Below are 56,272 nucleotides of genomic sequence, written 5' to 3'. Positions count from 1 at the left end.
GTATGATGTGCAGTGCAGGTGGCAGTCATACCGTCGATTTCTGTAATGGGGTTTTGTTGGTGCGGGCAGGTCTGGGAGTAGGCCTTAAACTCTCCCTCTTGCGGCTGTGTGAAGATAACCCCATCGACGATGATCCCGGAGCCTACGGGAATGTCCGTAGCCGCGATCTCCGCGGATGGTTCTGAGCCGCAGGCCGCGAGGTACGCACCTGCGAAAGTCGTAGCGGATCCGAGCAAAAACATGCGACGCGAACAAATAGCCATAGCCCCTACTCTATCCTGAATGGTTTAAGGTCGGAATATGATTTCGTCGGCGGGTAGTAATAATCGTGCGGAAATCATAACGTGGAAGTATCAGGTGCAGGTTTCACGTGAAACATACAATTAGGAAAAGTTACCGTTCCAGGTGGCGACGGAACCAGACTCGGTGGGTGTGAGTTCATAGGTGCCGGAATCGAGGCCTAAGTCATTAACGATGGGATGCGGACCTTCCCCTCCTGCGACTTGTGATTCCGGATTGACGCGTTGGGAGTCGGCGACATAAGAACCGATGCTAAAAGTGGAGACGGCGATTGCGGCGAGAGCTGTGGTTTTCTTCATGCCTCCCATTGTCTACCCTTGCCTGCATTAGGTGTAGCGGCTGAGTGGCACTGTGCGGAACCTTTATGCGAGTTCTATGAATTTCCACAGGAATTGCATTTAGTGGAGTGAGTCCACTATAGCTAAAGACCAATATGGATGTTATAACCGAATTGCCTTTCTAATTTAGTTGTGACGAAACGAGCATGACTGCTTGTTTAGAGCAATAAAGTCACTGTGTTATAAAAAATCTCCCTCCCTTGTCTCTGTATATGGCGATTGCCGGACAGGAAAGGGAGGGAGAAAAGGAACGCGAAAGCTTATTATTTAATTATCAGAGTGTCGGGCGGCCTGGCGGAGTGCGCCCAGATCAACCTCGGGTTGGGTGGCGGAGTCAGTGGCGGCCTCTTCCCCACCGCAGCCGCCGGAGCCACAGTTGCAGCTATCGCCACAACCATCTTCGCCGGCATGTGCTTGCTCGTAAAGAAATGCTGCGCGCGATCCAAGGTTCGAACCGACGGAAAGCGCGAGGATCGCGATGACGAAAGTGGTCACCGGAATGAGCCACATCCAACCCTCCGCGCGGAAAGCTACGACGCCACCGAAAAGCAGCGATACTCCGCCTAGGGCCCAGAAGGGACCGGCGACCGCGTGGGCATTATCCCATGCTTCTCGCGACTTTCGGATTTCTTGTAAACGCAAGCCGATGTATTTATTGCCTGGCAACCGCTTGGTGGCGGCGAGTGCGCCCACCGCGATAAGGAAAACGGCAAGGACTAAAAATATGATTCCCACTGCGACCATATCCTTAGTTTAATCCTGCAACACCATATTGGAAATTAAGCTACGGGGCTTGTGTCTTAAATATAAGGCGGCTCGGGTAATATTCAATTTGGATCGATCGATAGATATTCGCTCGGTTTTGCACCTGCACCACGTTGTTTCTCCTTCCGCTGGACCGCACCCACGTGCGTTCTCGGACTGGGAACACCTAACCTGATTGTGATTGCATGAATCTCAAGAAAATAGCGGACTCTCTCCTTTTCCGCATCGTTCTCGCCATTGTGCTTGGCATCGTCGTTAGCCTTTTTGCGCCCGAATGGTTCGGTCGAGCCTTTGCCACGTTTAACGGGCTATTTGGTAACTTCCTCAATTTCTTCATTCCTGTCTTGATTTTTGCCCTTGTCGCCCCGGCGATCGCCGGTCTAGGCAAGGGCGCTGGAAAATGGTTGGGGGTTACGGCGGGCATCGCCTATGGCTCCACCATTCTTGCGGGGTTGATTGCCTATGGCTTGGCACAGTGGCTCTATCCCTCGATGTTGGCGGGCCAAACCCTAGTAACCAACGTGTCGGACGTGGACGAAGGCTCCCTCTCCCCTTATTTCGAGGTGGAGATGGCACCACCGTTTGAGGTGATGACGGCGCTATTGCTCTCCTTCTGCATTGGTGTCGCTATGACGACGGTGAAGTCCGATACGCTCTATACCGTCACTAAGGAACTGGAAAATGTGGTGGTTAAGGTCATTTGGGGATTCGTCATTCCCATTTTGCCGTTCTACATTTTCGGCATGTTCCTTGGCCTGGGTATGAATGGCAATATTGGCGATGTCCTCTCTGCCTTTGCGAAGGTACTGATCCTGGCAGTGGTTATGACGCTGGTGTACCTCGTGCTCCAGTACGTGGTTGCCGGTGCAATCGCAGGGAAGAATCCTTTTAAGGCGCTGCGGAATATGCTTCCGGCTTACTTTACGGCATTGGGCACGTCTTCTTCTGCGGCAACCATTCCGGTGTCCCTGGAGTCGAGCTTGCGCAACGGCATTTCGAAGCCGGTCGCGAGCTTCGTGATCCCGCTGTGCGCGACGATCCACCTGTCCGGCTCTATGATGAAGCTGACGCTTTACGCATTCGCCATCGTCTTTATGGCCAATATGGATATCAGCACTGGTACCGGCCTAGGCTTTATCTTCCTGTTGGGAATCATGATGATCGCCGCACCAGGTGTGCCGGGTGGTGCCGTTATGGTGGCCGTTGGTCTATTGGCGGACATGATGGGCTTTGATGACGGAATGGTGGCGTTGATGATCGCCGCTTATATCGCGATCGATTCCGTTGGTACCGCGGCAAACGTTACTGGCGATGGTGCCATCGCGATGGTCGTTGATAAGTTTGCCCGCGATAAGGTCGATACTCTCAATGAAGAAGAGGCAGAGACTGCGGCCTAGTTTCACGTGAAACAATTGAGCCCCCTGGCTTCCCCACCCAACAGGTCTGGGAGGAAGCCAGGGGGCTTTTTGTGGCGCCACCGTTCGGAGCGCGCCCTATTTCTTGGTCGCTTCCTTCATCCCGGCGATGAAGTCGGTCAGCTCCGCATGCAAGGCATCCGCATCATTGATCGTCCCGGCGGCACCGGTTTCACGTGAAACATGGCGGTCGATAATCTTGGTAATGGCGGAGCCGGTAATGGCGCCTGCAGCGTTTGCAGCGATGGCATCGGCGACGTGCTGTGGCGAAGAAATACCGAAACCGAGCAGTACCGGTGGACCATCGAAGCGCTGAATGCTGGCAACCACCTCATCGAGGCCAGTGGTCTCGGATTCTTTCTCGGTTCCCGTCACGCCATCGCGGGAGACCGCGTAAATATATCCCTGTGAATGCTCAGCGACGCCGGCAAGGGTGCGTTCTGCGGCGCGCGCAGGGGCGATGAAGATGGGGTCGATCCCGGCTTCCTTTGCCGCGGCGATGAAAGGGGCGCCTTCGCGTACGGGGACATCGGGAAGCAAAATGCTATCGGCGCCAGCTTCCGCGAACTCCGCATAGAATTGCTCCACCCCGCGGGCGAAGGCAACGTTGCCATAGATCAACATGCCGATGGGCAGATCAGGGAACTCGGTGCGAATCGTCCGCACCTGCTCCAAAGCACTATCAAGGGTTGCTCCCCCATCGAGGGCGCGGATATGGGAGGCCTGGATGGTTGGGCCATCCGCCACTGGATCGGAGAAGGGGACGCCGAGCTCCAGGGCGTCCGCCCCGGCGGCGACTGCGGTGCGGATGATATCCAGGCTAGCCTCAGGAGTTGGATCGCCCAGCATGATAAAAGGTACAAACGCGCCTTCCTTCTTCTCACTCAACGCGGCAAAAAGTTTATCGTAACGGCTGCCCATGATTAGTTCTCCTTGAGTTGCAGTTCGGGCTGGGAATCCAGGGTGTGGCGGACATGGTCGATGTCCTTATCGCCCCGGCCGGAAAGTGATACGAGGATGGTGATGTCCTCGTCCTTGCGCTTCAGTGCATAGGCCAGGGCGTGGGAGGATTCGAGCGCGGGAATGATGCCCCCCTTTTTGGACAACAATTGGAAGGCCTGTAGAGCCTCTGCATCTGTGATCCCCACATATTTAGCGCGACCGGTGGCGTGCAGGTGCGCGTGCTGTGGGCCCACGCCGGGGTAATCCAAGCCGGCGGAAATGGAATAGGATTCTTCCACCTGGCCGTCAGAATTGCGCATGAGGTAACTGCGCGCGCCGTGGAGGATGCCCACGGTGCCGTTGTTAATGGTGGCACCGTGTTCCCCGGAATCGAGGCCCGCGCCGCCTGGCTCAGCACCTACCAATTCCACTTCTTCTTCGTCGATGAAATCTGCGAACATGCCGATTGCGTTGGAACCGCCGCCCACACAGGCGACGACGAGATCGGGCAGGCCGCCCGTCTTCTCGAGGAGCTGCGCCTTGGCCTCGGTGGAGATGACGCGGTGGAATTCACGCACAATCGTGGGAAATGGGTGTGGGCCGGCGGCGGTGCCGAGTAGGTAGTGCGATTCATGGAAAGTAGCGGTCCAATCGCGCAGCGCCTCGTTGACGGCATCCTTCAACGTCCCGGAGCCGGTATCGACGGGGATGACCTTTGCGCCCATGAGTTCCATGCGGAAGACGTTGGGTTGCTGGCGCTGGACATCCTTGGCGCCCATGTAGACCACACACTCGAGATCGAGCAGCGCACAGGCCAAGGCCGTTGCCGTGCCGTGCTGGCCCGCGCCGGTCTCGGCGATGATTCGCTTCTTGCCCATGCGCTTAGCCAAAAGGGCTTGGCCAAGCACCTGGTTCGTCTTATGGGCTCCGCCGTGGACGAGGTCCTCGCGCTTCAAGAAGATCCGCGCATTGCCGCCGAGCTTCTTAACCTCGGTGACGGGGGTCGGACGGCCTAGGTAATCGCGCAGCAATCCGGCGAGTTCTTCGCGGAAGCTGGGATCATTCTGGGCATCGACAAAAGCCTGCTCCAATTGATCCAATGCGGGGATGAGGGATTCCGGCACGTATTGTCCGCCGAATTCCCCGAAGTATGCGGGAAGGAGTGTTTCACGTGAATCGGGCATGGTTAATCTTTCTTGTCAGGGTGGTTGAATAATCGGATGGTGCGGAAGGCTTGAGAAATCAGGGCGGAGTCTTTGTCCCCGGGGTGCGTTTCTAATCCCGAGTTCAGGTCGAGCCCCGCTGTTCCCATTTGGAGCGCGCCATCCAGGTTGTCGAGGTTGAGGCCACCGGCCAACAAGCTGTGGGCTTTGATGTCGTCCGGGATTTCCGACCAATCAAAGCTGCGTCCGGTCCCTCCCCTACCCGAGTCGAGCACGAGGCGGTCAACCCGTCCGGCAAGCTGAGGCGCTATCTCTACCCACTGGGGGTTGGTCATGTCGATGGCCCGCCAGACTAACTCTGCGTCGGTGTCCGCGAGGGCCGCGCGGGTACGGTCGATCAAAGCTAGCTCTCCATCCACGCTGCCTTGGAATGAGGCGTGCAACTGAATTCCGGACAGCCCACGGGTTGCCGCTATCTCTCGCAATTCGGCGGTTTCGTCGCTGCGGCTCACGGCTACGAAATCCAAGCCGGGTTCGGCGGCGATGATTTTCTCGGCGGTTTCACGTGAAACATGGCGCGGGGAATCTGGGGCGAAGATGAGCCCTCCGTAGCGGGCACCGGCGGCGCGGGCGGTTTGGGCGGTGGAGGCGGCGGTGATCCCGCAGACCTTATTCGCGCCGAAGAGCAGATCCCGGGCGGCGCGGTCGATGTCCTCGTGGGAGGTCAGTTGGGAGCCGACGAGGAAGGCGTTGGCGTGGGCGCCTAAACGTCGGACGGTGTGGTTATCGCGAATGCCGGATTCGGAAACGACGACTTTATCGTCAGGCACGTACCCGGCGAGCTGCTCGGTGCGGGAGAGATCGATGCTCAAGTCATGGAGGTTGCGGTTATTAATACCGATGATCTCCACCCCGAAGGACAGGGCGCGGTCCACCTCTTCCTTGGTGATGGCTTCAGTGAGAACGTCGAGACCTAACTTATCCGCCAAAGCCTTCAGCTGCGCAAAGGTCTCATCATCCACGATGGACATCATGAGCAAAATTGCATCCGCGCCGTAGTAGCGCGCGGCATAAACCTGAATCGGATCGACGATGAAATCCTTGCACAATACCGGCAGGTGCGTGGACTGGGCCACGGTCTGGAGGTGATCGTAATCCCCGCCGAACCGCTCGGGCTCGCACAGTACGGAAATTGCATCCGCATAGCGGGAATAGATGCGCGCGATATCGCCGGGGCGGTAATCCTCGCGAATCATTCCGAGGGATGGCGACGCAGACTTGCACTCCATGATGAAGCGGTTAGTGCCATTGAGCGCGGCAAAAAGCGAACGGCGGGACGGCTCAAGCCTGTCTACGTCTACGTGCGCGATGCGTTCGCGAATGCCGGCAAGGTGTGTGCGGCGCTGAGCCACAATCCCCTCGAGCACCGTCGGCAGTTTCTCTTCTGTCATTTCTTATCCCTAGTGTGGTTTCTTTAGTATTCGGCTTCCTCGTGGGTGCGCAGCCAGCGGTCCACGTCACCGCCATCGATGAGCCCCTTGGCGTGCGTGACGCCCTCCGCAATCGTTGCCGCGGTGCCACCCAGATAAAACATCGCTCCAGCCGATGCCGCGACCGCATCATAGTGCGCCGGCTTACCCGAGCCATTAAAGATAGCGCGCACGTGTGCGGCGTTATCTTGGCCGTCGCCGCCGGCGAGCTCACTGAGCTCATGCTTGGCGATGCCCAGTTCCTCCGGCGTTAGCTCATAGTGCGAAATTTCGCCGTCCTTTAGTTCCCAGACCTGTGTGGTGCCGTGGGTAGCGATTTCATCGGTACCCGCACCGTGGACGACGAGCGCCCGCGTGCGCCCCAGCTCTCGGAAAACTTCCGCGATCATGGGGCCTTGTGATGGGTTGGCGATGCCCATGATCTGAAGCTCGGGGCGGCCCGGGGAGAGCAAGGGCCCCAAGGTATTGAAAATGGTGGAGACCCCGAGAGCCTTTCGCACCGGTTGCACGTGGGCCACGGCTGGGTTGTAGGCCGGAGCAAAGAGAAAGGTGAAGTTGGAGGCTTCGAACTGCCGGACGGCGCGGTCCACGTCGAGGTCCAGCGGAATATTCAGTGCCTCAAGCACATCGGCAGAACCGGACTTGGAGGAGACGGATCGATTGCCGTGCTTGACCATCCTCACTCCCCCAGCGGCGGCGACTAAGGAGGCGGCCGTCGTGATATTGATGGTATTCGCGCCATCGCCGCCCGTTCCCGCGGAGTCCATGAGGCCTTCACCAGTAATGGGAAATGGGTGGCCAACTTTCAAGAACGCCTTGGCGGCGCCCGTAATATCCGCGAGGGTCTCGCCGCGGGTGCGGATATGTGTAAGCAGCGCGGAGATTTGAATATCGTCGTAATCGCCCACGGCAACTGGGGTGAAGACCTCAGTGGCCTCCTCCACGGTGGGCGCGGGATTATCCAAGAAGACTTGCAGTGTTTTCAGCGGGCTCTGGTTCGTCATTAGTCTTTTAGCTCCATAGTGGGGTGAGTGGATAGTCGGTGAATGCAACGGTTCAGCATGTCTGGGCCACGAGGAGAAAGAATCGACTCTGGGTGAAATTGCATCCCCAGCGCCATGCCATCGTCCGTTTCGGCCGCCATCGCGATAGTGCCAATATCCGCCTCCGTCTCCGCGAGCACCCGCATGCCGGCCGGCACCTGCGTGCACCCCAAGGAGTGATACCGCGCCACCGGGACCTGGGTACCGGGGACGCCGGGCTGGGCGGGATCGGCATCGGTGGCTAGGCCGGCGAAGACTGGGTGGGCCGTGCCGGCATCGGTAAGCGTCATAGGCATGGACTTACCGTGCACTGGCCCGCAGGGCCCTACCCCGCCACCGTGGTATTCCAGTAGCGCCTGGAAACCTAGGCAGACGCCGAGGATGGGGATGGTGCCCAAGGTGGCATCGATAAGCTCCATCATGCAGCCAGCATCGCGCGGATGCCCAGGGCCCGGGGAAAGCACAATAATATCGGGCTCGGCTGCGAGCACCTCCGCGACGGAGACGCTGTTGCGGTAGACGGTGGTGCGGTAGCCGGCGAGGGCGTCGACGAGGTTATAGACAAAGGAATCGTGGTTATCGAGCAGAACCACATGCGGCGAATTCATCGCTGTACCTCCAGGGTGGCGTTGTGCGCGAGGGCAATGGCGTGGAGAACGGCATAGGCCTTGTGCAGGGTTTCATCGGCTTCGGATTGCGGGACGGAATCGTGCACCACCCCGGCACCGGCTTGAACAGCAGCCGTACCGCGGTGCACGAAGGCGGAGCGAATGACAATGCAGGTATCCATGGCGCCGTCGCCGCGCAGATACCCCACTGCGCCGCCGTAGGAGCCACGGCGTTTGTGTTCGGCTTGTCGGATGAGCTCGCTGGCGCGTAGCTTGGGCGCGCCGGTCAACGTTCCCATGTTCATGCAGGCGCGGTAGGCATCGAGGGCATCGAAGTCTTTGTGCAAGGTGGCGGTCACGCGGGAGACCAAGTGCATGACCCGCGAGTAGCGGTCTACTTGGAGCAAGTCTGCTACCCGCCGCGTGCCGGATTCTGCTACGCGGGCGAGATCATTGCGCGCGAGATCTACCAGCATGGTGTGCTCAGCTAGCTCCTTGGTATCCGTGCGCATCTCGAGTTCGTTGCGAATATCTAATTCATCGTTGATGGTGCCGTCCGGGTTGAGCCCGCGGGGCCTGGTTCCGGCAATGGGATAGAGCTCAACCTGCCGCGCCTCTGGGTCAAACTTCAAATTGGATTCCGGTGATGCGCCGAAAAGCTCGTAATCTTCTCCCCGGAGATAGAACATATACGGCGAGGGATTGGTCTCACGGAGCTGGCGGTAGGCCGCGAAGGCATCGGGGCAGTCCACGGTGAATGTGCGGGCGGGGACAACTTGGTAAATATCGCCGGAATCAATATTGCCCTTGAGCCGCGTTACCTGATCGCAAAACGCGGCATCGTCAATGTCCGCGGTCGCCGTCAAGGTACCCGCGGGCTGGCTGGGCTCTAGATCCTCTATCTCGGCTACGGGTGTACCGGCGAGCGCATCGAGCGTGTCCTTCAAGCGGGCTCGGTCGATATCCCAGCCCTCTACGTGCGCCGTCTGCGTTAGGTGGTCCACCGCGAGGACGGTTTGGGCGACGAGGAATTCATAATCGGGAAACTTATTGGGCCCCTCGCCTACCTCAGGTAAGTTTTCAAAAGTGGCCAAATAGTCATAGGCAAACCCGCCGGCGACGAAGGGCAATAGGGGCGAGGAATAGGAATCATCGCGCTGCAGCGCGCGGAGGATATCCGCCGTCGATTCATCTAGGAGCCGTTGCCGTTCATCGGACTCGTTGGAGGGCGAGAACTTAAAAACAATTTCCGTGGTTTCACGTGAAACAATCCGGTCTGTAAAGCGCGATTGCAGCATGGTGATGAGCTGCTCCCCCGCTGGGCTGAGCGCGAGGACGCGAACCCGCTGGCCGGTGCAGGTGACTTTTGCCGCGGCATCAAGCACGGCCAGGCACGTGAGGTTCTTCTTGGTTTCAATATCAGCGCTTTCCAATAATAAGGAATCGCTCGATCGCGCCAAGCTATGAAATAGCGCTGAGGCATCCCGGCAATAGGCAATATCGCGGGTGGCGGTGTATGTCATTGCAGTGCCCTTTCAGGAGTAACTGAGGAACAGAGTGCGAGGGACCCGAGGTATCCGCGAGCAAAGGCACTGAAAACGCCGAAAGGCCCGCAGAATGCGAGCCTAAAAATGGGTTGCGAAGAAAGGCCCGCGAGTTACGCGCGCCACCACCAACGAGTAGTCATTTTCTTCATGGGCACTAGCCTAGCCTAAATTTCTATAGCGCGGAAGAAACAAGTGAAAAATATTCAATCGGTATCTAATAAGTGGTCTTCGCGTCCGTTAAGGGTAATGTGGTGCAGGTCTATATCTTCAAGAAAGGTGACGATAAGTGAGTATTAATATCGAAGAGGTAATTGCAAAGGTTCCCACCCAATTGCTTATCGGTGGTGAGTGGCGCGATTCCACCTCCGGTGAGACTTTTGACGTAGAAAACCCAGCGACGGGCGAGAAGCTGGCGACGCTCTCTTCCGCAAACTCGGATGATGCGATTGCTGCCCTCGACGCAGCTTGTGCCGTGCAGGATGAATGGGCGCGCACCACGCCGCGCGAGCGCGCGGAGATTCTGCGCCGAGCATTCGATCTAGTACAGGAGCGGGCGGATGAATTCGCGGCCCTGATGACGCTAGAGATGGGTAAGCCCTTCGCGGAAGCTAAGGGTGAGGTCACTTATGGCGGCGAGTTCCTGCGTTGGTTCAGTGAGGAAACGGTGCGCGATTACGGTCGCGCCGCAACCGTTCCCGAAGGCACGCTGCGAATGATCACTCGCCGCAAGCCGGTGGGTCCCTGCCTTTTGATTACCCCGTGGAACTTCCCGTTGGCCATGGCTACCCGCAAGGTGGCTCCCGCGGTGGCAGCGGGTTGCACGATGGTGCTCAAGCCGGCCAAGCTGACTCCTCTGACTGCGCAGTACTTTGCGCAGACCATGATCGATGCTGGGCTTCCAAAGGGCGTGCTCAATGTCGTTGCCGGTAAGTCTGCATCTGCAATTTCGGAGCCATTGCTTGCCGATGACCGCTTGCGCAAGCTTTCCTTCACTGGTTCTACCCCAGTGGGCCGGACTCTTTTGAAGGGCGCGGCCGATAATGTGCTGCGTACTTCCATGGAACTGGGCGGCAATGCTCCATTCATTGTCTTTGAGGACGCAGATATTGACCAAGCAGTCCAGGGTGCGATGGGCGCCAAGATGCGCAATATTGGCGAAGCCTGCACCGCAGCGAACCGCTTCTTGGTCCACGAGTCTGTTGCCGAGGAGTTCTCCGAGAAGCTCGTTGCGGAATTCGAGAAGCTGAATTTGGGCAATGGCATGGACGAAGGTGTTACTTGCGGTCCGCTCGTCGAGTCCAAGGCTTTGGAGAGCATTGCGGCACTGGTGGACGATGCTGCAGAAAAGGGCGCTACCATCGCCACCGGCGGTAAGCGCGGGGATGGCGCCGGCTACTTCTACGAGCCTACGGTGATTACCAATGTTTCACGTGAAACACGCGTCGCCCAGGAAGAGATCTTCGGCCCAGTCGCCCCGATTATCACCTTCAGCACCGAGGAAGAAGCGCTCGAGATCGCCAACGATACCGAGTACGGTTTGGCATCTTACGTCTTTACCGAGAATTCCGACCGCCTGTGGCGCATCGCCGATGGCCTAGAGTTCGGCCTGATGGGCTTCAACGCCGGCGTTATCTCTAACGCCGCTGCCCCATTCGGTGGCGTCAAGCAATCCGGAATGGGCCGCGAGGGTGGCGCGGAAGGTATCGAGGAATACACCTCCGTGCAGTACCTGGGCATCCGCGACCCTTATGCCAACGCTTAGGCCTTCAATCGGCAACGCAATCACTGTTTAGAGCGCGCTTATAACCGTGTTTGATTAAACATTTAAGTGCCAGCGGCGTATACTCACTCCCCGCATAATTGTGATTGCTTTCCTTCTCCCCGCACGCGGCCCTTTTGGGGCCGTGCGCGGTTGGGAGGATTTTTTATTTTTAATTGGAGTGAGTCTTGTCAACGACGAATTCAGCGGCTCAGCCGCCATTGGTTACACCCACGTTCCTGTTGGCGTGGGTGGCTAATTTTGGCCAGTTTCTTGTCTTCTACTTAACGGTAACGACCATGGCCCTGTATGCCGTCGAAAGCTTCGGGGTCTCCGATACCGTCAGCGGCTTTTCCTCTAGCGCCTTTGTTTTGGGTGCGACGTTCATGCGCATCTTCTCTGGCTGGTTGGTGGACCGCGTGGGGCAAAAGCGCGCCGCCCTGACCTCGCTGGCTTTTGTCAGCATCGTGACGGTGGGCTATTTCGTGGTCCATAACGTGGCCGTCCTCATCCTCGTGCGGCTGCTTCACGGCGCAGGCTATGCGTTGACCTCTACGGCGCTCATGGCCGTTGCGCAGTCCGTCATCCCCCAACAGCGCCGCGCGGAGGGCACCGGCTACTTCGCCCTCGGCACTACACTTGCCACCGCCTTTGGCCCGGCAGTGGGCTTGTTCTTGGCCAATAATATTGGCTACAACACCCTCTTTGGGGTCGCCCTGGGATCCAATATCGTCTCCCTCGTGCTGGCGCTCGTATTGCGCTACCCGGCGGAGCTCGATGAAGAAAAGCCCGCTTTCAAGCTGCGCAATGCCGTGCACCCCAACGTGGTGCCCATTGGTATTTTCATGCTCCTGGTGGGCATCGCCTACTCCGGCGTGGTCACCTATCTCAACGCCTATGCGCGCGAAGAGGACCTGGCCACCGGCGCCGGCCTCTTTTTCATCGGCTACGCCGTAGTCATGCTCATCATGCGCTTCTTCTTGGGCCGCATCCAGGACCACAAAGGCGATAATTCGGTCATGTACCTGGGCCTGGTGTCCTTCGCCATCGCCCTTATCATCATGGGCTTTCCCAGCAATGACGTCATGCTCGTGGTCGCGGGTGCATTTACGGGCATGGGATACGGCACGCTAAGCCCCGCCTGCCAGGCCATCTCGGTGCGCTCTGTATCGGCCGCACAGATAGGCGCGGGCATCTCCACGATGTTCCTCTTGATGGACTTCGGCATCGGCCTCGCCCCCTTCGGGCTTGGCCCCATCGTGAGTGCCACTGGCTTCAATACGATGTACCTCACCCTCGCCGGCCTCATCGTCGTCGCGGCGGTGTACTACTACATGGTGCACGGCCGTTACCCCAAGGCGAAGGCGCCCGTCGTCAGCGCCGCAGAGGGCGCGCAGGCGGCCTAAAGCGGCACAGGTATTTGGCTCCGGGTTTATACCCGGAGCTTTTTTGCGTGCTGGGGCGGCAAGCACTCGGCATCGACCACGCGCCGCGCCATCGCCCGGTCCCCCATCTTGGCCGCAAACGCCATGCGCATGGTGATATCGTGCGCGGGAGCGGGGCCGCAGGTGATGGCATCCCCAGCAGAAATGCGCCCGGGCGAAATGACGCGAAAGTACACGCCGCAATCGCCGCGCGCGGTCCACCGCTTGAGCCAGCCCTTTTCCTGGACCCAGCCGGAAAAGGTTGCGCATGGCTGGCGGGGTACGGAGACCTCGAGCGTAGTCGTGCCGATGTGGAGGCGTTGATTGATAAGCAGCGCGGAGAGATCAATGCCGCGCGTAGTGAGGTTTTCCCCAAAGGCCCCTGAATCCAGCGTGCGGCCCAGCGAATCCTCCCAATAATCTAGCTCCTCGCGGGCATAGGCATAGACCGCCTTGTCACTTCCACCGTGGTGCTCGCTATCGCCGATAGAATCGCCGCGCACGCCAGAGCCATCGCCGTAATTGGGGCCAGGTGCGGAAATATCGATAAAGTCTTGCGGGCGCTTGTCGATGCCCGAAAACTCATGCCTCCCGCTCGGATCCGGCCTGCGTACGGCGACGTTGGTGGAAATAACCTGCATATCAGTCACTGTAGTCGCGGGTAAGGGCCTCCGCAGTGAGAATATCCCGGTAAAACAGCTCCGGAGCCAGCGAGACCGCCTCCGCGAGCTGCGGGAGGGCATTATCTAGCGCGGAGGCCACGGCCGCATCCGTCAGCTTCCCATTGGCCACCCCACGTGCGGCAATGGCAAAGACATAGGAAATAAACGGCATCCAGGCAGAGCCGCCTAGATCAGTGTTTCCATCCCCGAAGGCGTCCAGGGCGAGCAGCGTGTGCAATACCGACTTATCTACGCCCAATTGCTGCAGCGTCACCCGCAATTGCAGCGCGGTAGTGCGCAGGTTGGACATGGTCCCCAGGCGGGTCAGCGCCAAGTCGTTGTCGAAGCACTCGCGTAGCGCGGCGATGCGGTGGGCGTCATCGCACAGCTGCGCGCTGTCAGTAGCGGGCGTTGGGGCCTCGCCGGTAGCGCTCATGAGCAGCATGGGGCGGGTGACATCGTCTACTCCCGTGGTGGCCGTGCGCCACAGCGAGGGGGAGCCGGAATGTTCCACGTGGGCCTGGTTGGCATCGGCAAGCGCGGCGAGCACGGAAGAAGGTTCCGCGGCCTCTTCCCCATCGCTGCTAAAGGAACGGGTAATCAGGCCCGTGCGCACCAACGCGCGCATGCGCTGGCCGCGCTCGAAGTCCACCTGCATGAGCGCATCAAGGCTGGCGCGCGGATCAGCTTCGATGTTCTTGATAACGCCCTCGAAGGTCTCCTTGGCCTTGGGAGCGAGGCGGCGCAGGGCGGCATAGTTCTCCCACGTGCCGGCGGTATTCTCGCTCTCGCCGTCGTGGAAGATGATAAGCGAGCTTGCCGGTGGGTACTGCGGGGCGGCGAGATCGCTGGCCGGTTCATCCTCGCGGAAGTCCACGATGAGATCGCCAGCCTCGTGTAATTCCTCCGGTAACTCGAAGCCCTCCTCCACCGGCTCCAAGGGCAGCGGCTCGCTGGCGGGGTTGCCGAGCGGCCACGCCCAGGCCAAAAGCTCCACCTCCTCTTCGTGGGTTTGCTCGGGCATCAAGATGCCATCTTCGATGGTGCCGCGGGCCACCAGTGGCGCCTTGCGCACCGTGGCGATGGCGGCATAGATCAGATCGCTTGCCGCGGTTGCCTCGTATTCCATTACGCGGCGGTCCATGCTGCGCTTGAGGTGCGCCGCGCGCTCCTTATCCGGCAGGCCTTCCAGGTACTCCTCATAAGACAGCGTGGACCACAGGAGGTAGAGCTCCAGCGAGGACTTCTTGGTCAGCGCGGCCTTGAGGGCGCGATTCGGGACGGAGAGCGTGGTCGTCGCCTCCGTCGAACCATTGGCGGTAACGAGATCCCGGATCTTCTGGTTCTTATCAATGACCACGAATTTCGCCAGCGGCAGCGGCTCCGGCGAGTGCACCGTAAAGAGTGCATCCGCATCCAGCTGATCCGCCAGGATGACCTGCTTATCCATATAATCCACGGGCTCGGCCGCGGTGCGCTTCACGCGCGTGCGGATGGTCGCCGGGATGACCTCAAAGGTTAGCTCGTAGCCGGCCTCACTGCTGATGGTCTCCTCGCGCACCGATTCGTCTTCGCCAAATACGCGCTGGCCCTTTTCCATCTGAATGGGCTTATCGGGAGACGAGGCAAGCGCATAGCTAAACGGTGAGAGGTTCCCCAGCGCATCAATGAAGCGGAAGTTGGTGCCGCGGGGTCCCTCATTCTTGGAGCGCATGTGGAGGGTTTCGGCAAAGTTGAGATAGTGGACATCAACAAGCTCTTCGCCCTTGTACAGGCTAAAGCGGTACCGGCCCACCCAGGGGTCTTCGAAGACGTCGCCGGGTAGAACCTCATGGATTCCCTCCGGCAGCTCATCTTCTAAGATTTCTTCCTCTTCCCCACCGATGGGGACATAGGTCAGCTGCAGGTGCAGTGGGGTATTGACCAGGAGGCGCGGGGATTTCGTGTACACCAGCTCGCCGTCCAGCCCGCGTGCGTTGGGTAGGGACTTGACCGCCATATCCCAGGAAAAATCCGCGTCCTCAGCAACGGTGATGGTGGTCTTGTCCTGGCGCGGCACAGCAATGGAGAAGGAATCTTGTGCTGCTACCTCAAAGATGGACCAGCCTTCCCACGCGCCATGCGGGCGCGGCTGGCTATCCGGGGCAGGAGTTAGCTGCGTGCCGGTCGGCGCAATGAAGGTGTACGCGCCCTGCGGGATGGGCTGCGTGCTATCGACAGGCCGGTGCGCGGAATCGAGCAGCAGGCCACCATTGGCAATACCCGCAAACTCCAGCGTCTGCTCCGCAAACGTTACGGCAAGGTGGGTAAAGGGCTGCGGCATGGAAACCCACAAGCCAGGTTCCTCACCGGCGACGTAATAAAACTTGCGGGTGACCTCCGTGCCATCCAGCAACTGCGTGGTCACGGTCCATTGGGGGTCTTCCGGTTCATAGGCCGCGCTCACGGCTGGCAGGTAAAGCTCTAAAGTATCGGTATCCGGCGAGAGGCGAAGATGCGGGACCCCTTGAAAAACCGCCGCGTCTAGAAAAGATGATAGCTGGCTACGAAACTTCTCCTGGCTCATCTACACCAGCCTAGATCATTTTTGAAAAGATGTGGATTCTGCAGGCAGAGGGCAAAAAGAAGGCTTTCACCACTGAGAGTGATGAAAGCCTTTGCGCGCGACTAATAGCGCGGGTTAGTGGAAGAAGTTCCGCCACGCATTCGGGTTGATGGTGATGATGCCCAGCTGCTGCGCCAAGAAGGCAATGGCCCCGATGGCTAGAGAGGCGATACCGGCACCCGCGATGCCAGCGAGCAGCCCGCTCTTGGAAGAGCCGTCATCGGTACCGGCGTTATTACCGGGCTGATCGGATGCAGAATCGTCTGCTTGGTCGTTGCCGCCCTGGTCATCGTGCTTGATCCACCATTCATTCAGGGTGAGCTTGGCCAAGGTGGTGTTATCGATGTAGTCACCGCGCACGGGGTCGGTGTGGGTGGCCTTCGCGCGAAGGGCCTCAGAGCCAGCACCCTTGAAGAAGAAGGGGACGACCTGGTTGGTGTGCTGCGTGGAGTACCACTGGTGGCCAGAGGGCAGGGTGTTGCCACCGCCACCATTCATGGAGTTGAACTTACCCTCAGAGCGCTCGTTGGCACCGGAGAGGTATCCAGTTTCGTGGTCAGCGGTAACGACCAACAGGGTCTCGTCCCAGGAGGAGTTTTCTTCTACCCAGTCGATGGCGGCATCGACGGACTTATTGAAGTCCTGTACCTCTTCGATATCGCGGGCGGATTCGTTGCCGTGGCCGCTCCAGTCAATGGCACCTCCTTCAATCATGACGTGGAAGCCCTCGTCATTTTGGCCCAGCGCGTTGAGGGCGCCGGTGGTCATGGTGGGAAGATCCACGACATCGTTGAACGGAGTGTCATAAGGCACTGTGGACTCGCCGGTACGCCCCTGCTGCAAGGTAGAGGCCACAGGGGCCAGGCCGAAGTACTTCTCCCCCGCCGCGACATCGCCTTGGGCCAAAGCCTCAAATTGCTCCTTGGTTTCGGCGTAGTTCCAGTTGGACTCGCCGGACGATAGCTTGTTGAAGACCTCTTCAGACAGGTACTTGTACTTGGCCTCATCCTTCTTCTTATTGTCATCGTCGTAGAACGGGTGCCCGGCACCCATGATGACATCGAGATCAGAGTTGAACATCTCATCCGCAATCTCCAGGTAGTTATTGCGGGAGATATTGTGCGCGGCCCAGGCAGCTGGAGTGGCGTGGCTAAACGGCACGGAGGAGACCACGCCGGCGGACTTTCCGGCCTTCTTGGCGCGCTCGGAGGTGTTTTCCTGCTCGTGGCCGTAATCATTAACGCCCAGCTTGCCGTTATCGGTCTTCACACCGGTGGACATGGCGGTACCGGCAGCAGAGGAATCGGTGTACCCCTTATCCACGTACTCATGGGTTGCCCATGCCTTTTGTGGGTCGTAGGAAGAGTTATTGGGGTAGGTGGTCATGGACAGGCGGTTGAAGTCTTCGAAGTGCTGCACGGATTCGCCATCGAGTTCTTCTGGTCCTTCGGCGCTAAATGCGCCATCGACCAGGTACTTGGACTGGCCGGTTTCGTAGAGGTTGTTGAAGGCCACGTGGCCGTAGCCCATGCCATCACCAATCATGTAGATGATGTTCTTTGGGCCCTGGGATTCGGCTGCGGTGGCTGGAGCAATTGCGCCAGCGGTAGCTACGGTCGCGGCTACGGCAGCGGCGCCAATGCGGAGAGAAGTGCGCATGAATTGTCCTTTGTGGAGGTGAGAGACGAAGAGATGGTGGCCCTGCAAACAAGAGAGAAATCACCCAGACATGGCTGGGTGCAAAGCCTTGAGTTGAAGATAAAGGCGCGATTCAACCACGAAAGGAACTGCGCGTTAATAGTTCCTAAACACTGCTGGAACATCCCGTAGCGCGCCTTCTTCTTTGCCCCACTCCCCGCACTCACCGCAGGAGTCGTGCCAAGGAATTTCGCCCGGCTGCCGGTACGGCGCCGAATTAGTGAAGCAAAACCCACCTCTGCCTACCCCGCGCCGGGTTGGGGCTATTACACTGTGTGTTTATGACTAAACCGAGCGATTCCACGTCGTACCGCTACACCCCTGAGCTGGCGAACCAGATCGAAAAGACTTGGCAGCAGTATTGGAAGGACCACGAGACCTTTAACGCGCCGAACCCAGTCGGTTCGCTAGCCACGGGTGCGGGCGAGCTGCCCAAGGAAAAGCTCAACGTGCAGGACATGTTCCCCTACCCTTCCGGTGCGGGCCTGCACGTGGGGCACCCGTTTGGTTATATCGCCACCGATACCTATGCCCGCTATAACCGCATGCTGGGCAAGAATGTGCTGCACACCATGGGTTACGATGCCTTCGGCTTGCCGGCCGAGCAGTACGCCATCCAGACCGGTACGCACCCGCGGACCACCACGATGGCCAATATCGACAACATGCGCCGCCAGCTGGGAATGCTGGGCTTGGGCCACGATCCGCGCCGCTCGGTGGAATCCACGGATCCTGAGTTCTTTAAGTGGACTCAGTGGATCTTCCTGCAGATTTATAACTCCTGGTTCGATGAAGAGCAGCAAAAGGCTCGCCCCATTGCTGAGCTCATCAAGGAATTGGAGGCCAATAAGCGCACCACCAAGGACGGGCGCTACTACGAGGACTTGTCCCCGCAGGAAAAGGCCGAGGCCGTCGATGAGTTCCGCTTGGTGTACCTCTCCAACTCCACGGTGAATTGGTGCCCGGGCTTGGGTACCGTCTTGGCCAACGAGGAGGTCACCGCGGAGGGCAAGTCTGAGCGCGGCAATTTCCCGGTCTTCCGCAAGAACCTGTCCCAGTGGATGATGCGCATTACCGCGTATTCGGATCGTTTGCTCGATGATCTGGAGCTGCTGGATTGGCCGGAGAAGGTCAAGTCCATGCAGCGCAACTGGATCGGTCGCTCCCGCGGTGCGGAGGTAACCTTCCCTGCGGAAGGCTACGGCATCGACGTGTTTACCACGCGCCCAGATACGCTCTTTGGCGCGGAATACGTGGTCTTGGCACCGGAGCATGAGCTTGTCGATGCCCTCTTGTCCCCCATTCCTTACGACGATGACGTGGATGAGCGCTGGACCTACGGCAACGATGACCCGAAGGAAGCCGTCGAGTCCTACCGCGCGGATATTGCTGCGAAGTCGGATCTGGAGCGCCAGGAGAATAAGGAAAAGACCGGTGTATTCCTGGGCACCTATGCCACCAATCCGGTCAATGGCAAGCAGATCCCGATTTTCATCGCGGACTACGTGTTGACCGGCTACGGTACCGGCGCCATTATGGCGGTGCCCGCGCACGATACGCGTGACTATGAGTTTGCCCAGGCCTTTGGGCTGCCGATTACGGAGGTTGTCTCCGGCGGCAATATCGAAGAAGAAGCCTGGACCGAGGACGGCGCATTGGTAAACTCCGCCAACGATAGGGGCCTGGATCTTAATGGCCTGAATAAGGCGGAGGCCATCGCCCAGTCCATCGAATGGCTGGAAAAGGACGGCTCCGGTCGCGGCAAGATTCAGTACAAGCTGCGCGACTGGCTCTTCGCTCGCCAGCGCTACTGGGGCGAGCCCTTCCCCATCGTCTATGACAAGGACGGCATGGCCCACCCGCTGCCAGAGTCGATGCTGCCGGTTGAGCTGCCCGAGGTGGAAGACTATAAGCCGGCCTCCTTCGATCCAGAAGATAAGGACTCGGAGCCACAGCCGCCGTTGGCCAAGGTCCGCGACTGGGTAGAGGTAGAGCTGGACTTGGGCGATGGCCCGCAGACCTACTACCGCGATACCAACGTTATGCCCCAGTGGGCGGGTTCTTCCTGGTACCAGCTGCGCTATATCGATCCCCGCAATAGCGAGGCCTTCTGCGATATTGAAAACGAGCGCTACTGGACCGGCCCGCGCCCAGATGAGCACGGTGCGAACGATCCGGGCGGTGTAGATCTGTACGTCGGCGGCGTCGAGCACGCCGTGTTGCACCTGCTCTACGCCCGCTTCTGGCACAAGGTGCTTTTTGACCTGGGCTTTGTCAGCTCGCAGGAGCCGTATCGCCGCCTGTACAACCAGGGCTATATTCAGGCCTACGCCTATACCGATTCCCGCGGCGTATATGTCCCTGCCGCAGAGGTAGAGGAAAAGGACGGCAAGTTCTACTACAACGGCGAAGAAGTTAACCAGGAGTACGGCAAGATGGGCAAGTCCCTGAAAAACGCCGTAGCCCCGGATGATATCTGCCGCGACTTCGGCGCCGATACCCTGCGCGTGTACGAGATGTCCATGGGTCCGTTGGATACCTCCCGCCCGTGGGCGACCAAGGATGTTGTCGGTTCGCAGCGCTTCCTGCAGCGCCTGTGGCGCCTGGCCATTAATGAGGACACCGGTGAAGTGGCTACTACCGATGCCGAGCTCACCCAGGATGACCTGAAGCAGTTGCACCGTACCATCGCGGGCGTGCGCGATGATTATGAGAACCTGCGCCTGAACACGGTCGTGGCCAAGCTCATCGAGTACGTCAACTATCTGACCAAGACCTACCGCACCGAGGCTCCGCGCGCGGCGGTGGAGCCCATCGCGCAGCTGGTCTCCCCCATCGCCCCGCACATTGCGGAGGAACTGTGGCAGCGCTTTGGCCACGATGAGACCATCACCTACGAGCCACTCCCCTCTTTTGAGGAGAAATACCTGGTAGATGATGAGATTCAGGTGCCAGTCCAGATCAACGGCAAGGTTAAGTCCCGCATCAACGTCGCGGCCGATGCTGACCAAGACGCCGTATTCGAGGCTGCTTTTGCCGATGCCAAGGTGGCTGACCTTACCTCCGGCAAGAACGTGGTGAAGAAGATCTACGTTCCCGGCCGGATGGTGAACCTGGTGGTTAAGTAACCAATGAGCGTGGACGTCTCGGGCCTTTCGCCATCCAATCAGGACTACCTCAAGGCCCTGTTTAAGCTGGGCGAATGGCACGACGACCCCGTGACGGTAAAGATGCTCGCCCAGCACATAGGCGTACGGCTCTCCAGCGCGTCTGATGCGGTGCGGAGGCTCGAGAAAAAGGGCCTCGTTACCCATATGCCGTATGGCGCCATCGGGCTGAGTACCGAGGGGCGTGCCTTTGCCCTCGCCATGGTGCGGCGGCACCGCCTCATCGAAACCTTCCTGGTGGAATCCCTGCGCTACCGCTGGGACCAGGTCCACGCGGAAGCCGAGCAATTGGAGCACTGCGTCTCCGATTTCTTCCTAGAGCGCATAGACGCTGAGCTGGGATTTCCGCGCCGCGATCCGCATGGAGACCCCATCCCCAGCGCCGCGGGCGACTACCCCGCGGACTATGCCGCGACCCCGGCATCCGAGCCAGGGGATCTGCGCAAACTCAGCGATCTGGAGCCCGGTGAGGCGGGCATAGTCGATCGCATTAGTGATGTGGACGCCGATCTGCTGCGCTTTTTTAGCGAGAATAACCTGACCATCGGCGCTGCCGTGAGCGTGCAAGACAGCCAGCCGTATTCCGGCGGAATGGCCGTGCGCGTAGAGGGCAACCAGAACGAGCATGCCCAGAATGAAGATGCCGCGGCTTTCTCCCTGAGCTCCCACGCAGCCCGCGCCGTGTGGGTGCGCATATAACTTTCCTGCCCCTTCCCTTCTGAACAGAGGGGTATTTGCGCATGTCAATAGTGGTTAGTTGCGACGTAGTTAAAAGTACGTTAGATCTGTAGTTGAAGCAGAAAGTGCGCTTCGGCGCAGCCACTAAGGAGCGAGATGACTACAGCCTCGACGCCACCCTGCGGCATTAATACCGCCGCTAATCTTGTGTATTTTTCTTCGGTCAGTGAAAATACCCACCGTTTCGTCCACAAGCTGGGGTTTCCAGCGGCACGCATCCCTCTGCGTCCGAAGCGTGAAGGAATGCTCTATGTCACCGAGCCTTTTGTGCTCATCGTCCCCACCTACGGCGGCGGCAATATCAAGGCGGCAATTCCGGTGCAGGTGCGCCAATTCCTCAACGTTCCGGAAAACCGTGCACTCTTGCGCGGCGTCATTACCTCAGGAAATACCAATTTTGGCGAGGCCTTTTGCTGCGCTGGGCCACAAATCGCCCGAAAGTGCGGGGTGCCAGAGCTCTACCGCTTTGAGCTGCTCGGTACTGACCGCGATGTTGCCCGCGTACGCGAGGGTTTGCAGGACTTCTTTGCACACCACCTCTACCCCACCGCACACGAGTCCACCGCACACGCGTCCATTCCCTGATGTCTAGGGACGCCTAAGAAAAAGAAACGAGAAAACATCGATGAAATATCAAGAGCTCATTGAGCGATCCCAAACCCCGCCGCATTTTCGCCACGATGCTTCCACCCCGTTGCGCCCGGTGAATTGGAATCGCATCTGGGATGACAAGGACCTGGAGGTGTGGAACCGCCTGACCTCGAATTTCTGGTTGCCGGAAAAGGTCCCGCTCTCCAATGACCGCAATGACTGGTCGCGCATGGATCCAGCCGAACGCGATCTCACCATTCGCGTTTTTACCGGCCTGACGCTACTGGATACCGTGCAGGCCACCGTGGGGGAAATCAGCCAGATTCAAGATGCCCGGACTGAGCATGAGGAGGCCGTTTATACCAATATCGCCTTCATGCAGGCGGTACACGCGCGGAGCTATTCCTCAATCTTTTCTACCCTGGCCAGCACCGAAGAGATTGAGAAATCCTATGCGTGGGCCGTGGATAACCCAGTGCTGCAACAGCGCGCGACCAGTGTCATGGTGCATTACTATGGCGATGACCCACTAAAGCGCAAGGTTGCCTCGACCCTCTTGTCCTCCTTGCTGCTGTACGCCGGCTTCTATCTTCCGCTGCACTTTAGCGTGCACGGAAAGCTGACCAATACGGCAGACATGATCAGGCTCATCCTGCGGGATAAGGCGGTCCACGGCTACTACTCCGGATACAAGTTCCAGCGGGGATTGGATCACGCCACGGAAGCTCGCCGCGAGGACATGCGGGAATTTACCTTTGACTTGGTGCGCGAGCTCTATGACCTGGAGATGCGCTATTCCGGCGAGCTCTATGAACCGTACGGGCTTATGGATGATGTCGCGACGTTCGTGCGCTACAACGCCAATAAAGCCTTGATGAATCTGGGCTATCCCAACCTCTTCCCGTACGAGGAATGTCAGGTCAACCCAAAAATCCTCGCGGCACTCACGCCGGGTTCGGATGAAAACCACGATTTCTTTTCGGGTTCGGGGTCCTCTTATATCATCGGCAAAGCTGTAGAGACCTCCGATGCCGACTGGGATTTCTAAAACCACTAAGTCTCCACACGAAAGGACACATATCATGAAACTTCTTGTACTCGTCGGCAGCCTGCGGCGGGAAAGCATTGCGAAAAAGATCGCCAACCATGCCATGGAACTGGTCCCCGAGCACGTTGAGTGCCAGCGCTACGACCTGCGTGACCTCCCGCTCTATGATTTCGACTACGACGATCCTGGCGTGGCGGATAAACCCACGCCGGAAGCGTACACCGATTTCCGCAATGCAATTAAGGATGCGGACGCGATTTTGTTCGTCACCAGCGAAAACAACCGGACCATCCCGGCGTGCTTAAAAAATGCCATCGATATCGGATCCAAACCCAATTCCGATGTGGCCTGGAAGAATAAGCCAGCTGGCATCATTAGCCACTCCGTGGGCCGCATGGGTGGGTATTCCTCCCACAAGAACGTGCGCCTAGCACTGTCCTACTTCGACATGCCGATGCCCGGTCAGCCCGAGGTATTCTTGGGCAATTCACCCCAGCTCATTGGTGAAGACGGAAAGATCGAGCCGTCCAGCACCATCGAGTTTGTAAAGGACTACCTCGAGCGCCTTGTAGCCTTGGTACCTGCGGCTCCGCAACAGTAGGAGCTACCTTCTCCAATCAGCGAGGCGGTTAATCCCAGTACTCCGTGGCGCATAGCGCGATGCCGTGCGCCCGGATTCCCTGTCCCGCTTCAACTGGGGCATCAACAATGAGCGGGAGTCCGTCGATTTCGCATACCCAGAACTCCCCTCCTCCAAATTCATTGGTCTTTTTCTCGACGTTATTTACGGTGCCAGCTAGCTCGACCTGCGGATTGAGCAGGCTGGGCTTGTAGTTTTGATAGAACCGTTCCGTCGCTGGGGATCGCAGCGAGAACTCCGCCGGTTCCGTTAATTCATAGTCCAACGCAACGACTGCGGGTCGCGCGCGGCCGCGCAGTTTTTCACCGCCCACGGGGTTGCCGGTGGGAAGCGTGAAGGGGGCATCGCTAAGCACCGCCCACCGGAGGTCTTCCATTTCAAGGATGCCAATAAATGGCATGGCGCGATATAGCGTTGCCTCCACGTCTTCCCCACCCCGGAACGACGGTAAGACGGTCCACTCCCCCTCGTACTCCATCGCCGTGACGGCGATCCCGGAGGGGTCCGCATAGTAGAGCACTTGATCAAAAGCCGGTGCGTCCCACAGGGTCCGCTCCGTGGGAAGCTCCGCGATGAGTTCCTCCGTGTCCAGGAAGTCGAATCCGCAGGCGCTAAAAAGTTTATCCATGTCCGCCATCATAGACAGCCGCTTACCCGACGGGGGTCGCAGCCGGCTCGAAATCCGGCCGCTAGATACTTATTAAGTCCTAATGATAGATAGTATCCAGCAAACGTCAGGACCAATAAATAGATTATGAAAAGCAAAGTTTATGCGTTTAAATTGGCAAAAATATGGCCATTATGAATGATTGGAAGTCCAAATCCCACGACTTAATAAATGGTGGGGGTTGATGGATCAACCGCTCTACTCAATTCTCGGTTGAGTAATCAACTGTGCAGTATATAATGCTATTTAAGACAAAGCCAAAGGGGGAAACTGTGCGCCCAGAAGAAAGTGCGGCGTGGGCGGACTTTGTAGCGATGCAGCGCGAGCTGCATAGGGAGTTGGCCAACGCACTGCACGCAGCCGCGAATGTGAGTGAGGCTGACTATGCGGTGCTGGCCGTTCTGCAGCGCCGCCGTGGGCAGAGCACCCGCCCGCATGAGCTGGCTGCGGAACTTGGGTGGGAGAAATCGCGGCTGCACCGACAGCTTGTCCGGATGGAGCGGCGCGATTTGGTTTCAAGGCGGCACGCGGAGGAGCTAGGACCCCGGGCTATTGAAGTCACAGTGACGAAAAACGGCGAGGAGGCATTCGCCACGGCCTTGGGGAGCCATACCGCTAAAGTAGATGAAAAGGTGGTTTCTGTCTTGACGGAAGAGGAGTTGCGGCTGCTGGGAGCCATCTCGAGGAAGATTACGCGGCACTTGGCGGGCGATGCCTAGGATCCAAGAGCCCAGGCGCGCAGAAAAGGCACCCCGCCAGGAGTGACGGGGTGCCTTTCTAGCTGTAGGCCCTAAAGGGCTTAGGCCTTAGGAAATCTTCAGCACCGTGCGGCCGTGGTGGCTGCCGTTGATGAGCGATTGTGCTTCCTCCACCGCATCTTCCAGTGGAAGAGTATTGGTCAAGGACTCCAGGATGGACAAGTCCAAGGTGCGGGCGAGGAGCTGCCAAGCATTCTGGCGATAGTGCAGTGGGGCATCGACGGAGTTCACTCCGGCTAGGTGTACGTTGCGCAGGATGAAGGGCATGACGGTGGCGGGCAGGTCAGGCCCGCTTGCCATACCGGTCGCGGCAACGGTGCCGCCCCACTTGGTACGGGCCAAGACGTTTGCCAGCTCCTGGGAGCCGGAGGTATCCACGGCGCCGGCGTAGATGGCCTTCTGCAGGGGCTTGCCCGGTTCGGTGAATTCGGCGCGATCGATGATCTCGTGCGCGCCGAGCTCATGGAGGTAGTTGGCGTAATCGTCGGGGCGGCCGGTCATGGCGTGGACCTCGTAGCCGGCATTGCGTAGAAGGTTGACGGCAATGGAGCCGACGCCGCCGGTGGCACCGGTGACGAGGACGGGGCCCTCGGGAAGCCCACGCAGCGAGTTAACGCACAGCGCCGCGGTGTAGCCGGCAGTACCGACGGCAGCGGCCTGCTCCGCGGTGAAATCTGCAGGCAGGGCAACGGTGGCGCGAGAATTGACGCGCTGCTTTGGGGTGTAGCCGCCGTGGCGGAATTCGCCAAGGCCATCGCCGAAGGAGGCAACGAGGGTGCCCACCGGCAGGCGCTGCACGTTGGACTCGGATACAGTGCCGACCACGTCGATACCGGGCACCAGCGGGTTGGTGCGGACGACGCCGGGATCGCCGGTAATCGCCATCGCGTCCTTGTAGTTCAGCGAGGAATAAGAGACGTCAACGGTCAGGTCACCCTCGCCGAGGAATTCCCCTTCCTCAAAGGAGGTGGTGACGGATTTGTCTTCGTTACGGGTAACAAGTAGCGTGCTCATGCTCACCATGATACGTGAATTGTGATGCAACCATTTTTGGGCGGCTAAAGGTCGGGGGAGCAGAGCTTGGCGATGTCCCCCGCGGTCTGCTTGGCAAAGGGGCTCACCCCGGTAATGGTTGCGGAACCGGGGCCCGTCCAGGTTCCGTAGCCGACGAGGAAGAGGCCCTCGACGGTGGGGGTGCGGCCATCGAGAAGCGCGCGGAAAGGACCCAGCGCTGGGCGGAACCCGGTGCACCAGATGAGGTGATCTGCCTTCACCTCATCGAGGTTAGAGAACATGGGGGAGGCCTCGAGCAAGCCCTCATCGCGGGCGCGTTTGACGGGAGGAACGACGACAATATCGCCCAAGTTGGTATCCGCGCCGGGATCGGGCTCGCCCCGCATCATGGCGTTGAGGCGGGCGCGGTTGCGCTGGAAAAGCACGCGGCCGTCGACGTCATCGGGCATCCACCGCGGCGGCTTTGCCGTAAACCACGTGGTCTCTACGCCGGAGAGCACGAGCTCTGCGGCAATCTGGGCCCCGGAATTGCCTGCCCCAACAACGGCGACGGACTCACCGCGAAAGGGATCGGGCCCGGGGTAGACCGCCGAGTGCCACTGCCGCCCGGCAAAGGAACCGGGGTAGTAGGGGATGAACGGCGAGGACCACGTGCCCGTGGCTGCCACCACCGTGCGCGCGGTGAGGTGTTCGTCATCGGTGGTGGCATGAAAGTTCTCGCCATCGTGGGTGACTTCCTGGACCCACACCGGCCGGCGTACGGGCAGGTCATAGCGCTGCTCGTAGCGGGCGAAGTAATCGATGACGTGGCTGGCGGGCGGGAAACCCTCGTGGTGGGGCATCGGCCAGCCGGGCAGGTTGGAGGAGGCGCTATTGCTAAATAGCGTGAGCGACGGCCACGCGTGGCGCCAGGCCGCGCCGGGGGAGGGCTCGGCATCGAGGATCTGGAAGTCGAGTCCCTTTTTGCGCAGGTAATAGCTGGTGGCCAGGCCTGCTTGCCCGGCACCGATGACGATGCAGTCCAGCATTAAATGAGCTTTCGTTCTCGGGCCACGGTTACCGCGGCAGTGCGGGTATCTACGCCCAGCTTCTGATAAATGTGAATGAGGTGCGTCTTCACGGTGGCCTCAGAAATGAAGAGCTGGTTGGCCAACTCCTTATTGGAAGAGCCGGTCGCGAGGGCGCGGAGGATCTCCAGCTCGCGCGTGGACAGGGACTGCTCGGGCTGGCCCACGCGCTGCGCCAGGAGGTTGACCACCTCTGGGGCGAGGGTGCGCCGGCGTGCGGCGGTATTGAGCACCGCTTCGTGTAGCTCTTCCTCGGGCGAATCCTTGAGCAGGTAGCCCATCGCACCGGCCTCGACCGCGGCCAGGATATCGGCTTGGGTGTCGTAGGTGGTGAGGATGAGCACGGGCGGGCCACCGGCCTCGGTCAGCTTCTTGGTGGCGGTGATGCCATCGACGCCCGGCATCTGGATATCGCAGACCACGACGTCGACCTCGGGGGCGTCATCGGTAAAGAGCTTGTCCACGTCCGCGCCGTTATCGCCTTCCATGACCACGCGGACATCGGCAAAGGTATTCAGTATCGCGCGCAGCCCGGCGCGGACGACGGGGTGGTCATCGATAAGCATGACATTAACCATGGGGCTGCTCCTTGAGGGGGATTCTGATGGCAAGGGCGGTGCCGTCGCCGGATTCGAGGCTCAGGGAGCCACCGACGCTCTCCACGCGCTGGGACAATCCTTGCAGGCCAAAGCCGCTATCGCCGCCGTGGCGCGGGGGCTCAACTACACCGTGTCCATTATCCACGACGTCCAGGGTGACTGCATCCTCAAAAAGGCCCAGGGTGACCACCGCGCGGGAGGCGTGCGCGTGCTTGATCACGTTATTAAGGCCCTCTTGCGCGGCGCGCACGACCACTTGCTTGATATCGCTGGGCACGCTTCCGCTGCCGGAAACTACAAGGTCAAAGGTGATGTCCTCGCCTAAAGCCTCCGTGCGTCGGCGCATCTGGGACAGGATAGAGTCGAGCTGGGTTTCTAGGCGCTCATCGGGCCCGGCGAGCTCGCGCACGAAACGGCGGGCCTCGGCCAGGTTCTCGCCCGCGGTGTCCTCGATGACGGCCAGCTGTTCGTTCTTGGTCGCTAGGTCATCGGTATTCCGGGCGGCGCGCGAGAGCAGCAGGATGGAGCTTAACCCTTGGGCCACGGTGTCATGGATATCCCGGGACAGGCGCTCGCGCTCTTCCAAGCGCCCGGCTTGGTGCTCGCTGGCGGCCAGCTCGGCTTGGGTTTCTTGCAGCTGCTTGGCGATGTCCCTGTGGTGCGCCGCCTCCGCCTGCAACCGGCGCTGGATATAAAACACGCCCGCGGCAAAGGTCGTGCCGATAAGCGGGCCGATGGCCGCGGCGATGGACCAGCCATCCGGATGCAGCCACGCCGGAATGAAGGCGGCCGCCGCCCATAGCGCCGTGATGGAGATAAGCCCTGGCCACTTGGGCAAGGCACGCAGGAAAACGAAGATAAGCGGGAACTCGAGCCACATGAAATCCTGCGCGTGGACCATGAGCCCCAACCAGAGCAGGCACAGCCCGGTGAGCCAGAGCCAGGTGGGAATCCAGCGCGCGGCCGCGTACACCGCGGCTAGGCCGATGGTCAAAAGGATGGCGCGGGCGTCCAAGCGGTCATCGATATAGGCGCGGGCCACGCCGAAAAGCAGCAGGAACGCGAACATGGCATGTAAGCCCCAGAGCCATAATTTCTGTCCAGAAAACACAATTTCCTACAGTATCTGCCGGAGGGTGGATGAGGGATCAACCAGTTGGTTGACTGGAGGTTCAACTAGGCCGCCGATTACTTCTGACCTGCACAAAGGGACTATAGAAGTATGTTCTTAGCTATTCGTGAAATCACCGCAGCGCGCGGCCGCTTCGGGCTCATCGGCGGCACCGTAGCGCTTATTACCCTACTTTTGGTTATGCTCTCCGGCCTGACGGAGGGCCTGTCCAAGCAAAATACCTCGGCGCTTGAGGCCGTTGCGCAAGATCACCCCTACGTCAGCTTTTCTACCGAAGAGCCCGCCTATAACGAGTCCGAGATTCACGAGAAGGACCTTTCCGGCGATGCGATTGCCTTGGGCACCGCGCAAACCAAGCTGGAGGGCGAGGGCGCGGTAGGCGTGATGGGCCTGCCGGCCGGTACGACCATCTCCAATACCAACGCCACCATCCCGGAAGATGGCGCCGTCCTCTCTGACACGATTGAGGTCTCCGGCACCGTGAATATCGGTGGGGTAGACCTTCCCGTAGAGGGCACCGTTGCCGAAACGCAGTTCTCCCACTCGCCGGTGGTATGGGTATCTACCCAGACCTGGCAAAAGGTAAGCCACGCCCCAGAGGGGGTAGTCGGCACGGTTGCCCTGCACTCCGAAGAGGTGCCCGGTTCGGTCGAGATGTCTGATTCCTTCTCCGGCCTGCCCGCTTACCAGTCCGAGCGCGGTTCGCTGCTGACCATGCAAGGCTTCCTCTACGGCATCTCCGCCCTGGTCACCGTCGCCTTCCTGACGGTGTGGACCCTGCAGCGCACCCGCGATCTCTCCATCCTGCGCGCCCTGGGCGCCTCGGTGCGCTACCTGCTGCGCGATGCCCTGGCCCAAGCCGCACTGATTTTGGCCGCTGGCACCATCCTCGGCGCGTTCGTCGGCTGGCTACTGGGCCTGTTGGCCTCCGGCACCGTCCCCTTCGACGTATCTGTGCGCACCATCATCGTTCCCGCGGTCGGCATCTGGATCCTGGGCATGGCCGGTGCCTTGGTCTCCACCCGCCGCGTAGCCAAAGCCAACCCCCTCGATGCATTGGGAGGAAATGCCTAAAATGTCCACCATTCTTGATATTCGCAACGCCACCGTCACCTTCCAGGACGGCACGACGACTACTACGGCGCTTGATGATGCCACCTTTAGCGCCGACTCCGATACCCTCACCGCAATCGTGGGCGAGTCCGGTTCCGGTAAGTCCACGCTGCTCTCCGTGGGGGCCGGACTCATCACGCCGTACTCCGGCACCGTCGAGGTCAATGGCACGAATTCCATCATCTTCCAGCAGTCCAACCTGCTGTCCTCGCTCAAGGTGCGCGATCAGCTGCTCATCATGGACCACATGGCCGGGCGCAAGCTGCGCAAAGATCGCGTCGATGAGCTGCTAGAATTCGTCGGCCTTAAGGGGATGGGCAATCGCCGCATCGGCCAGCTTTCCGGCGGCCAGGCCCAGCGCGTCAATATCGCCCGCGCCTTGATGGATGAGCCAAACCTGCTGCTTGCCGATGAACCCACCTCCGCCCTCGACTCCCACCTTTCGCAGGAAATCATCCGCCTGCTGCGCGATATTACCCAGGAGATGCACACCGCTACCGTGCTGGTCACCCACGATCGTTCCTTGCTCACCTTCGCCGACCACGTGGTCGAGGTCAAAGACGGCCGCGTGAGCAAGCAGGACGTTAACGGTGCATAACTAGCAGGCGGGCGATGGACTGGGGCATCGCCGCGGCAATCTGGGAAGCGGAACAAATGCCAAAACCATCGGGGGTATGTGCCGCAATGGCTGCGGCGTGCTGGTGTAGGGCGGCGGCGTGGAGGATCTCCATGATGATGTACTCGGCATCGGCCTTCGCGTGGTCGACCTGCGCAATGGTGGCGCCGAGGATGCCCGATAATACGTCGCCGGAGCCTGCGGTGGCCGCATAAGAGTGGCCGGCATTCATCCCGTAGATGGCCTGGCCGGGCGCGGTCACCGTGGTGATCCGGCCCTTGTGCAGGATAAAACAGTCCAAGTCCTCGGCCAGCTCGCGCTGGCGCGGGCCCACGCCCTCGCTGAGATCGAGCTCGCGGCCGAGGGCGGCCTCGTACAGGCGGCGGAACTCGCCGGCGTGCGGGGTAAGGATGACCCGCGGGTGGGTGCGGACACGATCGCGCAGCTCAGCGCTCTGGGCGAGCACCGTCAGGGCATCGGCATCCAGGATGGTGGGCAGCTCGCGATCTAAGACGGCGCGGAGCTCGCGGGCCGCCGCCTCATCGGTGCCACGGCCGGGACCAACCACCCACGCCTGGGCATGCACCTTATCCTCGGCGCTCGGGTGAGGAACCACCTCGGGCAAGTGGGGGACCACAGCATCGTTATCTATCACCCGCACCATGGACGGCGTGGCGCGCACCGCGCCGGTAGCCGCCAGGATGCCCGCGCCGGGATACGCGCTGCTGCCAGCACAGATAGCGGTGACCCCGCCGGTGTATTTCGTGCTTGAAGCGTGGGGAGTGGGGTCCACGATGGGGCCTGTGCAGCCCACGGGCTTGGGGGCGGTGACGTGGCCCAAGTGGACATCGGCAAGCACGGGCTCCGCGGGCCACTGGTAGGGGAGATCGATGGTGGGCTCGTTGGCGATATAGCCCGCCGGCTCTGCGGTAGCCGTTAGTTCCTCCGCAAAGGACCGCGGCGCGTTGGGCAGCTGCAGATCGCACAGGACCACCGTGCCGCATTCCGGGGCGAAGATGTGGCCGGCGCGCGCCCAACCGAAGCTCACGGTAATCGTTGCCTCGACCGCGTTCTCCGCGGCCACGCCCGTATCGGCGTTGATGCCAGAGGGGGTATCCACCGAAAGCACCGGGATATCGTGCTGCTTGGCCGCGCGGTACGCGGCAAGACCCGCTCCGCTGAGGCCGCGGGTGGAGTTAAGGCCAGCGACGGCATCAATAAGCAGGCCTGTGGCCTCCGCGCGCGGTTGCTCAGTAATGGTTCCTCCGGCGGCCTTAAAGGCCTGCAACGCTGGGTCGTGCGCGGAACCGGCGACGAGGATTGCTTCGACGCCATAGCCCTCCTCGGCGAGGAAAGCGCCTGCATAAAGGCCATCGCCGCCATTGCCGCCAGGCCCGGCCAGGATGGTGATGCGGCGAGGCGCAGGGCCCGTCAGCATGGATTTCGCCGTGGCGGCAACGCCTCGGGCGGCCAGGCGCATGAGCTCATCATCGTGGCTCTGCTGCGCGAGGAGCGCGGATTCGGCGGAACGAACGGTGGATACACTATAGGCAGGTCGCATGCCCGCCACTATAGGCCTTAAGCAGCGGATTGGCAGGTGGGGCACCAGAAGAGGTTTCGGCCCTCCATTACTTGTTCCGCAATCGGCGTGCCGCAGACATAGCAGGGCAGGCCGGCGCGCCGGTAGACGTAGACTTCGCCGCCGTGATCATCCTTGCGCGGCTCACGCCCCATGGCCTCGGGGGAGTGCTCGGCGCGCACGGTATCGATGCGGCCGTGCTCTACGCCGTAGTTCATGAGCTCTACCAGGTCTTTCCAGATGGCGAAGAATGTTTCACGGGAAACATCCTTGCCAGGGGTGAAGGGGGAGAGGTCGGCGCGAAAGAGGGCCTCCGCGCGGTAGATATTGCCCACCCCGGCATACAGGTGCTGGTCCATCATGAGGGAACCGATGCTGCGGCGGGATTTGCTCACCTTGGCCCACAGGGCTTCAGGATCGGCATCGGCGCGGAGCGGATCTTGGCCCACCTTGGTCAGCCGCGCCTGGTAATCCTCCTCCGTGAGCAGCAGGCAAAATTGGGGCCCGCGCAGCTGCGCGGCCTGCGCCCCATTGTCTATGCGTATGCGGATCTGCCCGCGGGTGTCCTCGCGGGGTTCGAAGCTGAGCTTGCCGATGAGCCCTAGGTGAATATAGAGGATATGTGCCGGGTTGGCGGCGGTGAAGTGCACGAAGAGGTGCTTGCCAAAGGCCTCTGCGTGGTCGATTTCTGTACCGTCCAGAATGGCCGCCTCGGTGGCAAACCGGCCTTGCGGGCTGGTCACGCTGAGTGGCAGCCCGCGATAGTCAGCGTTGAGTGTGAGGGCTAGGCGGTGGATCACGTGACCTTCAGGCATAACTTCAGTGTAGTGAAATCGTTGGTCGCCCCCAACTAGGGCGCGTGGCGCTGGGGGATGAAAAAGAGTAAACTCGAAGCGCGGATTGATTTTATTTCTATTGAAGGGTCGATAAATCATGACGCATAAAATCGGTTTTGACCGAGAAAAATACATTGAGCTGCAGTCAAAGCACATCCAGGCCCGCCGCGAAGAAATCGGCGGAAAGCTCTATCTGGAAATGGGCGGCAAGCTTTTCGATGATATGCACGCCTCCCGCGTGCTGCCGGGCTTTACCCCGGATAACAAGATCGCCATGCTGGAGCGCATCAAAGAGGAAATTGAAATCCTCCCGTGCATCAACGCCAAAGACATTGCCCGCCACAAGGTACGCGCTGATTTAGACATCCTGTATGAAGACGACCTCCTGCGCCTAGTGGACGTATTCCGCAGCCGCGGCTTCTTGGTTGAAAACATCGTCATGACCCAGGTGGAAGACGGAAATACGCAGGCAGAGGCGTTCATCGAAAAGCTTGAGCGCCTCGGCCTCAAGGTCGCCCGCCACCGCGTTATCCCTGGTTATCCCACGAATACTGACCTCATTGTCTCTGAGGATGGTTTTGGTAAGAACGAATTTGCCGAAACCTCCCGGGACTTGGTGGTTGTCACCGCCCCAGGTCCTGGTTCCGGCAAGCTCGCCACCGCACTATCGCAGGTCTACCACGAGCACCAGCGCGGCAATAACACTGGTTATGCCAAGTTTGAGACCTTCCCCATCTGGAATCTTCCCCTCGAGCACCCGGTCAACCTCGCTTACGAGGCCGCCACCGTGGACTTGAACGATTCCAATATTATTGACCACTTCCACTTGAGCGCCCACGGCGAATCCACGGTGAACTACAACCGCGACGTCGAAGCCTTCCCGCTGTTGCGGACCCTGCTGGAAAAGCTCACCGGCGCCACGCCGTACGAATCGCCCACGGACATGGGCGTGAATATGGCCGGCTACTGCATTACCGATGATGCGGTCTGCCGCGCCGCCGCGCAGCAGGAAATCATCCGCCGCTATTTCAAGGCCAAGGTAGAAGAAGCCCGCGCCGGGCTGGGCGATGAGCAGTCCGAGCGCGCCGCCGTCGTCATGGCAAAGGCCGGCATCAAAGTCGATGACCGCCCAGTGGTTGGCCCGGCCCGCAAGCGTGCGGAGGAAACCGATGGCCCCGCCTCCGCGATGCAGCTGCACGATGGCACCATCATCACCGGCCGCACCTCCCCGCTGCTGGGGTGCTCCGCGGCGATGCTACTCAATGCCCTCAAGTATTTAGCCGGCATCGATGACGAAACGCACCTGCTCTCGCCGGAGTCGATAGAGCCAATCCAAACGCTGAAGACGAAGCACCTGGGATCTTCCAACCCACGCTTGCACACCGATGAGGTGCTTATCGCGCTATCCGTATCCGCCGCGAAGGACGAGGATGCGCGCAAGGCGCTGGAGCAGATCAAGGAGCTCGCCGGCTGCGACGTCCACACCACCACCATCCTGGGCTCGGTGGATGAGGGAATCTTCCGCAACCTTGGCGTGCTCGTGACCTCGGATCCGGCCTTCGCCCGCAAGAAAGCGCTCTACCAAAAGCGCTAAGGAATTGGGGATCTTTCCGGTAGCGGGCCTAAGATTATGGGCGTGACTATCGGCAAAGTTCTCCTGTATTACTGCTTTACCCCCATCGAGGATCCGACCGCCGTCATGCTGTGGCAGCGCACCCTGTGCGAGTCCTTGGGCTTGAAGGGTCGCATCCTCATTTCGGAACACGGCATCAATGGCACCGTCGGCGGCGACATGGATGCCTGCAAGCGCTACGTGCGCCAAACCCGTGAGTACCCGGGCTTTAAGCGCATGCAGTTTAAGTGGTCCGATGGCGGAGCCGAGGATTTCCCGCGCCTATCGGTCAAGGTGCGCGATGAAATCGTGGCCTTTGGCGCGCCGGGTGAGCTGAAGGTGGATGAAAACGGCGTCGTGGGCGGCGGCACGCACCTCAAGCCGGAAGAGGTCAACAAGCTGGTAGAAGAGCGCGGCGATGAAGTCGTCTTCTTCGATGGCCGCAATGCCATGGAAGCAGAGATTGGCAAGTTCAAAAATGCCGTTGTGCCGGATGTGCGCACCACCCATGACTTCATTGAGGAACTGGAATCCGGCAAATATGACTGGATGAAGGACAAGCCGGTCGTCTCCTATTGCACAGGCGGCATCCGGTGCGAGGTCCTTTCCTCTCTAATGAAGAACCGCGGCTTCAACGAGATCTACCAAATCGATGGCGGCATCGTGCGCTACGGCGAAAAGTACGGCAATGATGGGCTGTGGGAAGGCTCCATGTACGTCTTTGACAAGCGCATGCACCAGGAATTTGGCCAAGGACTAGAGGATCCAGGCTTTATCCAATTGGGCCACTGCGTGCACTGTGGCAAGGGAACTAATACCTTTCACAACTGCATTAATGAAGACACGTGCCGCCAACAGGTGCTCATCTGTGATGACTGCATCCAGAATGCGGAAACCCAGCACTGCGGGAGGCCGGATTGTGAGGAAGTGGCCCTTCGCCTTGCCAGCTAGCTTGGACAGCTGGGTGCGGGGTTAGCGCACCAATAGCAGCTGAATATCGCTAATGGCCCAGATCATGAAGTTGAAGGCCATGACCCAAAAGATCGCCATCCAGCTGCGCCAGCGCAGGTAGCGACGCAGCTTGCGCACCATAATGATCGCGCAGCCGATCATGCCCAGCAGTGGGATGATCATGGTGGAGATGGCAAAGAAGTTTCTTTGGCCCTCGGTACACAGCCAGCTTGCGGTGCCATCCTCGCACAGTGGGCCGCCGCTAAGGCGCGAAAAGAGCGCGACGCCGAAGCCATATAGCGCGGAGATGACCAGCACGGACACCATGTACCAGATGGCTTGGCGGGTAGAGCGCCGGTTGGCGGCGGCTACCTCGACGGGATCGGGCTCGTCTGCCAAATCATCGAAGCTTTGCGGCTCAGGCCGGCGCAGGTTGGCATAATCGGCGTCGGTCGTCAGGTCGTTTTCGGGGTGCTCTGGGCGCGAGCTCATACATTAAAGCCTAGTCGGTCGCGGGGTGAATGAGTACCGGTACGCGAATATGAGGGAGTAACTCGGTTGCGGTAGAGCCCAAAAAGACCCGCGCGATGGGACCTTGTGGGGCAGAGGCCATCAACATTAGATCGCCCTTTTTCCACTTAAGCGAATCAACCGCACCGGACCACCCGGCCCCGGAGCCGATCTCGGAGGAGACCTCGAGCTCAGGGAAGGAATCTTGGATGTGGTCGCGAGCCCGGTCGAGCATGGCCAATGAATCCTCGTGCCACTCCGCGGTGAGCTTGAGCGCAATATCGCTTTTATCCTTCGACGGGGAATGCAACAGGTCATCCGCCGAGAAGGCCAAGATGCGCAGGGGCAGATCCCAGCGATCCGCCAGCGCGGCTGCGCCCAATAATTCCCTATCAGCACGGTCACCGCGCTCTGTAATGACAAAATTAAAGCGGGTCACACCGTGTTTCGATAATTTGGCCTTGCGCGGGATAAGCCCTAAGGATTGCGGCGAGTAGTGCAGGAGGGTATCCGCAGTTGAGCCGGGGAAAAAGCGGCCCTTGGGCGCGGCCTGGTTGGGGCCTAGCAGGATGATATCAGCCTGAAAATCCTGGGCCATTTCAGTAAGAAGCTGGGGGCGAGAGGGGCCATCGACAAGCACGGAGGGCGTATCATCCCAGTACTTTTCCGGGATACCTGCCTCCGTCAGGGCTGCGGCGGTGGCAGAAGCGCACGCCTGCTTCTGCTCTTTAAACCACTTCTTGTATTTCCCGCCCAGCTTGGACAAAGACGTCGTGGTCCAAGGCTGGAAAACCGTGGAAATAACGCGTACCTCTATTACCACGGTGCGCGATAGCCATGCGGCGAAGTCGAGGGGTTCCGTACCGGAAGAGGAAGGACTCCAAGAAATGAGGATGCGCAACGGCTCTTCGGCCGAGCCCTTGTGCAGGGTCGGCAGCAGCGGTTGTTTAGATTTTTTGCCCATAGAATGAATATGTATGCGAAAGCTTAATGAGTACTAAGGCTCATTATCGTCTGTTGTGGCCGCAAAACTAAAATTGCATGCGGCCGCAAGCCTGCTACTCGCTATCCATGGTGGGGCGGTATACATCCGCAAGCTTGGAAATGACCGCACCCATCTCGCGGGCGGTGGCCAAGTCCTCGGGCTCGAGCCAACGCATAATCTCTGCAAGGGCCGCGGCGCGTTGGCCGGAAACTATGGCCAATTCGGACTCGCCCAGCTGGGTGAGCGCAACCAGCACCCCGCGGCGATCTTCCTCATCGCGGTGGCGTTCCACGAATCCGCGGCGCTCTAGTTGGTAGAGCGCGTTGGACGCAGTGGGCATGCGGATGAGCTCCGCCTGGGCGATGGTGGATACGCGGGAAGGCCCGCGCAAGCGCAACTGATTCATGATGGAGACCTGCGAGGTAGTCAACGATGAACCCTCTGCGGTGCGCTGGAAAATAAGAATCAACTTATTGAGCGCCGGTTGGATATCCCGCGCTACCTCTACCGCGTCCTCGTAGTTGGACGGGGACTTCGTTGGGGCCGTCTCATCATGATGTTGCGTCATAGAACTAAATTCTATCGTGCACTACCGCCTAGCGGTAGTATCGCGACGAAAAAATTAGCTTCCCTTAATAAAATCTTCCAGCTCGTTGCGCGCGACATCGTCAGCCTTCTGTACTGGAGGGGACTTCATCAAGTAGGAGGAAGCGGAAAGTACTGGACCGGCAACCTTGCGGTCCAAGGCGATCTTGGCGGCGCGGACGGCATCGATAATAATGCCGGCGGAGTTAGGGGAGTCCCAGACCTCGAGCTTGTACTCCAGGTTCAGCGGAACCTCTCCGAATGCGGAACCCTCCAAGCGGACATAAGCCCACTTGCGGTCATCCAGCCACTCCACGTAGTCCGACGGGCCGATGTGGACATTGCGGTCTGCGCGCTTGCCAGCGATAGGGGAGTTGTGCACGTTGGAAGTCACGGACTGGGTCTTGGAAATCTTCTTAGACTCAAGGCGCTCGCGCTCCAGCATGTTCTTGAAGTCCATGTTGCCGCCCACGTTGAGCTGCATCGTGCGGTCCAGGCGTACGCCGCGGTCTTCAAAAAGCTTCGCCATAACGCGGTGGGTAATGGTTGCGCCAACCTGGGACTTGATGTCATCGCCCACGATGGGCAGACCGGCGTCCTCAAACTTCTTGGCCCACTCTGGGTCAGAAGCAATGAAGACCGGCAGGGCGTTGACGAATGCGCAACCGGCATCGATAGCGGCCTGAGCGTAGAACTTATCCGCCTCTTCGGAACCAACCGGCAGGTAAGAAACAACAACTTCGGCACCCGCTTCGCGGAGGGCAGCTGCGACATCGGCAGGAGCTTCATCCGATTCCGTAATGGATTCCTGGTAGTAACGGCCCAGGCCATCCATGGTGGGGCCGCGCTTAACGGTGACCCCGAGGTCTGGGACGTCTGCGATGGTGATGGTGCAGTTGCGGGAGCTGCGGGTAGCCTCCGCAAGATCCTTGCCCACCTTGTCTCCATCGACGTCGAAGGCCGCGACGAACTCAATATCGCCGACGTGGTAGGGCCCGAACTGCGTGTGCATCAGGCCAGGAATATTTTCCTCTGCTGCGGCGTTGCGATAAAACTCCACGCCCTGAATAAGGGACGTGGCGCAGTTGCCGACGCCGACGATGGCGACCTTTACTTTGTCAGACACACTATGCTCCTTTATAAATTCGTTGCTGTGTGGTGCCTGCGCAACGTTAGGCCAGAAATTATGCCTGGTGGTAGCACGACGGCATATGGATCGATCAAGAAGAGGAAATTAAGATAATGCGGGTGAATTCCGTTGCCTTTAAGCACGAGCTTTCTCACGAATGGGAGCGCACCCAACACGTCCGCGAATACCGCGCCGGGCACTTGGGGCGCGATGAGGTGTGCGATGCGGACTTCCTCCTCCGGGCCGCCGCCGAGCACCACGGCCGCACCATGTATAAACCCTGCCCAGTCTGCGGGGAGAACCTGCGCCTGACCCGGTGGGTGTACGGCGAGAGCCTAGGCCGGCGCGCCGGGAGCGCCCGCAGCGAGCAAGAAATAGCGGAATTTGTTGGTGAAGGCCTGGAATTTACCGTGCATGAGGTGGAGGTCTGCAGACACTGCCGGTGGAATCATTTGTTGCGTTCTGCAACGGCTTTTAACGCGTGTTAGTTTTCGGCGCACCGCCTTAGGCAGTAAGCTGCAATTATTTAGTTTGTTACCAGGGATGAATGAGGACACGAATCAGTGACCGAGAAGGAATCTACTGGCGAGTCCACTAAGGTGGACCGCCGTAAAGAAGGCGAAGAACCCAAAAAGCGCCGCATTTGGCCGTGGGTCGTTGTGGCTCTCCTAGTGGTTTTTGTGGCGCTGCCTGCAGGCCTTTTTGGCTATGCCTATTCGCAATACACCGTTCCGGAGCCCAAAGAGCTGGCCAATAACCAGGTCTCTACCATCTATGCCTCCGATAACGATACCCAGCTGGCGCGTTTGGTACCGCCGGAAGGCAACCGCACGCACGTGACCTTGGATGAAGTACCCGTCTTTGTCCAGGACTCCGTGCTCGCCGCTGAGGACCGCGACTTCTGGGAAAACTCCGGCTTTTCCTTCACCGGTTTGGGCCGCGCGGTACTGGGTAAGGTCACCGGCAATGACACCGCCGGTGGTGGTTCCACGATTACCCAGCAGTACGTGAAAAACACCCTGGTGGGCAACGAATACTCCTACGTGCGCAAAGCGCGCGAGCTCATCTACTCCATCAAGATGACCAATGAGTGGGAAAAAGAAGACATCCTCAACGCCTACCTGAATACGGTCTACTTTGGCCGCAATGCCTACGGCATCCAGGCTGCATCTAATGCCTATTTTGATAAGGACGCCAAGGACCTCACCCCTGAGGAAGGCGCCATGCTCGCCGGCCTTATCCAGTCGCCTTCTGGCCTGGATCCGCGCGTGAACCAGGAAGGTTCCGAAAACCGGTGGAACTACGTGCTGGACGGCCTCGTGGACATGGGCGATCTCAGTAAGGAAGAGCGCGATGGGATGGTCTTCCCGGAGACCCGCGACCCGGCTGAGTATTCGGCATATACGGAAGCCCCGGGTGCCAATGGCCACATTAAGGACCAGGTCATCCGCGAGCTTGAAGAGGTGGGAATTACGGAAAATCAGGTCTCTACCGGCGGCCTGCGCATTACCACCACCATCGATATGAACGTGCAAAACAATACGGTGCAGGCAGTCGATGACCAGCTGGCGCCGCTACAAGAGGATGCCCGCGCGGCTTCTGTAACCATTGACCCGAAGACGGGTGCGGTGCGCGGATACTTTGGCGGGCATGATTCCAACGGTTGGGATTACGCCAACTCCCCGTTGCAGACCGGTTCGACCTTCAAAATTATGGCGCTTGCCGCTGCACTGCAGCAGGGCATTAGCTTGGATACCAACTACTCCTCGGCGCCGTACCAGCTGCCGGGCTCCGATCTGGTCACCAACGTGGGCGGCGGCTGTGGCGTGTGCGACCTGCGCGAGGCCACCAAGCAATCCCTGAACACCTCTTATTTGCGCCTGCAGAGCGATCTGAAGAACGGCACCCAGGACACCGCGGATATGGCCCACGCTTTGGGCGTTGCCCGCTCGCTGCCGGGCATCGAAAAGACGCTGACTGAAAACGGCAAGCAGCCTTTCGAAGGTGTGGTCTTGGGCCAGTACCAGTCCCGTCCGTTGGACATGGCAACCGCGATGTCTACTCTTGCGAACCAGGGTGTCTGGCACAACCCGCACTTTGTGCAGCGCGTAGAAAATGCCGCAGGGGAAGTTCTGTATGAACACCCAGACGGTGAGGGCGAGCGCCGCGTTTCCGCCAATGTGGCCAATAACGTCCTTGAGGCCATGGGGCCAGTGGCAGCATGGTCCAACGGCTCGCTGGCGGGCGGACGTGCTTCGGCATCTAAGACCGGTACGACCCAGCTCGGTGATTCGGGAACCAATAAGGATGCATGGATGGTCGGTGCCACCCCGCAGCTTGCCACCGCCGTGTGGGTAGGTACGGCCGATAACACCTCTGCCATTTTCGACCAGTATGGCGGCATCATGTACGGCGCTGGCGCACCGACGAAGATCTGGAAGTCCGTATTGGATAACTCCTTGGCGGACCAGGAATTCCAGCAATTCCCCACTGCTTACCCGGTGCGCTTCGGCACGGTTTCTGCCGGCGGCGGCGCTCCGGCCTACAACCCAGGTGGTAGTGCCGGCGGGCAAAGCACCCAGAACTACACTGGTCCAGCGCAAAATGGCGCCCCTGAAGAAGAGACCAGCCCAGCACCTGCGGAAAGCCCGGATGCGGGTCGCGATGCCCCGTCGCAGCAGCCGGAGAACCAGGGAGGCAATAATGGAAACGGCGGCAATAGGGGAAATGGCGGCGGCAATAACGAGCCAGCCCCACCCGAAGCTCCGTCTTTAGATGACATCCTTGACCGCGAAGGCGGCCTGGCTGACCTCTTAGGCTAAGCAAGGAGCGGTACGCGTGAGCCAAGACCAGCGCTTGTCCGCCGCAGACGAACCAATGGCGCGAGGCGTCATAGAGTTCTTGGGCGGGCCGAGGGGACGCTTTGCCCGGGATAGCCGCGCGCAGTGGTGGACCCCGCTGCGCGCGCTCATCGCGGTAGCCTGGATTTTCTTGGCCGGTGGGTTCTTATCCAAGGCAAATTGCGCCGCTGGTACTCGCGGCGAAGACGGCACCATCAAGCTGGATTGGTCCTCTAACCGCCAGTACACCTCTTTTTGCTATAACGACATCGTCCCGCTTTATGAAGGCCGCGGATTAGATCAACCGGGCTTTCCCTACGCCTTTTCCTGGCAGGAAGATGGCCTGACCCGTTACATGGAATACCCGGTATTGGCGGGGATGTTCCAGGGCCTGATGGGCTGGATTGCGCGCCATACCTATGGGCTCGTGGAATGGGCTGGGGTGCCCGCCGCTGGCTGGTACTTTGGGCTCACCGCCATGGTCATGGCCTGCATCTGGGTCGGCGTCATCTACATGGTTTACCTCTTGGTGGGAAACCGCACGTGGGACACCATCCTGGTAGCCGCCAGCCCGTTGATTATCATCCATGCCTTTAGCAATTGGGATATACCTGCCATCGCCTTTGCCGTTGGCGCGCTACTGGCCATTAGCCGCCACCGCCCTTGGCTCGCCGGCATCCTCATCGGCCTTGGAACCGCATTCAAATTATGGCCGGTATTTCTGCTCGGTGCGTTTTTCGTCCTTGCCTGGCGCAGTCGCCGCTGGGACGCTTTTGCCAAGGTCGCCGTCGCTACGGCTGCCGCTTGGTTCGTGGTCAACCTTCCCGTTGCCTTGAAATACCCGGACGCTTGGGCGGAATTTTTCCGCCTGAACCAGGAACGCGGCGCGGAATGGACCACCCTGTATGCGCTGATTAGCCGGAATCTGGACATTTCTTTCAGCCAGGACTTTTTGAATACTTTCTCGCTCGTGGCATTCATCTTCTTGTGCGCCGGCATTGCCTTGGCCGGCTGGCGCAGCCCGCTTACCCCGCGGGTAGCGGAGTTGGTCTTCCTCATCGTCGCGGCCTTCCTGCTGGTCAATAAGGTTTGGTCCCCGCAGTATTCGCTCTGGCTCCTAGTTCCAGCGGCCTTGGCCGTGCCGCGTTGGCGGTTGGTTTTGGGCTGGGCGCTTGCCGATGCCCTCGTATGGCCCCTGCTCATGTGGCATATGCTGGGCATCGATAATAAGGGTATTCCACACGAGCTCTTGGACGTGGCGATCCTTGTGCGCGATGGATTCATCATTGCCATGGCGGTTATTGTGCTGCGGCAAATGTGGAATAAAACGGAAGATAAAGTGCGTGCGGCGCATACGGGCCGCGACCCAGTGGCGGGAGTATTTCAATGATTGTGACCATAATCGGCATGGTGTCGATCTTGTTGGGCTTTATCTGCGTTATGGCGGCCTTTTGGCTGTTTCATAACAGGGAAGATAAGCGCGGGCCCATCATCTTGGGCATCCTTGCCATTGTTTTTCTCACCATCATTCCCGCGACGTGTGCTATCTTTTTTGCCTCCACTACGACGGGATAGATTTCTTTTCGCCGGTCATTTGCGGTACTGTGGTGGGGTTGCTTGACGCAACGTACCCTCCTGCTGCATCCGCAAAGGTGATGCAGCCGAAAACGACTAGACCATAGGAGGTGATGAGGTCCGTGCGTCACTACGAAGTCATGATCATTCTGGATCCTAATCAGGATGAGCGCACCGTAACCCCGTCCCTAGATAAGTACCTCGACATCGTCCGCAAGGACGGCGGCAAGGTTGAGAACCTCGATGTATGGGGCAAGCGTCGCCTTGCATACCCCATCGAGAAGAAGGAAGAGGGCATTTACGCCGTCGTTAACCTGGAGTGCGAGCACCCTTCGGTTTCCGAGCTCGACCGTCGCCTGAACCTGAACGACACCATCCTGCGTACCAAGGTTCTGCGCACCGACAGCAAGTAGCGGATACTGGGATCAAGCACAATCCACGTAACCGATAAGGAGTAAAGACATGGCACAGGGAGATACCAATATTACGGTGGTGGGCAACATAGTTGCTGACCCCGAGCTTCGCTTCACCCCAGCGGGTGCGGCGGTAGCTAACTTCCGCGTCGCCTCCACGCCTCGTCGCTATAATTCGCAGACGAACCAGTGGGAAGACGGCGAAGCTATGTTCCTGACCTGCAACGTATGGCGCCAGGCGGCGGAGAACGTCGCTGAGACCCTGAGCAAGGGCATGCGCATCATCGTTACCGGCCGCTTGAAGCAGCGTTCCTTCCAGACCCGCGAGGGTGAAAACCGCACTGTATTTGAGATCGACGTCGATGAGGTCGGTCCGTCGCTCCGCTACGCCACCGCACAGGTAAACCGCAATCCCCGTGAGGGCGGCGGCAACTTTGGCGGCGGCGGTCAGCAGCAGCGCTCGAATAACAATAATCAGGGCGGCTTTGGAGGCCAGCAACAGCAGCAGTCGCAGCAGCAGAACCAGGCTCCTGCAGAGGATCCGTGGAACTCCGCACCGCCAGCAGGCGGCTTTGGAGGCGCTGATTCTGAACCCCCGTTCTAAGTCTGTCACCCGCAACTATTCAACTAACTCAATTGAAAGGCAGGGATCATGAAGCTGATCCTCACCGCTGCCGTTGAGAACCTCGGCGCCGCTGGCGAAATTGTTGAGGTTAAGGACGGCTACGGACGTAACTACCTGCTTCCCCGCGGCTTGGCCATCGTGGCTTCCCGCGGCGCTGAGAAGCAGATTGAGGGCATCAAGCGCGCCCAGGAAGCTCGCGAAATTCGCGACCTGGACCACGCACGCGAGGTCCGCAACCAGCTTGAGCAGCTGACGAACGTTGAGGTCAAGGTTAAGACCTCCACTTCCGGCAAGCTCTTCGGTTCCGTTAACGCAGAAGATATTGTCAAGGCCGTCTCCAAGGCCGGTGGCCCTAACTTGGATAAGCGTATCGTTGATATGCCCAAGGGCCTGGTCAAGAAGACCGGCAACTACCAGGTCGAGCTGAAGCTGCACGCTGACGTGCTCGGCAAGGTGAACTTCTCGGTCGTCGCTGCTTAAGCAGCGCTCGACGGTCCACAGACCCAAAGACAACAGCACGGCTTAAGGCCCCAAGAATTCTCTATGTGAGGTGGAGAATTCCTGGGGCCTTTTGCCTACCCAATTGGCCTGTGGATAACTGTGAAAATCTGTGGATGAATGTGGAATTCAGGGTACGGGCTCACCAAGATTCTTGCACGACTTTACCGCTGGTCACGGCCTATTTTCCGTCACTCTGTGGGAATTTTCACACTTCAAAATAACCGCTCTGACCAGCGGTTATTATCATTGCAGGTCACAGTGGTGTCAAGTTATCCACAGTCGTGACCTCGGCAAATGAAATGCAACGATCGGCCTACCTGGTAATTCCACAAGCACCTGTGGATAACTGTGGGAGTTATGCCCAGGCAGGTAGTGTCCGGGAGCTCGTCTACACTTGGACAGCGTTACGCAAGGTCGCTTTACGGACACCAAGGGGGACACATGACCAACGCGAGCTTTGATGATGAACAGCTTCCGCCGGAACCACCGGCGCCGGATAATGCCGTAGCGCGCCGGCCGCGGTACCAACAGGATCAACCGCAGCGCTACGAGGAGTATCGCCAGCCGCCGTCGGACCGGGAAGCAGAGCAGGGCGTATTGGGCGCTATGCTGCTCAGCCCCAATACGGTCATGGAGGTAATTGAAGAGCTCGAACCCGATGATTTCTATTATCCGGCCCACGCCTTAATTTATGGTGCCATGCTGGACCTCTACGCGGCGGGGCAAGACATCGACCCCCTTATCCTTTCCTCGCGGCTGGATAGGTTTAATAACCTCGAACGCGTTGGTGGTGCGCCCTACTTACACACCCTTTTGGCTACCGTTCCCACCGCGGCCAATGCCCGCTATTACGCGGAAATCGTGGCGGAAAAGGCCGTCCTGCGTCGGCTTGTGGATGCCGGTACGCGCGTGGTCCAACTGGGATTTTCTGGCACAGAGGATGCCGAGATCGAATCGGTGATCGACCGAGCCCAGCAGGAAGTATTTGCCATCGCCCAGCGCAAGACCGCTGAGGACTACCGCGTGCTGGGTGATCTGATTGATCCCACCATTGATGAGTTGGCGGCGCTACAGCAGGCGGGCGGCGTTGAATTGGGCGTGCCCACAGGCTTCATTGACTTGGATAAGCTCACCAATGGCTTGCACGCAGGCCAGATGATCATCGTGGCGGCGCGACCCGGTGTGGGTAAGTCCACGCTAGCGATGGACTTCATTCGCTCGTGCTCTCTGCAGCACGGCAAGTCCTCCGTCATTTTTTCCTTGGAAATGTCCGCCTCAGAGATCGTGATGCGCCTGCTCTCCGCGGAATCTGAGGTGAAGCTCACCGATATGCGCAGTGGTGGCGTCTCCATGGAGGATTGGGCGAAGATCGATGACACGCTTAACCGCATTCAAGATGCGCCGCTATTTATTGATGATTCCCCGAACCTCACGATGATGGAGATCCGTTCGAAAGCCCGCCGGCTCAAGCAGCAGCATGGCCTCGACCTCATTGTTTTGGACTATCTCCAGCTGATGTCTTCGGGTAAAAAAGTGGAGTCGCGCCAGCAAGAGGTTTCGGAGTTCTCGCGCCAGCTCAAGCTATTGGCTAAGGAACTTGAGGTGCCGGTGATTGCCATTTCGCAGCTGAACCGTGGACCTGAGGCGCGTAATGACAAGAAGCCGCAATTGGCTGACCTGCGTGAGTCCGGTTCCTTGGAGCAGGACGCCGATATGGTGATGCTGCTATACCGCCCAGACTCGCAAGACCGCGATAACGAGCGCGCCGGAGAAGCGGATATTATTTTGGCCAAGCACCGCGGCGGGCCCATTGACACGGTTCAGGTGGCCCACCAGCTGCACTACTCCAAGTTCGTCAACATGGCGCACGGATAAAGGGCTTATAGGTCCACGACGGCGGCGGGGTCCCCTAAGCGGGGACCCAGAATTACCAGCACGATAAAGACCGCGGCCGCGGCTAGGGAAAGCCACCGCCATACCGGGAAGAAGCGTTGCCCGCCCCAGTGGGCGATCGCTGCACCGATGAGCGCGCCGAGGGTATTAAAGAGCAGATCATCGATATCTGTGCGGCCTAGGGCAAAAACATATTGGGCCGTCTCCAGGGTTAAGCTCAGCGCGAATCCCCAGGCAGCCGATACCTTCACGGAACGGCACAGCGTGAATATCAAAAGCCCGAAGGGGATGAAGAAGGCGGTATTGCCGGCGTATTCGAAAAGCGGCGCAAACCAACTATTGCCGGAAAATTCATCGAGGGGAACTAAATGGAGCTCGCGGACGCGCTGGTTTTCGGGCTTCCACAGGTAACCAATCTGGAAGAAAGCTTTCAGGGTGGTCAGCGCCACCATGACGCCAATCCACGCGCTAAGGGCTAATTTATCGAGCAAGGGCCTCACCCTTAAGCTCAGGCAAAGTAAATGCAGCTGTGGCGGCGATGGCGAAGGCAGCCGCAAAGAGCACGAAAAGGAATCCAGCACCGGTCGCCGCGATGAGTGGCGGCACAACGAGCGGTGCGACGATGGAGGCGATGCGACCAAAACCGGCGGCGGCACCTGTACCGCGACCGCGCAGCGCGGTGGGGTAGAGCTCCGGACCAATCGCATAAAGAGCACCCCAGGCGCCGAGGTTGAAGAAGGACAACAGGCACCCGGCGATGATGATGAATACTTCGGAGCTTGCGGTGCCGTAGAGCCCGGCCGAGACGGCGGAGCCGACCAAGAACACGGCGAGGGTGACTCGCCGGCCCCAGACCTCAATGAGCCAGGCGGCGGTGGCGTAGCCCGGTAGCTGTGCCAAGGTAATGATGAGGGTGAAGCTGAAGGATTTTACGAGCGAGAAACCATCGGCCACCAGCAGGGACGGGATCCAGATGAAGGCGCCGTAATAGGAGAAATTGACGCAAAACCAAATGGTCCACAGGGCCGCCGTGCGGCGGCGCAAACCCCGACCCCAAATGGAGGTCTCGGTGGAGGCGGTGGGTTCTGGGTGGACATCGTCAAGCGGCTGGCCCGCGGCGGCCTCCTCGAAGGACGCCACAACCTCTTCGGCCTCGCCGTGGCGGCCCTTGGATTCGAGGAAGCGCACCGATTCCGGCAAGCCTAGGCGCACGTAGACTGAATAAGCGGCGGGGATGAGGCCCACGGCAAAGCCCCAGCGCCAGCCGTTTTCGCCGGCGCCCACGATGAAGGTGCCGATGAGCGCGGCGAGGATCCAGCCGAGCGCCCAGAAGGCCTCGAGGAGGACTACCATGCGCCCGCGGATGCGGCGCGGTGAGAATTCGGAGATGAGCGTGGAGGCGACCGGCAGCTCAGCGCCCAATCCCAGCCCGACGATGAAGCGGAAGATAATAAGTATGGCCAGTCCGCTGGCCAGGGCAGAGGCGCCGGTGGCCAGGCCATAGACCAAGAGGGTGAGGGAGAAGATGTGGCGGCGGCCGTACTTATCCGCAAGGAGCCCGCCGAATGTCGCGCCCAGAGCCATGCCGAGGAAGCCAACAGAGGCAAGCCAGGAGGTTTGGGTGCTGCTCAAATCCCAATGCACGGCCAGGGCGGCCATGATGAAGGAAATGAGCCCCACATCCATAGCATCGAGCGCCCACCCTAGGCCGGAGCCCAAGAGTAGGCGCTTGTGTTTGCTGGTGACCGGGAGCCGGTCTAATCGTTCATTGCGGCTGAGCATGCGCTAATCATAGCGCTGGCTAGAAAATTTCCGGAGACGCAGGGAATTGGAGACGACGAATACGGAGCTCAATGCCATGGCGATGCCTGCAAATAGCGGGTTGAGCAGGCCAAAGGCCGCCACGGGGATGAGAATAATATTGTAGGCAAAAGCCCAGAACAGGTTGCCCTTAATGATCTGCAGTGTGCGGCGGGATAGGCGAATGGCATCGGCCGCGGACCGCAGATCCCCATTCATCAGGGTGATATCGGAGGCCTCGATGGCAACGTCGGTACCGGCGCCCATCGCCAAGCCAAGGTCCGCCTGGGCCAAGGCCGCGGCATCGTTGACGCCGTCACCAACCATGGCCACATTGTGCCCCTCGGACTGGAGCTTCTTGATGACGTCGACCTTTTCCTCCGGAACCACGCCGGCCGTGACCTCGGTGATGCCAACTTCCTCTGCCACGCGCTGGGCCGCGCCCTCATTATCGCCGGTCAGCAGGTGCGGGGTTAGGCCCAGCTGCTTCATCTGCTCTACGGCCTCAGCGGAGGTGGGCTTGATGGTGTCCCGGACCTCAATGAGCCCAGCGAGCTCATCGTCGAGGTACACCGCCACCGGGGTAGCGCCCGCGCCCTCTGCCTTGCGGAATGCCTCAGCGTACTGGCCTAGGTCCCCACGCGGCTTGCCGACGCCCACGCGGACCCCATCCACCGTTGCTTCCACGCCAGCGGTGCTGGTGGAAAAGTCGGTGCCGGGCTCCACGTCGCGCTCGCGCGCAATGGCCTGGGCGATGGGGTGCTCGGAGTTCCGCTCGACGGCGGCGGCGTACTCGAGGACATCACCATGCACGGCCGTAACGGACATTTCACCGGCGGTAACCGTGCCGGTTTTATCCATCACGATGGTATCGACCTGCTTTGTGGACTCGAGAATCTCCGGGCCCTTAATGAGCAGGCCCAGCTGGGCACCGCGCCCCGTGCCCACCAAGATGGCGGTCGGGGTGGCAAGGCCCAGCGCGCAAGGGCAGGCGATGATCAACACGGAGACAGCGGCGATAAACGCCGGTGCCACGCCGCCGAAGATGAGGTGTACCAGCAGCGTGAGGACGGAAATGCCGATGACTACCGGCACGAAGACCTGCGCGATGCGGTCCACTAGGCGCTGCACGGGGGCCTTGGATGCCTGCGCGTTGGTGACCAAGGTGGCCATTTGGGATAGGACCGTGTCCTCGCCCACCTGGGTGGCCTTAACCTCCAACTTGCCGGAAGCGTTAATGGTGGCGCCGGTAACGGTATCGCCCACGCCCACTTCTTCCGGGACGGATTCACCGGTGATCATGGAGGTATCGACTGCAGAATTGCCGGAGACGACCTCACCATCGGTGGCAATCTTTTCGCCCGGTCGTACAACGAAGACATCGCCCACCTGCAATTGGGAGATGGGAATGCGCGATTCCTTGCCATCCCGCAGCACGGAGGCTTCCTTCGCGCCCATGGACAGCAGGGTGCGCAGCGCCTCGGAAGATTGTCCCTTGGCCTTGACTTCGAACCAGCGGCCGAGGAGCAGGAAGGTAATGACCATTCCCACAGACTCAAAGTAGATATGGTCCATGTCGGCCGAGCTGGAGGACCACGACATGCTCATCGTCATACCGGGCTCGCCGGCGTTGCCGAAGAACAGTGCATACAGGGACCACAGGTACGCGGCCGAGGTACCCATGGAAATCAAGGTGTCCATGGTGAACGAGCTGTGCGTCAGGTTGGTCCACGTAGCGGAGTGGAAGGGGGCGCCACCAAAGATGAAGACGATGGTGGCTAGCATGGCGCAGGCCCACTGCCAGTTCTGGAACTGCAGGGCGGGCACCATGGAGATGACCATGATGGGGGCGGACAATACTGCCGAGATGATGGTCCGCCGCAACAGGCTCTGCTGTTCTGCAGCGCGGGCATCATCAACCGGCGTGCCCTCTGCGTCCCCGTCCTGGTCTGCGTCATCGTTGCCAGACATATCGAAAGCACTGTATCCGGCGCCTTCGACGACCTTGATCAGATCCGCAGGCGTAGAAGTCTCCGGATCGAACTCAATAGAGGCGGATTCGGTGGCAAAGTTAACGCTCGCCTCAACGCCGTCTACCTTGTTGAGCTTGCGTTCTACCCGGGAAGAGCAGGACGTGCAGGTCATGCCCGAGACCCCGAGATCAACGTGTGACATAGTATTCGCCTACTTAAGGGTGTATCCGGCTTCGGCTACGGCAGCTGCTACTTGTTCATCGGTGAAATCGCTACCGGAGACAGACACGGCGCCAGTGGTGTGGTCCGCAGAAACTTCCTCAACACCGGCGATTTCGCCTACCTCTTCGCGGATGGACATTTCACAGTGTCCGCAGCTCATTCCTTCTACGGTGTAGTTCTTCGTTGCCATGATAATCATCCTTTCTTGATTGCTTATGCTTCCATGCTATACCCCCTAGGGGTATCTGGCAAGGAAGAAATTTAGGTACGGTGGGGAATAAACCACAACGTAAAGGAGTTACAACGAGTATGGCTACTATCGACGTCACTGAAGAGAACTTTGAACAGACCGTAACCGGCGAAGGCATTACGCTTGTCGATGCCTGGGCGGACTGGTGCGGCCCATGTAAGCGCTTTGCCCCTGTCTACGAGAAGGCATCCGAGGAGCACACCGATGCTACCTTTGCCAAGCTGGACACCGAGGCAAACCAGGGCCTTGCTTCCGCCCTGCAGATCCAGTCCATTCCTACCCTGATGATCTTCCGCGATGGCATCCTCGTATTCCGCGAGGCTGGCGCACTGCCGCCCGCAGCGCTGGAGGATCTGCTCAAGCAGGTCAAGGACCTTGATATGGCTGAGGTTCGCCGCCAGGTTGAAGAGCAGAACGCACAGCAGGCATAGAATCTGAATTTTCAGAGCTTCCACGGCGCTTTCTGGTGAGTATCGCTAAACTCGCTAGAAAGCGTCTTTTTTATGACCAAAGGAGATAGTGATGGCTAACCCCTTCAGCAAGGGCTGGAAGTACGTGATGAGTTCTCTCGATCAAAAGATTGATGAGAACGCCGATCCAAAGGTCCAAATCCAGCAGGCGGTCAAGGCCGCCAAGGAACAGCACCAAGAAATCTCGGATCATGCGGCAGAGATCATCGGGCACAAGTCTCAGTTGGAAATGCAAATGAACCGCCTGGTGAAGTCCCAGCAGGATTACCAATCCCAGACCGAGCGCGCCCTGGAGCTCGCGGATTCCGCTGAGGACCCCCAGAAGGCGAATGAGTACAACCAAGCCGCTGAGGTAGTGGCTTCCCAGCTCGTCGCGGTGGAGCAAGAGTTGGAAGACATCAAGCAGCAGTACGCGGCGGCGGAGCAGGCGGCTGAACAAGCTAAGAACCAGCAAAAACAATCCGAGGCCCGCCTTAAGGAGCAGCTGGCACAGGTGAGCCAGCTGGAAGCGCAGGCGGATCAGGCCGCGATGCAGGAAAAGAACGCGGAAGCGCTCGATTCCATGAACGAGCTCAAGCCCGATGATTCCGTGCCGAGCCTGGATTCCGTCCGCTCCAAGATTGAAAAGCGCTATGCCGATGCGCTTGGTGCACAAGAGTTGCAGCAGGCAACCGGTGGCGACCGCATGAGTGAGATTCAAGCGGCCGGCAACGACATGAAGGCCAGCGCGCGGCTAGATGCGCTGCGCGCCGATATGGCCAAGAAGAAGGAAATCGAATCCGGGGATTAATTCTCGCGGCGGATATTAATTAGCACGCCGCGGATTCCTGAGTGGAACCCATCGCGCAAGTTCACGCGCTGGGTTTCCGTCAGGGTGTATTCATGCAGGGTTTCGCAGGCGAACTGCAGCAGCGGACGGTCGATTTCCGGCGGTAATCCGCCGCCAGACAGTAAGTGGGCTTGGTCGCGCTGCTCTGAGTTGGCGGCATTATCAAACCACCACGATGCGTACTGCTGGCCCACATCGAATGGGGACTGGAACCCGGCAGAGCTCCAGACCTCTTCTGGCAGCGGGACGTACTTCGAGCGCAGCTTGCGCCGCGGTGCCATCATTGACGGCTTCGGCGCAGGCTTTGGTGCTGCTTGATCGGTAGCCTCGGCCTCTTCGGCAGGGCCCTTCTCCGCTTCTGCAGAGGGCTTGTCTTGCTCTTGTGGGGTTGGGGTTGCGGCCTGCTGTGCGCTTTGAGGTGGCGCAGGCTTTGGGGCAGGCGCCGGCGTCGGCTTTTCCGGGGTGCCGAATGCGGTTTCCACCTCGGAGGGCTCCTCGCACTCGTCGCAGTGCTCCGCGCCTGGAAGCTCCTCTTCTGCTCCCTCTGCCTTCTGCGCTGCATCGCGGACCACTGGGGGAAGCGGGCCCTCGAGGACCTGCAGCTCCATGGAATCCGCGAAGTCCTCGCGGGGATCCAAAATGGTGGTGGAATCACACGTATGGCGCAGCGCTGCGGACATGGAATCCCAGCCAAACCCGTACAGGTGCACGCGGATGCCATTGTCCACGGCGGTCTGCGCGCCGGGAATCATGTCCGCGTCGCCGCTGACCAGCACAAAGTCGGTGAACTGGTTCTTCACGGCGGCCATGACCATATCGGCTACAAGCCGGGTGTCTACGCCCTTTTGGGTGCGTCGCTCGCCCCATTCAATAAGTTGTCCCGTGCGCAATTGCACGCCCTCGCAGGTGCGAAGGGCGCGTTGGTAGCGGTGCGGACCGGTATCCGGGATTCCGTCGTACCAGTATTGGCGCTGAATTGGGTTGCCTAATTGCTCCTCGATCATCCCGCCCATGGTGCTGACCACCTCAGGCAGATCAATTTCTAGCTGCGCGCGGGCCCCCGTTTCCCAGGAGTTATAAAAGCTCGCGAGCAGGTATGAGGTATCGACAAAGACAAGTGTGCGTTCAAGCATGGCTCCTAAGTTCCGTTCTAATTGTTCTAAATAAAATTCTTTGTTACCTCCAGTGTGCCTTATTCACCCCGAAACGTCGATCACAATTCGCCAATTCCCAGCATATTGGCCGCAAATGAAAAGTTTTCGGTGACCATTGCGGCATCGGCAAGTGTGTTATACGGTTAGTTACACAACTAACTAAGTAACTAACGAGCCGAAGGTGATGATGGACAACTCCACGCAACCGCTTTTTCGGCAGATTGCGTCCTTGGTGGAAGACGCCATTGTGGACGGCACTCTGGCGGAGGGCGATAAGGCACCTTCCACCAATGAGTTGGCGGATTTCCACAACATCAACCCCGCAACCGCGCGGAAGGGGATCACCCTCTTGGTGGACTTAGGGGTGCTGGAAAAGCGGCGGGGCATTGGCATGTTTGTGGCCGAGGGTGCTTCGCGTGCCATCCGCGAGCGCCGACGAGGCGACTTCGCCGCGGAATATATGGCCCCGCTTGTCGATGAAGCAGTTCGCTTGGGCTACAACCGCGCCCAGCTCCATCACCTTTTCGATCGGGTTGCAGAAAGCAGAGGAATGTACTCATGATTATTACCCGCGATTTCACCTTTTCCGCAGGTCTTACCCATGGCTTGGTCGGCCGCAACGGAATTGGCAAGACCACCTTATTGCGAAAAATCGCCGGCCAAATTCAATCCGGCCGCATCACGGTCTTTGACCGCCAGCCCTTTGATAACCAATCCGTGCTCAACCGGGTAATCCTCATGGGCATCGACAATCCGCTGCCGGATTCGTGGGGAAGCAAGAAACTCGGCGCCGTCGGTCAGGCGCGATGGCCCAACTGGAATGCGGACCGCTACGAAGACCTCATCGCGCGCTTTGACCTCCCCAATAAAGCGTATTCCGCGCTCTCCCGCGGGCAGAAATCGGCGTTGGGATTTGTTTTCGCCGTTGCCTCTGGCTGCGAAATAATGCTTTTGGACGAGCCTTATCTGGGCCTCGACCTGCCGCGGCGCGAACTCTTTTACCAGGTACTCCGGGAAGAGCACGGTCGCACCATCGTGGTATCCACCCATCACCTCAACGAGATAGAGGGCTTGCTGGACACCATTTCCCTCATGGGGGAGCACCCCATTAGCGGTCCAGTGGATGAATTTGTTGATTCCTTCCTGGAAATCAGCGGGCCCGATGAGGCGATCTCCGCGGCCATTTCCGCACTGGACCTGCCGGTATTGGAGCGCGATTCAACCAGCCTGGGAGACCAGGTGCTTGTCGATGCCCGCACTACCTCGCCCGATCCCGTCTTCCGCTATGCCAACGAACATCATCTCCGGGTAGCAGAGGTATCACTTGAAAAGGCTGTCCGAGCATTGGAGGAGCAGTCATGAAACTCTTATGGCACACAACGGAATGGGTCTGGGTAACAGTCCTATTCTTCATTGCGCTTTATCCTGTACTTTTTGGCGAAAAGTGGGGAACTGTCACCTTGCTCTTGCCCCTTGTGCCCATCCTGACGTATCAACCCAGTTTTGATAAGTACCAAGTACTTGGCCTGAGCTCACAGATATGGAATGAACACCGCCGGATTATCGTCACGGTTTTTGCTGTTGTAGCCATGGCAGGAGCGGCTGCACGGCAGAGCTGGTGGCCGTTGGCTGTTTATGCGGCGGCTTTGGCATGGGCGCTGTGGCGGAAACCAACCCCAACCAGGACGGGGTACTCGACGACCCCTTTGGGAATTGCATCCAAGCTTGGGCGTTTCCCGCCGACGCTCGACGCGCAGGCTGTATACCGGCGCCAGGTCCGCATGTGGCTGCTGGTCGTCGTATTTTTAGCCATCAACGTTGTGCTTTCGCTAATGAGCACGCTGTGGGGACCGATGGAATTCATCGCTTTCATTGCTTGGGTATTCTTCGCCTTCTTTAGCAGCCAGCCCATGGGCATGTTGCGCGATACGCTCAGGGATTACGTCACGCTCGGCGGCACGCGTCGGCGCTGGGCTTCCATGACCGCAATGACCGGGCTCATCCCCATCCTTGGTTGCGCCGCCGTGGGCTTGGCCCTTTCTTTCTGGGGGAACACAATCGAGGTCGCCGCCGGCATCACCGCAATCGCGGCCGTCACCGTACCTGGGCTTACGTACCTCGAGTTCCTAGAGAAGAGGACCCTTGGAGTCTTTGTGGCGTACCTCCTCGGTGTCGCAGCACTGTTATGGCTTTTCGCCCAAGGTTATGTCTCGGCTGGGGTGGGGATGCTTATAAGCCTTGGCATCTACGCCGTATGGGCCGTAACCCTGCCGATATACGCACGCCGCATAAGCAGCCTGTGGGAGAAAGGCCTTGCGGGCTGGCTTGGCATGAAATAAAAGTGTCCGAAATCCGTGCTGACCAGCGAGTTTGTGAAAGTTTAAAGCGGTGTGTAACTTAATACGAGTCAGCGCGACCGACAGCGCCCCACAGAGACAAGAGATTGTTTCTGGCTGAAGCGGCGATAGGAAAACAGGCCCTGACAAAAAATAACTTTTTACTCGCAACGAGTTCCATGCTCTTGGGTATGTAGCTGTTGTGTGGTGACGATGTCTGAGAACTCAATAGTGTGCCAATGTACTTATTTTTTATTTTTGTGTGCATGGTTGTGTGTTGATTGGTCTGTTGGCC

The 56,272-nt window shown here is 59.3% G+C and carries 54 protein-coding genes (1 of these 54 cut by a window edge); 26 read left to right on the top strand and 28 right to left on the bottom strand.

Features of this window, described 5'->3' with window-relative positions; all coding sequences use genetic code 11:
* From ABRP88_RS07435 to ABRP88_RS07425, 3 genes are all read right to left on the bottom strand, one after another.
* Positions 1-263: the 5' portion of a Rieske (2Fe-2S) protein gene (locus ABRP88_RS07435; RefSeq protein WP_349836821.1), read on the bottom strand. It extends 103 nt beyond the left edge of the window; only the first 263 of its 366 coding nucleotides appear in the window; the start codon lies at positions 261-263; its stop codon lies beyond the left edge, outside the window.
* Positions 264-383: 120 nt separating this feature from the next.
* The gene (locus ABRP88_RS07430; protein WP_349836819.1) at positions 384-599 is read right to left on the bottom strand and encodes a catechol 1,2-dioxygenase; all 216 of its coding nucleotides are present in this window, start codon (positions 597-599) and stop codon (positions 384-386) included.
* Positions 600-905: 306 nt separating this feature from the next.
* Positions 906-1,382: an SdpI family protein gene (locus tag ABRP88_RS07425; RefSeq protein ID WP_284770802.1), complete on the bottom strand. Its 477-nt coding sequence runs from the start codon at positions 1,380-1,382 to the stop codon at positions 906-908.
* 206 nt (positions 1,383-1,588) lie between these two features.
* Between ABRP88_RS07425 and ABRP88_RS07420 the strand changes: the two genes are divergently transcribed.
* Positions 1,589-2,800 (top strand): dicarboxylate/amino acid:cation symporter, encoded by a 1,212-nt coding sequence (locus tag ABRP88_RS07420; RefSeq protein WP_284770803.1) that lies wholly within the window; start codon positions 1,589-1,591, stop codon positions 2,798-2,800.
* 96 nt (positions 2,801-2,896) lie between these two features.
* Here the strand turns inward: ABRP88_RS07420 and trpA are convergent, their stop codons facing one another.
* Genes trpA through ABRP88_RS07390 form a run of 6 tightly spaced genes read right to left on the bottom strand, consistent with a single transcriptional unit; the run spans position 2,897 to position 9,587 of the window.
* On the bottom strand, positions 2,897-3,739 hold the full coding sequence (trpA, locus tag ABRP88_RS07415) for a tryptophan synthase subunit alpha (RefSeq protein WP_349836817.1): 843 nt from the start codon (positions 3,737-3,739) through the stop codon (positions 2,897-2,899).
* A gap of 2 nt (positions 3,740-3,741) precedes the next feature.
* Entirely contained in the window at positions 3,742-4,944 is a 1,203-nt protein-coding gene (gene trpB, locus ABRP88_RS07410; protein WP_349836815.1) for a tryptophan synthase subunit beta, read from the bottom strand.
* Between the two features lie 2 nt (positions 4,945-4,946).
* The gene (gene trpCF, locus ABRP88_RS07405) at positions 4,947-6,374 is read right to left on the bottom strand and encodes a bifunctional indole-3-glycerol-phosphate synthase TrpC/phosphoribosylanthranilate isomerase TrpF (protein ID WP_349836813.1); all 1,428 of its coding nucleotides are present in this window, start codon (positions 6,372-6,374) and stop codon (positions 4,947-4,949) included.
* 23 nt (positions 6,375-6,397) lie between these two features.
* Positions 6,398-7,417: an anthranilate phosphoribosyltransferase gene (trpD, locus tag ABRP88_RS07400; RefSeq protein ID WP_349836812.1), complete on the bottom strand. Its 1,020-nt coding sequence runs from the start codon at positions 7,415-7,417 to the stop codon at positions 6,398-6,400.
* Positions 7,417-8,064 carry an anthranilate synthase component II gene (locus ABRP88_RS07395; protein WP_296089136.1) on the bottom strand — a complete coding sequence of 216 codons (648 nt, stop codon included), beginning with the start codon at positions 8,062-8,064 and terminating at the stop codon, positions 7,417-7,419. The genes trpD and ABRP88_RS07395 overlap by 1 nt, the downstream gene beginning before the upstream one ends.
* The gene (locus tag ABRP88_RS07390; protein ID WP_349836811.1) at positions 8,061-9,587 is read right to left on the bottom strand and encodes an anthranilate synthase component 1; all 1,527 of its coding nucleotides are present in this window, start codon (positions 9,585-9,587) and stop codon (positions 8,061-8,063) included. The genes ABRP88_RS07395 and ABRP88_RS07390 overlap by 4 nt, the downstream gene beginning before the upstream one ends.
* Positions 9,588-9,897: 310 nt before the next feature.
* On the opposite strand from ABRP88_RS07390, the gene ABRP88_RS07385 reads away from it, so the two are divergent.
* Positions 9,898-11,373 carry an NAD-dependent succinate-semialdehyde dehydrogenase gene (locus ABRP88_RS07385; RefSeq protein ID WP_349836809.1) on the top strand — a complete coding sequence of 492 codons (1,476 nt, stop codon included), beginning with the start codon at positions 9,898-9,900 and terminating at the stop codon, positions 11,371-11,373.
* A gap of 185 nt (positions 11,374-11,558) precedes the next feature.
* Positions 11,559-12,776, top strand: a complete 1,218-nt coding sequence (locus ABRP88_RS07380) for an MFS transporter (RefSeq protein ID WP_349836808.1) — start codon at positions 11,559-11,561, stop codon at positions 12,774-12,776.
* Between the two features lie 26 nt (positions 12,777-12,802).
* Here ABRP88_RS07380 and ABRP88_RS07375 read toward each other — a convergent pair whose 3' ends face one another.
* From ABRP88_RS07375 to ABRP88_RS07365, 3 genes are all read right to left on the bottom strand, one after another.
* Positions 12,803-13,435: an MOSC domain-containing protein gene (locus ABRP88_RS07375; protein ID WP_349836807.1), complete on the bottom strand. Its 633-nt coding sequence runs from the start codon at positions 13,433-13,435 to the stop codon at positions 12,803-12,805.
* A 1-nt stretch (position 13,436) separates the two neighbouring features.
* The gene (locus ABRP88_RS07370) at positions 13,437-16,022 is read right to left on the bottom strand and encodes a hypothetical protein (RefSeq protein WP_349836806.1); all 2,586 of its coding nucleotides are present in this window, start codon (positions 16,020-16,022) and stop codon (positions 13,437-13,439) included.
* A gap of 114 nt (positions 16,023-16,136) precedes the next feature.
* Complete coding sequence (locus ABRP88_RS07365) at positions 16,137-17,720, bottom strand: alkaline phosphatase (RefSeq protein WP_349836805.1); 1,584 nt, start codon at positions 17,718-17,720, stop codon at positions 16,137-16,139.
* 320 nt (positions 17,721-18,040) lie between these two features.
* Between ABRP88_RS07365 and leuS the strand changes: the two genes are divergently transcribed.
* From leuS to ABRP88_RS07340, 5 genes are all read left to right on the top strand, one after another.
* Positions 18,041-20,887, top strand: coding sequence for a leucine--tRNA ligase (gene leuS / locus ABRP88_RS07360; protein WP_349836804.1), 2,847 nt, complete (start codon positions 18,041-18,043; stop codon positions 20,885-20,887).
* A gap of 3 nt (positions 20,888-20,890) precedes the next feature.
* A complete protein-coding gene (locus ABRP88_RS07355; protein ID WP_349836802.1) occupies positions 20,891-21,625 on the top strand; it encodes a metal-dependent transcriptional regulator in 735 nt (244 codons plus the stop codon).
* 135 nt (positions 21,626-21,760) lie between these two features.
* Positions 21,761-22,249 (top strand): class Ib ribonucleoside-diphosphate reductase assembly flavoprotein NrdI, encoded by a 489-nt coding sequence (nrdI, locus tag ABRP88_RS07350; RefSeq protein WP_349836801.1) that lies wholly within the window; start codon positions 21,761-21,763, stop codon positions 22,247-22,249.
* 40 nt (positions 22,250-22,289) lie between these two features.
* Positions 22,290-23,303 carry a class 1b ribonucleoside-diphosphate reductase subunit beta gene (nrdF, locus tag ABRP88_RS07345; protein ID WP_284770817.1) on the top strand — a complete coding sequence of 338 codons (1,014 nt, stop codon included), beginning with the start codon at positions 22,290-22,292 and terminating at the stop codon, positions 23,301-23,303.
* 34 nt (positions 23,304-23,337) lie between these two features.
* Positions 23,338-23,904, top strand: coding sequence for an NADPH-dependent FMN reductase (locus tag ABRP88_RS07340; RefSeq protein WP_349836799.1), 567 nt, complete (start codon positions 23,338-23,340; stop codon positions 23,902-23,904).
* A gap of 28 nt (positions 23,905-23,932) precedes the next feature.
* Here the strand turns inward: ABRP88_RS07340 and ABRP88_RS07335 are convergent, their stop codons facing one another.
* Positions 23,933-24,571 (bottom strand): hypothetical protein, encoded by a 639-nt coding sequence (locus tag ABRP88_RS07335; protein WP_349836797.1) that lies wholly within the window; start codon positions 24,569-24,571, stop codon positions 23,933-23,935.
* 311 nt (positions 24,572-24,882) lie between these two features.
* Here ABRP88_RS07335 and ABRP88_RS07330 point away from each other — a divergent pair, with 311 nt between their 5' ends.
* Positions 24,883-25,329, top strand: coding sequence for a MarR family winged helix-turn-helix transcriptional regulator (locus tag ABRP88_RS07330; protein ID WP_349836796.1), 447 nt, complete (start codon positions 24,883-24,885; stop codon positions 25,327-25,329).
* 87 nt (positions 25,330-25,416) lie between these two features.
* Here ABRP88_RS07330 and ABRP88_RS07325 read toward each other — a convergent pair whose 3' ends face one another.
* The 4 genes from ABRP88_RS07325 to ABRP88_RS07310 are packed head-to-tail and all read right to left on the bottom strand — an operon-like array spanning position 25,417 to position 29,117.
* The gene (locus ABRP88_RS07325) at positions 25,417-26,391 is read right to left on the bottom strand and encodes an MDR family oxidoreductase (RefSeq protein ID WP_284770821.1); all 975 of its coding nucleotides are present in this window, start codon (positions 26,389-26,391) and stop codon (positions 25,417-25,419) included.
* Between the two features lie 35 nt (positions 26,392-26,426).
* Positions 26,427-27,410 (bottom strand): NAD(P)-binding domain-containing protein, encoded by a 984-nt coding sequence (locus ABRP88_RS07320; protein WP_349836795.1) that lies wholly within the window; start codon positions 27,408-27,410, stop codon positions 26,427-26,429.
* A complete protein-coding gene (locus ABRP88_RS07315) occupies positions 27,410-28,027 on the bottom strand; it encodes a response regulator (protein WP_302521274.1) in 618 nt (205 codons plus the stop codon). Before ABRP88_RS07315 ends, ABRP88_RS07320 begins: the two co-directional genes overlap by 1 nt.
* Positions 28,020-29,117: a sensor histidine kinase gene (locus tag ABRP88_RS07310; RefSeq protein ID WP_349836794.1), complete on the bottom strand. Its 1,098-nt coding sequence runs from the start codon at positions 29,115-29,117 to the stop codon at positions 28,020-28,022. Before ABRP88_RS07310 ends, ABRP88_RS07315 begins: the two co-directional genes overlap by 8 nt.
* Before the next feature lie 153 nt (positions 29,118-29,270).
* On the opposite strand from ABRP88_RS07310, the gene ABRP88_RS07305 reads away from it, so the two are divergent.
* Together ABRP88_RS07305 and ABRP88_RS07300 are read left to right on the top strand one after the other, a co-directional pair.
* On the top strand, positions 29,271-30,254 hold the full coding sequence (locus ABRP88_RS07305) for an ABC transporter permease (RefSeq protein WP_349836792.1): 984 nt from the start codon (positions 29,271-29,273) through the stop codon (positions 30,252-30,254).
* Position 30,255: 1 nt separating this feature from the next.
* Positions 30,256-30,891 (top strand): ABC transporter ATP-binding protein, encoded by a 636-nt coding sequence (locus ABRP88_RS07300; protein ID WP_349836791.1) that lies wholly within the window; start codon positions 30,256-30,258, stop codon positions 30,889-30,891.
* Here ABRP88_RS07300 and ABRP88_RS07295 read toward each other — a convergent pair.
* Entirely contained in the window at positions 30,878-32,470 is a 1,593-nt protein-coding gene (locus ABRP88_RS07295; RefSeq protein WP_349836790.1) for a bifunctional ADP-dependent NAD(P)H-hydrate dehydratase/NAD(P)H-hydrate epimerase, read from the bottom strand. The genes ABRP88_RS07300 and ABRP88_RS07295 overlap by 14 nt on opposite strands.
* A 17-nt stretch (positions 32,471-32,487) precedes the next feature.
* On the bottom strand, positions 32,488-33,303 hold the full coding sequence (locus ABRP88_RS07290) for an Fpg/Nei family DNA glycosylase (protein ID WP_349836789.1): 816 nt from the start codon (positions 33,301-33,303) through the stop codon (positions 32,488-32,490).
* Between the two features lie 118 nt (positions 33,304-33,421).
* Between ABRP88_RS07290 and ABRP88_RS07285 the strand changes: the two genes are divergently transcribed.
* Both ABRP88_RS07285 and trhO read left to right on the top strand, forming a co-directional pair.
* Positions 33,422-34,918, top strand: a complete 1,497-nt coding sequence (locus ABRP88_RS07285; RefSeq protein ID WP_349836787.1) for a DUF1846 domain-containing protein — start codon at positions 33,422-33,424, stop codon at positions 34,916-34,918.
* 42 nt (positions 34,919-34,960) lie between these two features.
* Positions 34,961-35,887 (top strand): oxygen-dependent tRNA uridine(34) hydroxylase TrhO, encoded by a 927-nt coding sequence (gene trhO, locus ABRP88_RS07280; protein WP_349836785.1) that lies wholly within the window; start codon positions 34,961-34,963, stop codon positions 35,885-35,887.
* 21 nt (positions 35,888-35,908) lie between these two features.
* Here the strand turns inward: trhO and ABRP88_RS07275 are convergent, their stop codons facing one another.
* The 4 genes from ABRP88_RS07275 to ABRP88_RS07260 form a co-directional block, all read right to left on the bottom strand.
* Complete coding sequence (locus tag ABRP88_RS07275) at positions 35,909-36,379, bottom strand: hypothetical protein (protein WP_349836784.1); 471 nt, start codon at positions 36,377-36,379, stop codon at positions 35,909-35,911.
* A gap of 10 nt (positions 36,380-36,389) precedes the next feature.
* On the bottom strand, positions 36,390-37,361 hold the full coding sequence (locus tag ABRP88_RS07270) for a universal stress protein (protein ID WP_349836782.1): 972 nt from the start codon (positions 37,359-37,361) through the stop codon (positions 36,390-36,392).
* Positions 37,362-37,455: 94 nt separating this feature from the next.
* On the bottom strand, positions 37,456-37,950 hold the full coding sequence (locus tag ABRP88_RS07265) for a MarR family winged helix-turn-helix transcriptional regulator (RefSeq protein ID WP_349836781.1): 495 nt from the start codon (positions 37,948-37,950) through the stop codon (positions 37,456-37,458).
* 54 nt (positions 37,951-38,004) lie between these two features.
* Entirely contained in the window at positions 38,005-39,093 is a 1,089-nt protein-coding gene (locus ABRP88_RS07260; protein WP_284853885.1) for an inositol-3-phosphate synthase, read from the bottom strand.
* Positions 39,094-39,209: 116 nt separating this feature from the next.
* Here ABRP88_RS07260 and ABRP88_RS07255 point away from each other — a divergent pair, with 116 nt between their 5' ends.
* The 8 genes from ABRP88_RS07255 (at position 39,210) to dnaB (ending at position 46,925) form a co-directional block, all read left to right on the top strand.
* Positions 39,210-39,584 (top strand): DUF5318 family protein, encoded by a 375-nt coding sequence (locus tag ABRP88_RS07255; protein WP_349836780.1) that lies wholly within the window; start codon positions 39,210-39,212, stop codon positions 39,582-39,584.
* A 75-nt stretch (positions 39,585-39,659) separates the two neighbouring features.
* Positions 39,660-41,918, top strand: coding sequence for a transglycosylase domain-containing protein (locus ABRP88_RS07250; RefSeq protein ID WP_284853883.1), 2,259 nt, complete (start codon positions 39,660-39,662; stop codon positions 41,916-41,918).
* 16 nt (positions 41,919-41,934) lie between these two features.
* Positions 41,935-43,326 carry a glycosyltransferase family 87 protein gene (locus tag ABRP88_RS07245; RefSeq protein WP_349836779.1) on the top strand — a complete coding sequence of 464 codons (1,392 nt, stop codon included), beginning with the start codon at positions 41,935-41,937 and terminating at the stop codon, positions 43,324-43,326.
* The gene (locus tag ABRP88_RS07240; RefSeq protein ID WP_284771257.1) at positions 43,323-43,511 is read left to right on the top strand and encodes a hypothetical protein; all 189 of its coding nucleotides are present in this window, start codon (positions 43,323-43,325) and stop codon (positions 43,509-43,511) included. The genes ABRP88_RS07245 and ABRP88_RS07240 overlap by 4 nt, the downstream gene beginning before the upstream one ends.
* A gap of 122 nt (positions 43,512-43,633) precedes the next feature.
* A complete protein-coding gene (gene rpsF, locus ABRP88_RS07235) occupies positions 43,634-43,924 on the top strand; it encodes a 30S ribosomal protein S6 (RefSeq protein ID WP_023016353.1) in 291 nt (96 codons plus the stop codon).
* Positions 43,925-43,973: 49 nt separating this feature from the next.
* Positions 43,974-44,528, top strand: a complete 555-nt coding sequence (locus ABRP88_RS07230; protein ID WP_284771256.1) for a single-stranded DNA-binding protein — start codon at positions 43,974-43,976, stop codon at positions 44,526-44,528.
* Between the two features lie 48 nt (positions 44,529-44,576).
* On the top strand, positions 44,577-45,029 hold the full coding sequence (gene rplI, locus ABRP88_RS07225) for a 50S ribosomal protein L9 (RefSeq protein WP_005275797.1): 453 nt from the start codon (positions 44,577-44,579) through the stop codon (positions 45,027-45,029).
* 462 nt (positions 45,030-45,491) lie between these two features.
* Positions 45,492-46,925 (top strand): replicative DNA helicase, encoded by a 1,434-nt coding sequence (gene dnaB / locus ABRP88_RS07220; protein ID WP_349836778.1) that lies wholly within the window; start codon positions 45,492-45,494, stop codon positions 46,923-46,925.
* A 5-nt stretch (positions 46,926-46,930) separates the two neighbouring features.
* Here the strand turns inward: dnaB and ABRP88_RS07215 are convergent, their stop codons facing one another.
* From ABRP88_RS07215 to ABRP88_RS07200, 4 genes are read right to left on the bottom strand one after another with little or no spacing between them, the layout of a single operon-like run.
* On the bottom strand, positions 46,931-47,395 hold the full coding sequence (locus ABRP88_RS07215; protein ID WP_284853914.1) for a VanZ family protein: 465 nt from the start codon (positions 47,393-47,395) through the stop codon (positions 46,931-46,933).
* Between the two features lie 28 nt (positions 47,396-47,423).
* Complete coding sequence (locus ABRP88_RS07210; protein WP_349836777.1) at positions 47,424-48,725, bottom strand: MFS transporter; 1,302 nt, start codon at positions 48,723-48,725, stop codon at positions 47,424-47,426.
* A gap of 3 nt (positions 48,726-48,728) precedes the next feature.
* The gene (locus tag ABRP88_RS07205; RefSeq protein ID WP_349836776.1) at positions 48,729-50,918 is read right to left on the bottom strand and encodes a heavy metal translocating P-type ATPase; all 2,190 of its coding nucleotides are present in this window, start codon (positions 50,916-50,918) and stop codon (positions 48,729-48,731) included.
* A 9-nt stretch (positions 50,919-50,927) separates the two neighbouring features.
* Positions 50,928-51,128, bottom strand: a complete 201-nt coding sequence (locus ABRP88_RS07200; RefSeq protein ID WP_023024475.1) for a heavy-metal-associated domain-containing protein — start codon at positions 51,126-51,128, stop codon at positions 50,928-50,930.
* Between the two features lie 119 nt (positions 51,129-51,247).
* On the opposite strand from ABRP88_RS07200, the gene trxA reads away from it, so the two are divergent.
* A complete protein-coding gene (gene trxA, locus ABRP88_RS07195; RefSeq protein WP_005275779.1) occupies positions 51,248-51,619 on the top strand; it encodes a thioredoxin in 372 nt (123 codons plus the stop codon).
* A gap of 91 nt (positions 51,620-51,710) precedes the next feature.
* Positions 51,711-52,448 carry a PspA/IM30 family protein gene (locus ABRP88_RS07190; protein WP_349836775.1) on the top strand — a complete coding sequence of 246 codons (738 nt, stop codon included), beginning with the start codon at positions 51,711-51,713 and terminating at the stop codon, positions 52,446-52,448.
* Here ABRP88_RS07190 and ABRP88_RS07185 read toward each other — a convergent pair.
* On the bottom strand, positions 52,445-53,620 hold the full coding sequence (locus ABRP88_RS07185) for an NYN domain-containing protein (protein WP_349836774.1): 1,176 nt from the start codon (positions 53,618-53,620) through the stop codon (positions 52,445-52,447). The two genes, ABRP88_RS07190 and ABRP88_RS07185, sit on opposite strands and share 4 nt — an antisense overlap.
* Before the next feature lie 208 nt (positions 53,621-53,828).
* Between ABRP88_RS07185 and ABRP88_RS07180 the strand changes: the two genes are divergently transcribed.
* The 3 genes from ABRP88_RS07180 to ABRP88_RS07170 are packed head-to-tail and all read left to right on the top strand — an operon-like array spanning position 53,829 to position 55,980.
* Positions 53,829-54,203 carry a GntR family transcriptional regulator gene (locus ABRP88_RS07180; RefSeq protein WP_349836855.1) on the top strand — a complete coding sequence of 125 codons (375 nt, stop codon included), beginning with the start codon at positions 53,829-53,831 and terminating at the stop codon, positions 54,201-54,203.
* Positions 54,200-55,003, top strand: a complete 804-nt coding sequence (locus tag ABRP88_RS07175) for an ATP-binding cassette domain-containing protein (protein WP_349836773.1) — start codon at positions 54,200-54,202, stop codon at positions 55,001-55,003. Before ABRP88_RS07180 ends, ABRP88_RS07175 begins: the two co-directional genes overlap by 4 nt.
* Positions 55,000-55,980 (top strand): hypothetical protein, encoded by a 981-nt coding sequence (locus ABRP88_RS07170; protein WP_349836772.1) that lies wholly within the window; start codon positions 55,000-55,002, stop codon positions 55,978-55,980. The genes ABRP88_RS07175 and ABRP88_RS07170 overlap by 4 nt, the downstream gene beginning before the upstream one ends.
* Positions 55,981-56,272 lie beyond the last annotated feature (292 nt).

Origin of the sequence: Corynebacterium sp. KPL2734, from assembly GCF_040225595.1 — a bacterium.
In the GTDB taxonomy this organism is placed as follows: domain Bacteria; phylum Actinomycetota; class Actinomycetes; order Mycobacteriales; family Mycobacteriaceae; genus Corynebacterium; species Corynebacterium rhinophilum.
This window is presented reverse-complemented; position numbering and strand designations above follow the sequence as displayed.

Excerpts from the sequence above, each read along its gene's own strand:
- ABRP88_RS07185 (WP_349836774.1), bottom strand. The coding sequence starts at position 53,620 with ATGCTTGAACGCACACTTGTCTTTGTCGATACCTCATACCTGCTCGCG.
- ABRP88_RS07425 (WP_284770802.1), bottom strand. The coding sequence starts at position 1,382 with ATGGTCGCAGTGGGAATCATATTTTTAGTCCTTGCCGTTTTCCTTATC.
- nrdI (WP_349836801.1), top strand. The coding sequence starts at position 21,761 with ATGACTACAGCCTCGACGCCACCCTGCGGCATTAATACCGCCGCTAAT.
- ABRP88_RS07375 (WP_349836807.1), bottom strand. The coding sequence starts at position 13,435 with ATGCAGGTTATTTCCACCAACGTCGCCGTACGCAGGCCGGATCCGAGC.
- ABRP88_RS07175 (WP_349836773.1), top strand. The coding sequence starts at position 54,200 with ATGATTATTACCCGCGATTTCACCTTTTCCGCAGGTCTTACCCATGGC.
- ABRP88_RS07305 (WP_349836792.1), top strand. The coding sequence starts at position 29,271 with ATGTTCTTAGCTATTCGTGAAATCACCGCAGCGCGCGGCCGCTTCGGG.
- ABRP88_RS07285 (WP_349836787.1), top strand. The coding sequence starts at position 33,422 with ATGACGCATAAAATCGGTTTTGACCGAGAAAAATACATTGAGCTGCAG.
- ABRP88_RS07365 (WP_349836805.1), bottom strand. The coding sequence starts at position 17,720 with ATGCGCACTTCTCTCCGCATTGGCGCCGCTGCCGTAGCCGCGACCGTA.
- ABRP88_RS07275 (WP_349836784.1), bottom strand. The coding sequence starts at position 36,379 with ATGAGCTCGCGCCCAGAGCACCCCGAAAACGACCTGACGACCGACGCC.
- ABRP88_RS07240 (WP_284771257.1), top strand. The coding sequence starts at position 43,323 with ATGATTGTGACCATAATCGGCATGGTGTCGATCTTGTTGGGCTTTATC.
- ABRP88_RS07395 (WP_296089136.1), bottom strand. The coding sequence starts at position 8,064 with ATGAATTCGCCGCATGTGGTTCTGCTCGATAACCACGATTCCTTTGTC.
- ABRP88_RS07430 (WP_349836819.1), bottom strand. The coding sequence starts at position 599 with ATGAAGAAAACCACAGCTCTCGCCGCAATCGCCGTCTCCACTTTTAGC.
- dnaB (WP_349836778.1), top strand. The coding sequence starts at position 45,492 with ATGACCAACGCGAGCTTTGATGATGAACAGCTTCCGCCGGAACCACCG.
- ABRP88_RS07295 (WP_349836790.1), bottom strand. The coding sequence starts at position 32,470 with ATGCGACCTGCCTATAGTGTATCCACCGTTCGTTCCGCCGAATCCGCG.
- leuS (WP_349836804.1), top strand. The coding sequence starts at position 18,041 with ATGACTAAACCGAGCGATTCCACGTCGTACCGCTACACCCCTGAGCTG.
- rplI (WP_005275797.1), top strand. The coding sequence starts at position 44,577 with ATGAAGCTGATCCTCACCGCTGCCGTTGAGAACCTCGGCGCCGCTGGC.
- trpB (WP_349836815.1), bottom strand. The coding sequence starts at position 4,944 with ATGCCCGATTCACGTGAAACACTCCTTCCCGCATACTTCGGGGAATTC.
- ABRP88_RS07190 (WP_349836775.1), top strand. The coding sequence starts at position 51,711 with ATGGCTAACCCCTTCAGCAAGGGCTGGAAGTACGTGATGAGTTCTCTC.
- ABRP88_RS07300 (WP_349836791.1), top strand. The coding sequence starts at position 30,256 with ATGTCCACCATTCTTGATATTCGCAACGCCACCGTCACCTTCCAGGAC.
- ABRP88_RS07325 (WP_284770821.1), bottom strand. The coding sequence starts at position 26,391 with ATGGTGAGCATGAGCACGCTACTTGTTACCCGTAACGAAGACAAATCC.
- ABRP88_RS07170 (WP_349836772.1), top strand. The coding sequence starts at position 55,000 with ATGAAACTCTTATGGCACACAACGGAATGGGTCTGGGTAACAGTCCTA.
- ABRP88_RS07420 (WP_284770803.1), top strand. The coding sequence starts at position 1,589 with ATGAATCTCAAGAAAATAGCGGACTCTCTCCTTTTCCGCATCGTTCTC.
- ABRP88_RS07230 (WP_284771256.1), top strand. The coding sequence starts at position 43,974 with ATGGCACAGGGAGATACCAATATTACGGTGGTGGGCAACATAGTTGCT.
- trpD (WP_349836812.1), bottom strand. The coding sequence starts at position 7,417 with ATGACGAACCAGAGCCCGCTGAAAACACTGCAAGTCTTCTTGGATAAT.
- ABRP88_RS07290 (WP_349836789.1), bottom strand. The coding sequence starts at position 33,303 with ATGCCTGAAGGTCACGTGATCCACCGCCTAGCCCTCACACTCAACGCT.
- trpCF (WP_349836813.1), bottom strand. The coding sequence starts at position 6,374 with ATGACAGAAGAGAAACTGCCGACGGTGCTCGAGGGGATTGTGGCTCAG.
- ABRP88_RS07335 (WP_349836797.1), bottom strand. The coding sequence starts at position 24,571 with ATGGATAAACTTTTTAGCGCCTGCGGATTCGACTTCCTGGACACGGAG.
- ABRP88_RS07315 (WP_302521274.1), bottom strand. The coding sequence starts at position 28,027 with ATGGTTAATGTCATGCTTATCGATGACCACCCCGTCGTCCGCGCCGGG.
- ABRP88_RS07355 (WP_349836802.1), top strand. The coding sequence starts at position 20,891 with ATGAGCGTGGACGTCTCGGGCCTTTCGCCATCCAATCAGGACTACCTC.
- ABRP88_RS07205 (WP_349836776.1), bottom strand. The coding sequence starts at position 50,918 with ATGTCACACGTTGATCTCGGGGTCTCGGGCATGACCTGCACGTCCTGC.
- ABRP88_RS07390 (WP_349836811.1), bottom strand. The coding sequence starts at position 9,587 with ATGACATACACCGCCACCCGCGATATTGCCTATTGCCGGGATGCCTCA.
- ABRP88_RS07310 (WP_349836794.1), bottom strand. The coding sequence starts at position 29,117 with ATGTTCGCGTTCCTGCTGCTTTTCGGCGTGGCCCGCGCCTATATCGAT.
- ABRP88_RS07270 (WP_349836782.1), bottom strand. The coding sequence starts at position 37,361 with ATGGGCAAAAAATCTAAACAACCGCTGCTGCCGACCCTGCACAAGGGC.
- ABRP88_RS07340 (WP_349836799.1), top strand. The coding sequence starts at position 23,338 with ATGAAACTTCTTGTACTCGTCGGCAGCCTGCGGCGGGAAAGCATTGCG.
- ABRP88_RS07370 (WP_349836806.1), bottom strand. The coding sequence starts at position 16,022 with ATGAGCCAGGAGAAGTTTCGTAGCCAGCTATCATCTTTTCTAGACGCG.
- ABRP88_RS07320 (WP_349836795.1), bottom strand. The coding sequence starts at position 27,410 with ATGCTGGACTGCATCGTCATCGGTGCCGGGCAAGCAGGCCTGGCCACC.
- ABRP88_RS07180 (WP_349836855.1), top strand. The coding sequence starts at position 53,829 with ATGGACAACTCCACGCAACCGCTTTTTCGGCAGATTGCGTCCTTGGTG.
- nrdF (WP_284770817.1), top strand. The coding sequence starts at position 22,290 with ATGAAATATCAAGAGCTCATTGAGCGATCCCAAACCCCGCCGCATTTT.
- ABRP88_RS07255 (WP_349836780.1), top strand. The coding sequence starts at position 39,210 with ATGCGGGTGAATTCCGTTGCCTTTAAGCACGAGCTTTCTCACGAATGG.
- ABRP88_RS07215 (WP_284853914.1), bottom strand. The coding sequence starts at position 47,395 with ATGGTGGCGCTGACCACCCTGAAAGCTTTCTTCCAGATTGGTTACCTG.
- ABRP88_RS07265 (WP_349836781.1), bottom strand. The coding sequence starts at position 37,950 with ATGACGCAACATCATGATGAGACGGCCCCAACGAAGTCCCCGTCCAAC.
- ABRP88_RS07200 (WP_023024475.1), bottom strand. The coding sequence starts at position 51,128 with ATGGCAACGAAGAACTACACCGTAGAAGGAATGAGCTGCGGACACTGT.
- trxA (WP_005275779.1), top strand. The coding sequence starts at position 51,248 with ATGGCTACTATCGACGTCACTGAAGAGAACTTTGAACAGACCGTAACC.
- trpA (WP_349836817.1), bottom strand. The coding sequence starts at position 3,739 with ATGGGCAGCCGTTACGATAAACTTTTTGCCGCGTTGAGTGAGAAGAAG.
- ABRP88_RS07210 (WP_349836777.1), bottom strand. The coding sequence starts at position 48,725 with ATGCTCAGCCGCAATGAACGATTAGACCGGCTCCCGGTCACCAGCAAA.